At 61.4% G+C, this 57,090-nt stretch carries 46 protein-coding genes, 6 tRNA genes, 2 rRNA genes and 1 pseudogene; 39 read left to right on the forward strand and 16 right to left on the reverse strand.

The window, feature by feature from the left end; all coding sequences use genetic code 11:
- Positions 1-119 precede the first annotated feature (119 nt).
- The 4 genes from GU3_RS03550 to GU3_RS03565 all read left to right on the forward strand — a co-directional run bounded on the left by GU3_RS03550 (position 120) and on the right by GU3_RS03565 (position 4,195).
- Positions 120-3,010 (forward strand): 23S ribosomal RNA (locus GU3_RS03550).
- Between the two features lie 85 nt (positions 3,011-3,095).
- Positions 3,096-3,210 (forward strand): 5S ribosomal RNA (gene rrf, locus GU3_RS03555).
- A gap of 35 nt (positions 3,211-3,245) precedes the next feature.
- Positions 3,246-3,322, forward strand: a tRNA-Asp gene (locus tag GU3_RS03560).
- 177 nt (positions 3,323-3,499) lie between these two features.
- On the forward strand, positions 3,500-4,195 hold the full coding sequence (locus GU3_RS03565; protein WP_014291188.1) for a phosphatase PAP2 family protein: 696 nt from the start codon (positions 3,500-3,502) through the stop codon (positions 4,193-4,195).
- Here GU3_RS03565 and GU3_RS03570 read toward each other — a convergent pair.
- From GU3_RS03570 to rnk, 3 genes are all read right to left on the reverse strand, one after another.
- Entirely contained in the window at positions 4,181-5,098 is a 918-nt protein-coding gene (locus tag GU3_RS03570) for a LysR family transcriptional regulator (protein WP_014291189.1), read from the reverse strand. The two genes, GU3_RS03565 and GU3_RS03570, sit on opposite strands and share 15 nt — an antisense overlap.
- 57 nt (positions 5,099-5,155) lie before the next feature.
- Complete coding sequence (locus GU3_RS03575) at positions 5,156-6,112, reverse strand: AEC family transporter (protein WP_014291190.1); 957 nt, start codon at positions 6,110-6,112, stop codon at positions 5,156-5,158.
- Between the two features lie 129 nt (positions 6,113-6,241).
- The gene (gene rnk, locus GU3_RS03580; RefSeq protein WP_014291191.1) at positions 6,242-6,649 is read right to left on the reverse strand and encodes a nucleoside diphosphate kinase regulator; all 408 of its coding nucleotides are present in this window, start codon (positions 6,647-6,649) and stop codon (positions 6,242-6,244) included.
- A gap of 242 nt (positions 6,650-6,891) precedes the next feature.
- Here rnk and GU3_RS03585 point away from each other — a divergent pair, with 242 nt between their 5' ends.
- Positions 6,892-7,509 carry an OmpW family outer membrane protein gene (locus GU3_RS03585; RefSeq protein WP_014291192.1) on the forward strand — a complete coding sequence of 206 codons (618 nt, stop codon included), beginning with the start codon at positions 6,892-6,894 and terminating at the stop codon, positions 7,507-7,509.
- 94 nt (positions 7,510-7,603) lie between these two features.
- Here GU3_RS03585 and lhgO read toward each other — a convergent pair whose 3' ends face one another.
- Positions 7,604-8,815 carry an L-2-hydroxyglutarate oxidase gene (gene lhgO / locus GU3_RS03590; protein WP_014291193.1) on the reverse strand — a complete coding sequence of 404 codons (1,212 nt, stop codon included), beginning with the start codon at positions 8,813-8,815 and terminating at the stop codon, positions 7,604-7,606.
- Between the two features lie 103 nt (positions 8,816-8,918).
- Positions 8,919-9,887: a glutarate dioxygenase GlaH gene (gene glaH / locus GU3_RS03595; protein WP_014291194.1), complete on the reverse strand. Its 969-nt coding sequence runs from the start codon at positions 9,885-9,887 to the stop codon at positions 8,919-8,921.
- Between the two features lie 164 nt (positions 9,888-10,051).
- Between glaH and csiR the strand changes: the two genes are divergently transcribed.
- The 3 genes and pseudogenes from csiR (at position 10,052) to metF (ending at position 12,042) form a co-directional block, all read left to right on the forward strand.
- Positions 10,052-10,741 carry a DNA-binding transcriptional regulator CsiR gene (gene csiR, locus GU3_RS03600; protein ID WP_014291195.1) on the forward strand — a complete coding sequence of 230 codons (690 nt, stop codon included), beginning with the start codon at positions 10,052-10,054 and terminating at the stop codon, positions 10,739-10,741.
- Between the two features lie 218 nt (positions 10,742-10,959).
- Positions 10,960-11,052, forward strand: a pseudogene (locus GU3_RS17305) (hypothetical protein); the annotation flags it as partial.
- 87 nt (positions 11,053-11,139) lie between these two features.
- Positions 11,140-12,042: a methylenetetrahydrofolate reductase gene (gene metF / locus GU3_RS03605; RefSeq protein WP_014291197.1), complete on the forward strand. Its 903-nt coding sequence runs from the start codon at positions 11,140-11,142 to the stop codon at positions 12,040-12,042.
- 54 nt (positions 12,043-12,096) lie between these two features.
- Here metF and GU3_RS03610 read toward each other — a convergent pair whose 3' ends face one another.
- The 4 genes from GU3_RS03610 to GU3_RS03625 all read right to left on the reverse strand — a co-directional run bounded on the left by GU3_RS03610 (position 12,097) and on the right by GU3_RS03625 (position 17,837).
- Positions 12,097-14,268, reverse strand: coding sequence for a heavy metal translocating P-type ATPase (locus GU3_RS03610; protein WP_014291198.1), 2,172 nt, complete (start codon positions 14,266-14,268; stop codon positions 12,097-12,099).
- A 115-nt stretch (positions 14,269-14,383) separates the two neighbouring features.
- Complete coding sequence (locus GU3_RS03615) at positions 14,384-15,652, reverse strand: O-acetylhomoserine aminocarboxypropyltransferase/cysteine synthase family protein (RefSeq protein ID WP_014291199.1); 1,269 nt, start codon at positions 15,650-15,652, stop codon at positions 14,384-14,386.
- A gap of 102 nt (positions 15,653-15,754) precedes the next feature.
- On the reverse strand, positions 15,755-17,122 hold the full coding sequence (locus GU3_RS03620) for an ATP-binding protein (RefSeq protein ID WP_014291200.1): 1,368 nt from the start codon (positions 17,120-17,122) through the stop codon (positions 15,755-15,757).
- On the reverse strand, positions 17,112-17,837 hold the full coding sequence (locus GU3_RS03625) for a response regulator (RefSeq protein WP_014291201.1): 726 nt from the start codon (positions 17,835-17,837) through the stop codon (positions 17,112-17,114). The genes GU3_RS03620 and GU3_RS03625 overlap by 11 nt, the downstream gene beginning before the upstream one ends.
- Positions 17,838-18,013: 176 nt before the next feature.
- On the opposite strand from GU3_RS03625, the gene GU3_RS03630 reads away from it, so the two are divergent.
- Positions 18,014-18,505: a hypothetical protein gene (locus GU3_RS03630; protein WP_014291202.1), complete on the forward strand. Its 492-nt coding sequence runs from the start codon at positions 18,014-18,016 to the stop codon at positions 18,503-18,505.
- Positions 18,506-18,521: 16 nt separating this feature from the next.
- Here GU3_RS03630 and GU3_RS03635 read toward each other — a convergent pair whose 3' ends face one another.
- Entirely contained in the window at positions 18,522-19,874 is a 1,353-nt protein-coding gene (locus tag GU3_RS03635) for an MATE family efflux transporter (protein ID WP_014291203.1), read from the reverse strand.
- Positions 19,875-20,011: 137 nt separating this feature from the next.
- Here GU3_RS03635 and GU3_RS03640 point away from each other — a divergent pair, with 137 nt between their 5' ends.
- Genes GU3_RS03640 through GU3_RS03660 form a run of 5 tightly spaced genes read left to right on the forward strand, consistent with a single transcriptional unit; the run spans position 20,012 to position 26,911 of the window.
- Positions 20,012-21,802: an IucA/IucC family siderophore biosynthesis protein gene (locus GU3_RS03640; RefSeq protein ID WP_014291204.1), complete on the forward strand. Its 1,791-nt coding sequence runs from the start codon at positions 20,012-20,014 to the stop codon at positions 21,800-21,802.
- On the forward strand, positions 21,789-23,519 hold the full coding sequence (locus tag GU3_RS17255) for an IucA/IucC family siderophore biosynthesis protein (protein WP_014291205.1): 1,731 nt from the start codon (positions 21,789-21,791) through the stop codon (positions 23,517-23,519). The genes GU3_RS03640 and GU3_RS17255 overlap by 14 nt, the downstream gene beginning before the upstream one ends.
- Positions 23,503-24,774, forward strand: a complete 1,272-nt coding sequence (locus GU3_RS17260) for an AMP-binding protein (protein ID WP_014291206.1) — start codon at positions 23,503-23,505, stop codon at positions 24,772-24,774. The genes GU3_RS17255 and GU3_RS17260 overlap by 17 nt, the downstream gene beginning before the upstream one ends.
- Positions 24,774-26,081, forward strand: a complete 1,308-nt coding sequence (locus GU3_RS03655; RefSeq protein WP_014291207.1) for a DUF6005 family protein — start codon at positions 24,774-24,776, stop codon at positions 26,079-26,081. Before GU3_RS17260 ends, GU3_RS03655 begins: the two co-directional genes overlap by 1 nt.
- Entirely contained in the window at positions 26,081-26,911 is an 831-nt protein-coding gene (locus GU3_RS03660; RefSeq protein ID WP_014291208.1) for a sugar phosphate isomerase/epimerase, read from the forward strand. The genes GU3_RS03655 and GU3_RS03660 overlap by 1 nt, the downstream gene beginning before the upstream one ends.
- On the opposite strand, the gene asnC is transcribed toward GU3_RS03660, so the two are convergent.
- A complete protein-coding gene (asnC, locus tag GU3_RS03665) occupies positions 26,912-27,388 on the reverse strand; it encodes a transcriptional regulator AsnC (RefSeq protein ID WP_014291209.1) in 477 nt (158 codons plus the stop codon).
- Between the two features lie 136 nt (positions 27,389-27,524).
- Between asnC and asnA the strand changes: the two genes are divergently transcribed.
- Complete coding sequence (gene asnA, locus GU3_RS03670) at positions 27,525-28,517, forward strand: aspartate--ammonia ligase (protein ID WP_014291210.1); 993 nt, start codon at positions 27,525-27,527, stop codon at positions 28,515-28,517.
- A 62-nt stretch (positions 28,518-28,579) separates the two neighbouring features.
- Here asnA and GU3_RS03675 read toward each other — a convergent pair whose 3' ends face one another.
- Entirely contained in the window at positions 28,580-28,987 is a 408-nt protein-coding gene (locus GU3_RS03675; protein WP_014291211.1) for a CBS domain-containing protein, read from the reverse strand.
- Positions 28,988-29,202: 215 nt separating this feature from the next.
- On the opposite strand from GU3_RS03675, the gene GU3_RS03680 reads away from it, so the two are divergent.
- From GU3_RS03680 to GU3_RS16590, 8 genes are all read left to right on the forward strand, one after another.
- On the forward strand, positions 29,203-30,642 hold the full coding sequence (locus GU3_RS03680) for an ATP-binding protein (RefSeq protein WP_041542900.1): 1,440 nt from the start codon (positions 29,203-29,205) through the stop codon (positions 30,640-30,642).
- Complete coding sequence (locus tag GU3_RS03685) at positions 30,635-31,132, forward strand: hypothetical protein (protein ID WP_014291213.1); 498 nt, start codon at positions 30,635-30,637, stop codon at positions 31,130-31,132. Before GU3_RS03680 ends, GU3_RS03685 begins: the two co-directional genes overlap by 8 nt.
- The gene (locus GU3_RS03690) at positions 31,129-32,469 is read left to right on the forward strand and encodes a sigma 54-interacting transcriptional regulator (RefSeq protein ID WP_014291214.1); all 1,341 of its coding nucleotides are present in this window, start codon (positions 31,129-31,131) and stop codon (positions 32,467-32,469) included. The genes GU3_RS03685 and GU3_RS03690 overlap by 4 nt, the downstream gene beginning before the upstream one ends.
- Before the next feature lie 59 nt (positions 32,470-32,528).
- The gene (gene msrP / locus GU3_RS03695) at positions 32,529-33,539 is read left to right on the forward strand and encodes a protein-methionine-sulfoxide reductase catalytic subunit MsrP (protein ID WP_014291215.1); all 1,011 of its coding nucleotides are present in this window, start codon (positions 32,529-32,531) and stop codon (positions 33,537-33,539) included.
- A complete protein-coding gene (locus tag GU3_RS03700; protein ID WP_014291216.1) occupies positions 33,539-34,135 on the forward strand; it encodes a sulfite oxidase heme-binding subunit YedZ in 597 nt (198 codons plus the stop codon). Before msrP ends, GU3_RS03700 begins: the two co-directional genes overlap by 1 nt.
- A gap of 75 nt (positions 34,136-34,210) precedes the next feature.
- A complete protein-coding gene (locus GU3_RS03705) occupies positions 34,211-34,672 on the forward strand; it encodes a hypothetical protein (RefSeq protein ID WP_014291217.1) in 462 nt (153 codons plus the stop codon).
- Between the two features lie 176 nt (positions 34,673-34,848).
- Complete coding sequence (locus GU3_RS03710) at positions 34,849-36,765, forward strand: DNA topoisomerase III (protein WP_014291218.1); 1,917 nt, start codon at positions 34,849-34,851, stop codon at positions 36,763-36,765.
- Positions 36,766-36,808: 43 nt separating this feature from the next.
- The gene (locus GU3_RS16590; protein WP_014291219.1) at positions 36,809-37,870 is read left to right on the forward strand and encodes a trypsin-like peptidase domain-containing protein; all 1,062 of its coding nucleotides are present in this window, start codon (positions 36,809-36,811) and stop codon (positions 37,868-37,870) included.
- A 161-nt stretch (positions 37,871-38,031) separates the two neighbouring features.
- Here the strand turns inward: GU3_RS16590 and GU3_RS03720 are convergent, their stop codons facing one another.
- Genes GU3_RS03720 through GU3_RS03730 form a run of 3 tightly spaced genes read right to left on the reverse strand, consistent with a single transcriptional unit; the run spans position 38,032 to position 39,901 of the window.
- The gene (locus tag GU3_RS03720) at positions 38,032-38,898 is read right to left on the reverse strand and encodes a carbon-nitrogen hydrolase family protein (RefSeq protein WP_014291220.1); all 867 of its coding nucleotides are present in this window, start codon (positions 38,896-38,898) and stop codon (positions 38,032-38,034) included.
- On the reverse strand, positions 38,895-39,494 hold the full coding sequence (locus GU3_RS03725; RefSeq protein ID WP_014291221.1) for a hypothetical protein: 600 nt from the start codon (positions 39,492-39,494) through the stop codon (positions 38,895-38,897). Before GU3_RS03725 ends, GU3_RS03720 begins: the two co-directional genes overlap by 4 nt.
- Positions 39,491-39,901 (reverse strand): ketosteroid isomerase-related protein, encoded by a 411-nt coding sequence (locus tag GU3_RS03730; RefSeq protein WP_014291222.1) that lies wholly within the window; start codon positions 39,899-39,901, stop codon positions 39,491-39,493. The genes GU3_RS03725 and GU3_RS03730 overlap by 4 nt, the downstream gene beginning before the upstream one ends.
- A gap of 188 nt (positions 39,902-40,089) precedes the next feature.
- Between GU3_RS03730 and murB the strand changes: the two genes are divergently transcribed.
- Both murB and birA read left to right on the forward strand, forming a co-directional pair.
- Entirely contained in the window at positions 40,090-41,118 is a 1,029-nt protein-coding gene (gene murB / locus GU3_RS03735) for a UDP-N-acetylmuramate dehydrogenase (protein WP_014291223.1), read from the forward strand.
- On the forward strand, positions 41,106-42,080 hold the full coding sequence (gene birA, locus GU3_RS03740) for a bifunctional biotin--[acetyl-CoA-carboxylase] ligase/biotin operon repressor BirA (protein WP_041542902.1): 975 nt from the start codon (positions 41,106-41,108) through the stop codon (positions 42,078-42,080). The genes murB and birA overlap by 13 nt, the downstream gene beginning before the upstream one ends.
- Before the next feature lie 54 nt (positions 42,081-42,134).
- Here the strand turns inward: birA and coaA are convergent, their stop codons facing one another.
- Positions 42,135-43,076, reverse strand: a complete 942-nt coding sequence (coaA, locus tag GU3_RS03745; protein ID WP_014291225.1) for a type I pantothenate kinase — start codon at positions 43,074-43,076, stop codon at positions 42,135-42,137.
- 229 nt (positions 43,077-43,305) lie between these two features.
- On the opposite strand from coaA, the gene GU3_RS03750 reads away from it, so the two are divergent.
- The 14 genes from GU3_RS03750 (at position 43,306) to rpoC (ending at position 57,071) form a co-directional block, all read left to right on the forward strand.
- Positions 43,306-43,381 (forward strand) — tRNA-Thr (locus GU3_RS03750).
- Positions 43,382-43,391: 10 nt separating this feature from the next.
- Positions 43,392-43,476 (forward strand) — tRNA-Tyr (locus GU3_RS03755).
- 66 nt (positions 43,477-43,542) lie between these two features.
- A tRNA-Gly gene (locus tag GU3_RS03760) sits at positions 43,543-43,617 on the forward strand.
- Positions 43,618-43,619: 2 nt separating this feature from the next.
- Positions 43,620-43,695, forward strand: a tRNA-Thr gene (locus GU3_RS03765).
- 98 nt (positions 43,696-43,793) lie between these two features.
- Complete coding sequence (gene tuf, locus GU3_RS03770; protein ID WP_014291226.1) at positions 43,794-44,978, forward strand: elongation factor Tu; 1,185 nt, start codon at positions 43,794-43,796, stop codon at positions 44,976-44,978.
- 51 nt (positions 44,979-45,029) lie between these two features.
- A tRNA-Trp gene (locus GU3_RS03775) sits at positions 45,030-45,106 on the forward strand.
- Positions 45,107-45,171: 65 nt separating this feature from the next.
- Complete coding sequence (gene secE / locus GU3_RS03780; RefSeq protein WP_014291227.1) at positions 45,172-45,543, forward strand: preprotein translocase subunit SecE; 372 nt, start codon at positions 45,172-45,174, stop codon at positions 45,541-45,543.
- Between the two features lie 9 nt (positions 45,544-45,552).
- Entirely contained in the window at positions 45,553-46,095 is a 543-nt protein-coding gene (gene nusG, locus GU3_RS03785) for a transcription termination/antitermination protein NusG (RefSeq protein ID WP_041542904.1), read from the forward strand.
- A gap of 129 nt (positions 46,096-46,224) precedes the next feature.
- On the forward strand, positions 46,225-46,653 hold the full coding sequence (gene rplK / locus GU3_RS03790) for a 50S ribosomal protein L11 (protein WP_014291229.1): 429 nt from the start codon (positions 46,225-46,227) through the stop codon (positions 46,651-46,653).
- Between the two features lie 4 nt (positions 46,654-46,657).
- Positions 46,658-47,356 (forward strand): 50S ribosomal protein L1, encoded by a 699-nt coding sequence (rplA, locus tag GU3_RS03795; RefSeq protein ID WP_014291230.1) that lies wholly within the window; start codon positions 46,658-46,660, stop codon positions 47,354-47,356.
- Positions 47,357-47,596: 240 nt separating this feature from the next.
- Positions 47,597-48,100: a 50S ribosomal protein L10 gene (rplJ, locus tag GU3_RS03800; RefSeq protein ID WP_014291231.1), complete on the forward strand. Its 504-nt coding sequence runs from the start codon at positions 47,597-47,599 to the stop codon at positions 48,098-48,100.
- Between the two features lie 54 nt (positions 48,101-48,154).
- Positions 48,155-48,520 (forward strand): 50S ribosomal protein L7/L12, encoded by a 366-nt coding sequence (gene rplL / locus GU3_RS03805; protein WP_014291232.1) that lies wholly within the window; start codon positions 48,155-48,157, stop codon positions 48,518-48,520.
- A 223-nt stretch (positions 48,521-48,743) separates the two neighbouring features.
- Complete coding sequence (gene rpoB / locus GU3_RS03810) at positions 48,744-52,772, forward strand: DNA-directed RNA polymerase subunit beta (protein WP_014291233.1); 4,029 nt, start codon at positions 48,744-48,746, stop codon at positions 52,770-52,772.
- Between the two features lie 87 nt (positions 52,773-52,859).
- On the forward strand, positions 52,860-57,071 hold the full coding sequence (gene rpoC, locus GU3_RS03815) for a DNA-directed RNA polymerase subunit beta' (RefSeq protein ID WP_014291234.1): 4,212 nt from the start codon (positions 52,860-52,862) through the stop codon (positions 57,069-57,071).
- Positions 57,072-57,090 lie beyond the last annotated feature (19 nt).

The raw sequence follows: 57,090 nt of genomic DNA on the forward strand, positions 1-57,090 counted from the left end.
AGGCATGACGGAGACGATTGAAGGAGCATAGCTTGATGCTATGTGACTGATTGAGTGGCCGGCATAACGAAGAAATAAGCACTAAGACACAACCGGGCACAGACTTCTTGGGGTTGTATGGTTAAGTGACTAAGCGTGCACGGTGGATGCCTTGGCAGTCAGAGGCGATGAAGGACGTACTAACCTGCGTTAAGCACGGGTGAGCTGGTAAGAAGCGCTTGAGCCCGTGATGTCCGAATGGGGAAACCCACTCTACTTTGTAGAGTATCGCTGCGCGAATACATAGCGCAGCGAGGCGAACCGGGAGAACTGAAACATCTAAGTACCCCGAGGAAAAGAAATCAACCGAGATTCCCCTAGTAGCGGCGAGCGAACGGGGACCAGCCCTTAAGCAGCGTGAGTGGTAGTGGAACGGTCCTGGAAAGGCCGGCAATACAGGGTGATAGCCCCGTACACAAAACCGCTCTCGTTGTGAAATCGAGTAGGACGGGACACGTGATATCCTGTCTGAACATGGGGGGACCATCCTCCAAGGCTAAATACTCCTGACTGACCGATAGTGAACCAGTACCGTGAGGGAAAGGCGAAAAGAACCCCTGTGAGGGGAGTGAAATAGAACCTGAAACCGTGTACGTACAAGCAGTGGAAGCCTACTCGTTAGGTGACTGCGTACCTTTTGTATAATGGGTCAGCGACTTACTTTTAGTAGCAAGGTTAACCGTATAGGGGAGCCGTAGGGAAACCGAGTCTTAACTGGGCGAATAGTTGCTAGGAGTAGACCCGAAACCCGGTGATCTAGCCATGAGCAGGTTGAAGGTTGAGTAACATCAACTGGAGGACCGAACCCACTAATGTTGCAAAATTAGGGGATGACTTGTGGCTGGGGGTGAAAGACCAATCAAACCGGGAGATAGCTGGTTCTCCCCGAAAGCTATTTAGGTAGCGCCTCGGACGAATACTACTGGGGGTAGAGCACTGTTTGGGCTAGGGGGTCATCCCGACTTACCAACCCCATGCAAACTCCGAATACCAGTAAGTACTATCCGGGAGACACACGGCGGGTGCTAACGTCCGTCGTGAAGAGGGAAACAACCCAGACCGCCGGCTAAGGTCCCAAAGTCCTAGTTAAGTGGGAAACGAGGTGGGAAGGCTCAGACAGCCAGGATGTTGGCTTAGAAGCAGCCATCATTTAAAGAAAGCGTAATAGCTCACTGGTCGAGTCGGCCTGCGCGGAAGATGTAACGGGGCTAAAACTAGGCACCGAAGCCGCGGATTCACGCTTTGCGTGAGTGGTAGGGGAGCGTTCTGTAAGTCTGCGAAGGTGTGTTGTGAAGCATGCTGGAGATATCAGAAGTGCGAATGCTGACATGAGTAACGATAAAGGGGGTGAAAAACCTCCTCGCCGGAAGACCAAGGGTTCCTGTCCAACGTTAATCGGGGCAGGGTGAGTCGGCCCCTAAGGCGAGGCCGAAAGGCGTAGTCGATGGGAAACGGGTTAATATTCCCGTACTGACACACATTGCGATGGGGGGACGGAGAAGGCTAGATGGGCCAGGCGTTGGTTGTCCTGGTGAAAGGGCGTAGGCGGTGACTTTAGGCAAATCCGGAGTCATAACGCTGAGACCCGAGACGAAGGTACTACGGTACCGAAGTCATTGATGCCCTGCTTCCAGGAAAAGCCTCTAAGCTTCAGATGTGTGTGAACCGTACCCCAAACCGACACAGGTGGTCGGGTAGAGAATACCAAGGCGCTTGAGAGAACTCGGGTGAAGGAACTAGGCAAAATAGTACCGTAACTTCGGGAGAAGGTACGCTGGAGCGGGTGAAGTCCTTCGCGGATGGAGCCTGAGCCAGTCGCAGTGACCAGGTGGCTGGGACTGTTTATCAAAAACACAGCACTGTGCCAACTCGCAAGAGGACGTATACGGTGTGACACCTGCCCGGTGCCGGAAGGTTAATTGATGGGGTTAGCCGCAAGGTGAAGCTCTTGATCGAAGCCCCGGTAAACGGCGGCCGTAACTATAACGGTCCTAAGGTAGCGAAATTCCTTGTCGGGTAAGTTCCGACCTGCACGAATGGTGTAACCATGGCCACGCTGTCTCCACCCGAGACTCAGTGAAATTGAAATCGCCGTGAAGATGCGGTGTACCCGCGGCTAGACGGAAAGACCCCGTGAACCTTTACTATAGCTTGGCACTGAACATTGACCCTACATGTGTAGGATAGGTGGGAGGCTGTGAAGCGGTGACGCCAGTTGCCGTGGAGCCGACCTTGAAATACCACCCTTGTATGTTTGATGTTCTAACTTGGCCCCCTTATCGGGGGTGAGGACAGTGCCTGGTGGGTAGTTTGACTGGGGCGGTCTCCTCCCAAAGTGTAACGGAGGAGCACGAAGGTTGGCTAAGTACGGTCGGACATCGTACGGTTAGTGCAATGGCATAAGCCAGCTTAACTGCGAGACGGACAGGTCGAGCAGGTGCGAAAGCAGGTCATAGTGATCCGGTGGTTCTGAATGGAAGGGCCATCGCTCAACGGATAAAAGGTACTCCGGGGATAACAGGCTGATACCGCCCAAGAGTTCATATCGACGGCGGTGTTTGGCACCTCGATGTCGGCTCATCACATCCTGGGGCTGAAGTCGGTCCCAAGGGTATGGCTGTTCGCCATTTAAAGTGGTACGCGAGCTGGGTTCAGAACGTCGTGAGACAGTTCGGTCCCTATCTGCCGTGGGCGTTGGATGATTGAGAGGGGCTGCTCCTAGTACGAGAGGACCGGAGTGGACGAACCTCTGGTGTTCGGGTTGTCACGCCAGTGGCACTGCCCGGTAGCTAAGTTCGGAATCGATAACCGCTGAAAGCATCTAAGCGGGAAGCGAGCCTCGAGATGAGTCATCCCTAGGCACTTGATGCCTCTAAAGGGCCGTCCGAGACCAGGACGTTGATAGGCAGGGTGTGGAAGCGCTGTGAGGCGTGTAGCTAACCTGTACTAATGACCCGTGCGGCTTAACCATACAACACCCAAGAAGTGTGAGAGACTTGTAGTCTCGAGAACAAAACAGATTCATCACAAAGCTTTTTTCGAATTCAAGTTTAATGCCTGGCGGCCATAGCGTTGTGGAACCACCTGACTCCATGCCGAACTCAGCAGTGAAACGCACCCGCGCCGATGATAGTGTGGCAGCTGCCATGTGAAAGTAGGTCACTGCCAGGCACCCAATATAGTACTCCTGACTATACAGCTTTTGCGGAGCGGTAGTTCAGTTGGTTAGAATACCGGCCTGTCACGCCGGGGGTCGCGGGTTCGAGTCCCGTCCGCTCCGCCATCTTAAAGAAGCCCTTAGCTAGTTGATAGCTAAGGGCTTTTTGCTGTTTTGCCTTCAGTAAAATCCCCCTTGCTCAACCTGTCAAATCATCCCTTGTGACCATGCTGTGGCCATGCGACAGGCTGCACAGTGTCGGTAAAATTCCGTACAATGCTTCCCTTATTTCAAGGGGGATTCATGCCGATAAATTACAATAAACTGGTGTTCTGGAACCTGGCGGCCTTTGCCGTGCTGGGCAGTTGGTTCTGGCTGCCGAACCATGGTTTCTGGTTCGATCTCGACAAGGCGGTGTTTTACTTTTTTAACCACAAGCTGGGAGAAAGCCAGACCTGGGTTAACCTGATCGCGGCATTCAACAACCGGGCCTTTGACGGCGTCGCCTTGCTGGCCATGGGGGCTGTCTATTACAGCGTCTATCGCCAGGCGGATACCGAGCAACGCCGTCGGCTGGTGATCATCGGCGTATGCATGCTGCTGACCGCCGTGGGGCTGAACCAGCTGGGGCGGGCCATTCCGGTGGAGCGCCCCAGCCCGACCCTGACCTTTGACAACGTGCTGAGGCTGACCGAATTGGCGCCGTTCAAGACCAAGGATGCTTCCGGTGACAGCTTTCCCGGCGATCATGGCCTGATGCTGATGATCTTTACCGCCTTTGCCTGGCGTTATCTTTCATGGAAAGCGGGGCTCTGGGGTTGCCTGTTTGTGGTGGTGTTCTCCGCCCCCCGGGTCATGGGGGGGGCGCACTGGTTGACCGATATTTACGTGGGAGCCTTTGCGGTGGCGGCCTTTGGTCTGGCCTGGTTGTTGCAAACCGGACTGATGGACGCTCTGGTCACGCGAGTACAGGCGGCTTTGCCGTCACGAGGCCGCTGACGTTTCCTTTCTTTCCAGCAGGGCCGGAAGCTGGCGTATCAGCCAGCTTTTGGCCTGGCCCATCGAGTCTCTGCGCCAGGCCAATACTACCTGAGCGCGCAGCCGTTCAATGCCGGCAATCTCCTTCAGTTCGCCCCGGTCGATCATGTCCCCCAACCAGGCCTGTGGCAGGGTGGAAATGCCCAGTCCCGCCCTGAGCGCCTCCACCTTGTCCTGCATGGTACTGACGGTGAGCCGTGACTGGCGGTTTAACAGGTTAAAGGTGAGTGGCGGTTTATGCCGGGCGGTGTCGGCCACGGCAATGGCTCGATAACCCTGTAGTACCTCGGCACTGATGGGGGCGGTTTCCCGGTGAATGGGGTGGTCGGGGTGCGCCACGTAGACAAAGGTTTCCTGATAGAGCGGTTGTGTCTTGATGCCGGAATGTACCGGTATGTCTTCTTGTAGCACGGCAATGGCCAGATCGGCCCGGCCGGTTTCCAGCGCCTCCCAGCTGCCGGCCAGGATCTCGTGGGACAGCCGAATATCGGTATCGGTCTGGCCGAGCAAGCTGTTGATGGCGGGAAACAGACTGCGGCTGGGCAGTATGCCGTCTACCGCCAGGGTCAGGCTGGTTTCCCAGCCCCGCTCCAGGGCGCGGGCGGCTTCCACCAGCTGGTTGGATGCCTGCAGCAGGTGGCGGCCCTGATCCAGCAACAGACGGCCCACCGGGGTGAAGCGGGTTTTGTGGCCGGAGCGATCGAACAACGACAGATCCAGCTCGTCTTCCAGTTTCTGCACGGTGTAACTGAGCGCAGAGGGGACCTTGCCCAGCTCATCGGCGGCGGCGGCAAAACTGCCCCGGCGGTCGATGGCGTCGAGCACGCGCAGGGCATCCAGGGTCAGGGCTTTTTCTCGGGACATAATGGGCCTGGGCAGAACGTCATGCTGTTACCATACGTGACTCTTTTGCTGCTTGCATTAAAACTCGCCCAGCGCCCCGAGCAGGGTGGCGCCCAGGCTGGTGGTGAGCAGGGAGCCAAGCGTGGTCACGGCAATGATATTGGCGGCCAGCACGGCGTTGCCGCCCATGGCCCGCACCATCACATAGCTGGCAGCGGCGGTGGGCGAGGCATTGATCAGAAACAGCATGGTCAGTTCGGCCCCGCGAAATCCCAGCAGCCAGGCGCCCAGGGTGAGCAGGCCGGGAATCAGCAGCAGGCGCAGCAACAACACGGGAGGTAGCAGGCCGGTTTCTTCCCGGCCCGGCCTCAGGTTAAGGGTGGCGCCGGTACATAACAGCGCCACCGGCAGGGTCATCTGTGCCAGGTAATGCCCGGTGGTCATCAGCATGGTTGGTACCTGCCAATCGGTTGCGGCAAAGGGCAGGGCGGCGACGATGCCAATGATCAGTGGATTTTTAACGATGCCGCCCATGATGTTGCCGGTCTGCAGTGTCTGGCCCTGGCTCAGGCTGCGGTTAAGGGTGACCACGGCCAAAATGTTGAACAGTATGGTCAGGCAGGCTACGTACATGGCCATGGCCGCCAGACCCTGGCTGCCGTAGGCATTGTTGACGTAGGCCAGGCCAATAATGCCCATGTTGGCCCGAAAGGCCCCCTGCACCAGCACGCCCCGCAGCCGGGCGTCGGGAGTCAGGTAACGGGCGAGCCACTCGAGCAGCAGGAACGCCACCAGGGTGGCTCCGATGCCGTAGCCAATCAGTCCCGGGCTGGCCATCTGGTCGAGATCGGTCCGGGCGATGCTGGTAAACAGCAGCACCGGTAGTGTGATATTGAATACCAGCTTGCTGGCCCCGTCGATAAAACCTTCGTTCATCATTTGGGTGCGGCGCAGAAAAAAGCCCAGCATCAATAACAGGCAAATGGGGCCGGTAATGGACAGGGAAAACAACAGGCTGTCGGCAAGGGCATTCATGGCAAGGTGGAAGTGATTGAAAAATCAGGCACAAAGCATGCTACGGCAAGGGAAAGAGAGCAAGCATCGCCGCTCTGTTTCGTGAAGTCATAAAACGAAAAAAGGCGCCATCGCGCGCCTTCTTTCCTGTTACGACTGGTAATCGCCGGCCCGCTCGGGCTGGTATTCCACATCGGTAATGGTCACCGTCAGGGTGTTGCCGTTGGGGCCGGGCCATTCAATGGTCTGGCCCACGGAAAGGCCGAGCAGGGCCGAACCAATGGGGGCCAGCACCGAGATCTTGTCTTTGCTGCCGTCCATGTCTCGGGGAAAGCACAGGGTCTTGGTAAAGGTTTCGTCCTCCTTTGCCATGCGGAAGCGGATCACCGAGTTCATGGTGACAATATTGCCAGGCATGGCTTCGGGCGCCACCACATTGGCGCGATCCAGCTCGTCTTCCAGCCGGCGGACGGCTTCCGAGTCGGGTTGTTTCTCGAGCAAGGCCTCAAGCCGGGCCAGATCCAGGGTAGAAATAGTAATGGGCGGCAACTGGGCCATATCAACCTCCAATAAAAAAGCAGGCAACGCTAAAAGCGCTGCCTGTATTCGATAACCAAAGATATACCCCAAGCGATGAGTTTTGACCAGTGGCCGGCAAGGCTATTTTTTCGGGTTGTGAAAAAGTGCCCGGCCTTTTGGAAAAGCGACCCTGGTTTGCGTCAAATCAAAAAAGTTCCGACGCACTTCGGGCAAACTGGCCCCAGTTGAAAACTTCGCAGCAGAAATATTAAGGACAGAATATGAAAAAAGTTGCTCTTCTGGTTGCCGCCGCCCTGATGGCCCCGTCCGCCGCCTTTGCCCACCAGGCCGGTGATATTCTGGTGCGCGCCGGTGCCGCTACCGTGGCGCCTCATAGCAGTGGTGATGAGGTACTGGGAACTGGTCATCTGGACCCAAACTCCAATACCCAGCTGGGCCTGACCTTCTCCTATATGCTCACCGATAACTGGGGCGTGGAACTGCTGGCTGCGACACCGTTTTCCCACTCCGTGAGCACCCGAGATCTGGGTGAAGTTGCCAAGATCAAGCACCTGCCGCCGACCCTGATGGGCCAGTACTATTTCGGCAATGCCCAGAGCAAGGTGCGCCCTTATGTAGGCGCTGGTGTGAACTATACTTTCTTCTTTGATGAGGAAGGCCGTAATGCGCTGGATGGCGATGATGTGAAACTGGATGACTCCTGGGGCCTGGCGGCCCAGGCTGGTCTGGATATGAAAGTGACCGACAGGCTGTTTGTAAACGCGTCCGCCTGGGTAATTGATATCGATACTGATGTGACTTCAAAAGCTCTTGGTCAAACTTACCAAACCAGCATCGATCCGGTAGTACTGATGTTTGGCCTGGGTTACAGCTTCTGATTGATTTGCAAAGTGGGTTGAGAGGGGATTAAGCCTCGGCAGTGTTTTTTGGGCAGACCATGGGTCTGCCCTTTTTTATTGGCAAAAATAAAACTCAGGCCACGGCCACGGGCAATTCCACCTGCTCTTTAATCTTGTCGACGATATAACCGCCGATGGGAATGGCGGAGGTGGCCGCCGGCGACGGCGCGTTGCACACGTTCAGGGTGCGTTTGGTGTTAACGAACAAAAAGTCGTCCACCAGTTTGCCGTCTTTGGATACCGCCTGGGCGCGAATGCCGGCGGGGTAGGGGGTGAGATCGTCCAGGGCCAGGCTGGGGCAGTACTTGCGTACCAGCTCCAGGTAGCCGGCCTTGTTGATGGAGTTTTTCATTTCCGTCAGGCCGGGTTTGAGGTTTTTCATCAGCACCTTGAGAATGCCCGGATAGGTCAGCATTTCCAGGGTGTCGCTCAGGGAGATATCCCGCTTGTTGTAGCCTTCGCGCTTGAACGCCAGCACGGCATTGGGGCCCACGGTGACGGTGCCGTCGATCATGCGGGTGAGGTGGACACCGAGGAAGGGCATGTTCGGATCCGGGATCGGGTAGATCAGGTGGTTCACAATCTGATTGTGCTCTGGTTTGAGCAGGTAGTACTCGCCGCGGAAGGGGCAGATTTTAAACTCGGGCTGCAGGCCCAGCATGCGCACCACCCGGTCGGCCATCAGACCGGAGCAGGACACCAGGAACTTGCCCTGGAACTCGCCCTGGCTGGTCTGCACCACCACCTGGCTGGCTTCCTCAGTGAGGCCGGTCACCTCGGCGTTATAGCGGATTTCCCCGCCCAGGCGCTGGAATTCCCGGCCCATGGCGGCGGTCACCTGCTTGTAGTCCACAATGCCGCTGGAGGGCACGAAAATACCGCCCAGTCCGGTGATATTGGGCTCGCGCTCCTTGAGCTCGTCGCCGTTCAGCCAGTAGCGTTCCAGGCCGTTGGCCTCGCTTCTGTCCCACAGCGCCTTCATTCGATCCATTTCCAGTTCGTTGGTGGCCACCAGCAGCTTGCCGCACTCGTCAAAGGGAATGTCGTGCTCGCGGCAGAAGTCTTTGGTGGCGCGGTTGCCTTCCAGGCAAAACTTCGCCTTCAGGCTGCCGGGGGTGTAATACACGCCGGCGTGGATCACGCCGCTGTTGTGGCCGGTCTGATGCCGGGCCGGGCCGCTTTCCTTTTCCAGCAGCAGCATTTTGCTGTCGGGATAGGTCTTTTTCAGTTGCCAGGCGGTAGACATGCCGACGATGCCGCCGCCGATAATGATGAAGTCAAACACTGTGCTGCTCACTCGTAGGTAAAGAAGGCAAACGCCGGGGTAAGCCCCGGCGGTCCTGTTTATGGTTGAATATCAAGGCGCCGGCGGCACCTTGTCAATGCCGTTAGCCCTGGCTGGGGGTTTTCAGGGTCTTGGCATGGGTAAAGTAACCGCGCTGACGCATCAGCTCCCGGCGCAGACCGTCGTGGGCGATGAACTTGTCGCGACCGTGCAGCCAGAAGTGGTTGTTGATCAGCAGGAAAGAGCCGGTGGGGACCCGTACCGACAGCTGCTTGGTGCTGGTCTCAATGGCATCGGACAGGTCTGCCAGCCACACACCTTCTTCGTAGTTCTTGGGCTGCACGAACTGGTCGATGTAGGACATGATGGGCTTGCCGCTGCGATCGGTATCGAACACGGCGTGATACACGTCCTTGGTGGTGTTCTTGCTGGGCGGCGCGGCCCAGCGCATCACCCGGCGGGCCATGGGATCGGCGTAGAAGCGATCCAGGTGCTCCCAGTCGTCCAGGTGCAGCAGCAGGGAGTTGCCGCCTTCCATGTTTTGCTCGTCAATTTTCAGCATCAGCACATAGTCGGTGTCCTGCTCAACGAAGGTGCCGTCGTTGTGCAGCTCCATCACCCGGTGGGCCTGGCGCAGGTAGCTGTCGGAGTTGTCCTGGTTCTGCACCACAAAGCGGGCGTAATACTGGCCGCTCATGGCGTCGAAGTTGGAGCGGCCAAACAGGTGGGCCACGGCGGTGGTGAACTTGACCATGTCTTCCGCCTGCTCCACCTGGTTCAGGCCTTCCGGGGTTATCAGCAGGGCGCCGGTGTTGCGGTCGACCAGGGTGTTGATCAGCAGCGGCTGCAGCGCCTGACCGCACAGATCGTTGAGGACCTGGGCCACGCGAAAACGCAGGAAGGACTTGTATTCCAGCGCCTGTATCGGCCATTCGGCGGTGGCCTTAAGGAAGGCGTTGACGGTGTTTTCGTCAAAGCGCAGTTCCAGCAGACGGTCGGACTGGGCGGCCGGTGCCAGGCTGAATCCCTGGTACTGGTGGTGGGCGAAATCGGCGGTGGCGATGTTGGACATAGGGGGCTTCCTTGTAATGACACTGTGTTGATGAACGCGACCAATGTCGCTGTATTTATAAAATGTCGACATTTTGTATTTATGTCAATTGTTCGTGGTGATTTTATGATCTCTGTTGCAATTTCGTTATAATGCGGCCCATTCACCCTGAGCGAGAGTCCACCATGAACCACCCCGAGCCCCCGCGGGAAAACCTGGCCCGTACCGCCTACCAGCAACTGAAACAGGACATCATTGAAAGTCACTTCGGCCCCGGCGAAAAGCTGCTGATGAGCGGCCTGAAAAGCCGCTATGGCCTGGGCGTCAGCCCGCTGCGGGAAGCGCTGTCGCAGCTGGTGTCGGAGCGGCTGGTGACTGCCGAGAGCCAGCGCGGGTTTCGCGTCAGCCCCATGTCGGTGGCGGAGCTGGAAGACATCTACGATGCTCGGGCTCAGCTGGAAGGCCTGATTGTGGAGCTGGCCATGGCCCGGGGAGACGATTTGTGGGAGGCGGGGGTGGTGGCGGCCCATCATGCCCTGGCCAAGGTGACCCACCTGGATTCGGTAGAAGATCAGCTGAATCAGTGGGATACCCGCCATCAGGCGTTTCACCAGGCGGTGGCCGCCGGCTGCAACTCGCCCCAGTTGCTGGTGGTGCGCCGAACCCTGATGGATCAGGCCGCTCGTTACCGGCATTTATGGCTCAAGCGCACCGTGTTCAGTGAGCAGGCCCTGGCCCACAAGCAGCAGGAGCACCAGGGGCTGCTGGACGTCATTCTCGCTCGTGATCCCCGGGCGGCGGCCATGATGCGCGAGCACCTGCAAAGTCCGGTGCCCATCATCACCCGCGTGCTGGCGGAGCAGGGCATGGGCTGAGTGAGCACCCAGTTCCGCGTCAGTCTGCATTCACCGGGCAGTCCATTGGCACCTGTCAGTCATAAGCTCCGTTATGGCTGGCTGTGCTCGATCTCATGTTTCACGTAATGCGTGAATGGCAGTATTTATTACTTTTTTAAAAGAAGGGCTTGCCTCTGAAAGTTCAGACGTGCAAATATTCAGCCATATAGACGTCCGGGCCTCTTTAGTGCCAAAGAGAGATTCCCACTCACATGTGTTACTCTGAGCCCCACAACGTCATCGAGTCCATTGCCCGCCAGGATGCGGATGTGATCACCATTGAGACCTCACTCTGCGCACATTCCCACCGAGCCGACGCCGATATTCCGGGCATAATGGATTCACTTGAGTAAAAAGTAAGTCATCAGGAGACAATCATGGGTTTTCACAGTGCGCGTCATGTAGAAGCGCTGAATCAGTCGCTGTCCGAGCTGAATGGCGATATCAATGTGTCATTCGAGTTCTTTCCGCCCAACAGCGAACAGATGGAGCAGACCCTGTGGCACTCCATTGAGCGGCTGAAGACGCTGGCGCCCAAGTTTGTCTCCGTCACCTACGGCGCCAACTCCGGCACCCGGGACCGCACCCACAAGGTGATCAAGGACATTCAGGACAAGACCGGCCTGATTGCCGCACCGCACCTGACCTGCATCGATGCCAGCCGCGACGAGCTGCGTGGCATTGCCCGGGACTACTGGAATAACGGCATTCGCCAGATAGTGGCGCTGCGTGGCGACTTGCCCCAGGGCATGGAAAAGCCGGACATGTACGCCGCCGACCTGGTGGGCCTGCTGAAGGAAGAGGCGGACTTCGACATTTCGGTGGCGGCCTATCCGGAAGTGCACCCGGAGGCGAAAAGCGCCCAGGCGGATCTGCTGAACCTCAAGCGCAAGATTGATGCCGGTGCCAACCGGGCCATCACCCAGTTTTTCTTTGATGTGGAGTCCTACCTGCGGTTTCGGGATCGCTGCGTGACCATCGGTATTGATGTGGAAATCGTGCCGGGCATTCTGCCGGTGTCCAACTACCAGACCCTGCTGAAGTTTGCCGGTTTCTCCAACGTCAAGATCCCGAGCTGGATGCACCAGCGTTTTGCCGGGCTGGAAGACGATCAGAACACCCGCAATCTGGTGGGGGCCAGCATCGCCATGGATCAGGTACGGGTGCTGAGCCGGGAAGGGGTCAAGGATTTCCACTTCTATACCCTGAACCGCTCCGAGTTGACCTACGCCATCTGCCACAGTCTGGGGGTGCGTCCGCCGGTGGCGGCTGCCGAGTAAAGATGACGGTTGGAATAACAGCACCCGGCAACCCGGTTGCCGGGGGCTGTTTCGTTACGGCCGGCCGCTGAACCCCAGCAGCCGCAGGGCGTTGAGGGTCACCAGGGCGGTGGCGCCGGTATCGGCCAGCACCGCCAGCCACAGGCCGGTGATGCCGAGCAGACTGGTCACCAGAAACACCGCCTTCAGGCCCAGTGCCAGGGTGATGTTCTGGTGAATGTTGGCGCGGGTGGCCCGGGACAGCCGCACCGCGTCGGCCAGGGCGGTCAGCCGGTTGTGAGTAAGGGCGGCGTCGGCGCTGTCCAGCGCCACGTCGGTGCCCTGGCCCATGGCGATGCCGATGCTGGCCTGCTTGAGGGCCGGCGCATCGTTGATGCCATCGCCCACCATGCCCAGAACGTGCTGTTCACTAAGCCGGGCCACCGCCTGCAGCTTGTGCTCGGGCGTCAGACCGGCGTGGTACTCCATGCCCAGCTCGGCAGCAATATGACGGGCGGTGACCTCATGATCCCCGGTCAGCATCAGGCCGCGAACCCCCAGTGCCTGCAGTGCCGCTATGCCCGCTTTGGCGTCCTGGCGCAGGGGATCCTGCAGCCCGAAGAGGGCGGCGATGCGCTCGTCCACCACCAGCACCACCAGGGTGCAGGCGGCGGCCCGCAGCCGTTCGATATCCGTGGCCTGCTCCTGAGTGAAGCGGCTGGCATCCAGGTGCGCCGGGGTACAGATCAGCACCGGCTTGCCCTGCCAGCGGCTGGCAATGCCGGCGCCGGGCAGAGTGCGTTTTTCTCCGGTTTCGGCGGGCTCAATGCCCTCGGTCTCGGCCGCATTCACCAGGGCACTGGCCAGAGGATGGTGGGAGCCGCTTTCCAGCCCGGCGGCCAGTGCCAGCACCTGCCGGCGCTCAAAGGGGGCGTACAGGCACAGCTGGTGCAGTACCGGCTGCCCCTGGGTCAGGGTGCCGGTCTTGTCAAAGGCCAGGGTGTCGATTTTGCCCAGTTGCTCCAGGGCCGCCCCGCCCTTGATCAGCACGCCCATGCGGGTGGCGGCGGCCAGTGCCGAGGTCACCGCCGCCGGGGTAGAAATCACCAGGGCACAGGGACAGCCGATCAGCAGCAGCACCAGGCCCCGGTAAATCCAGGTCTCCCAGCCGGCACCCAGCGCCAGCGGCGGCAGCACCGCCACCAGGGCGGCGGTGGCGATCATGGCCGGGGTATACCAGCGGCTGAAGCGGTCGATAAACCGCGCGATGGGCGCGCGGCTGGCATCGGCCTCTTCCATCAGGTGCAGGATGCGATCCAGGGTGCTGTGGCCGGGTTGGGAGGTCACTTTTATGCGTACCGCCACGTCGACGACCAGGCTGCCGGCGGCCAGCCGGTCGCCCTGGCTGCGCTCCACCGGCAGCGATTCGCCGGTAATGGCGCTTTCGTCAAAGGCCGCCTGGGCCGAGAGCAGAATGCCGTCGGCGGGCAGCCGGCCGCCGGGGTGCACCTCGATGTGGTCGTCGGGAAGGAGTTCGCTGATGGCCACCTCTTCCACCCCGCCGGCGGTCAGTCGCCGGGCTTGCTCGGGCACCAGCGCCATCAGGGCCTTTACCCCCTGGCGGGCGCGGCCGGCGGCCAGGCTTTCCAGTTTTTCGCCGATGCCAAACAGCAACAGCACCATGGCCGCCTCGGCGGTTTCCCCGAGGAACAGGGCGCCGGTGGCAGCCACCGTCATCAGCATTTCAATAGAAAAGGGGGAGCCGCTGCGGGCCAGGCGTCCGGCCTGACGCGCGATGGGCACCAGTCCCCACAGGGTGGCGAGGGTAAACAGCCAGGGAGCGGCGGCGGGCAGCACCAGCTGGACGGCGGCGGCCAGCAGCATAAGCAGCAGCAAGCCCAGCAGGGAAAAGTGCCGGCGCCAGAAGGGGGCGGCCGGCGGCGCCTCCTGGTCGCTGAAGGGGGTAAAGCCGGCGGCGTGAATGGCCCGTACCACCTGCTCCCGACTGCCTTGTGGCGTCAGCCGTACCTGCAGCCGCTCGGTGGCAAAGCGTACCTCGGCGCTGTGTACCCCGGGCAGGCGACGCACCGCGGTTTCTATTTTGCCGGCACAGCTGGGGCAGTCCATGCCACCGATGCGCCAGTGATGCAGGGTGGTGGTCACGCCGGCCTGGAGCTCGGGGCCATGGCGGTCCCCGGCTGGGCGGGAGGCGGGGCTGTCCCTGTGGTGATCACAACAATGACTCATGATGGGCTCTCTTGATGAAGACACTGAGATCAGTGTAAACCCTGGAGTTTAGTCAAGAGTCAACAGGATGACGGCACGTCAAGCGTGGAGGCCGGGCGGCCTCCACTGGGGAGTGTTATGCCTGCAGCGCTTGCTCGAGATCGGCAATGATGTCGTCGATATGCTCAATGCCGATGGACAGCCGGATCATTTCCGGTTTGACCCCGGCCTGGGCCTGTTCGGCGGCGGTCATCTGGCGGTGGGTGGTGGAGGCCGGATGGCAGGCCAGGGACTTGGCATCACCGATGTTCACCAGCCGCTTGATAAGCTGGAGCGCATCGTAGAAGCGCACACCGGCGTCGTAACCGCCCTTCAGGCCAAATGACAGTATTGCGGAGGGCTTGCCCTTCATAAACTGCTGGGCGCGCTGGTAATCCGGGTGATCTTCCAGGCCGGCGTAGTTGACCCAGTCCACCGCCGGGTGGGCCTTGAGGTACTCGGCCACCTTGAAGGTGTTTTCCACATGGCGCTCCATGCGCAGGGACAGGGTTTCCAGCCCCTGCAGCAGCAGAAAGGCGTTGAGCGGTGCCAGGGCGCTGCCGGTGTTGCGCAGGGGCACGGTGCGGGCCCGGGCAATAAAGGCGGCGGGGCCAAAGGCCTCGTTGTAGATCACACCGTGGTAGGCGGCCTCGGGGTTGCTGAACTGGGGAAAGCGTTCCTTGTGCTCGGCCCAGGGGAACTTGCCGCTGTCGACGATAATGCCGCCCAGGGAGTTGCCGTGGCCGCCGATGTACTTGGTGAGCGAGTGCACCACGATGTCGGCGCCAAACTCGATGGGCTTGCACAGCACCGGGGTGGCCACGGTGTTGTCCACCACCAGAGGTACGCCCTCGGCATGGGCCACGTCGGCCAGGCCTTTAATGTCGGCCACGTTGCCCGCCGGGTTGCCGATGCTCTCGCAGTACACCGCCTTGGTGTTGGCGTCGATGAGTTTGGCAATGGCTTCGGGGCTGGCGTTTTCGGCAAAGCGCACTTCAATGCCCATGTCGGGCAGCATGTGGGCCAGCAGGGTATAGGTGCCACCATAAAGCTGGGGGGTGGTGACGATGTTGTCGCCGTTTTTGGCCAGGGTGAGCAGGGCGTAGTGAATGGCGGCGCTGCCTGCCGACACCACCAGGCCAGCGATGCCGCCTTCCAGGGCCGCCACCCGCTGCTCCAGCACGTCGTTGGTGGGGTTCATGATGCGGGTGTAGATGTTGCCCGGCACTTCCAGGTTGAACAGATCGGCGCCGTGCTGGGCGCTGTCAAACTCGTAGGCCACGGTCTGGTAAATGGGAGTGGCCACGGATTTGGTGGTGGGATCCGTGGTGTAACCGTGGTGCACGGCCAGGGTTTCGTCTTTCATGGTGAAGGTCGTCCTTGTGGTTTGATCGAGGCTCATCAATGTAGGCAGTTTACCGGGGGGAGTAAAGACCGGGGCTGCTGCTTCGAGGTGCAGGTGAGCGAGCTAATGGGGCAGCAGCACGGTGGCCAGCAGGCCGCCGGCCGGGTGGTTGGCCAGGTACAGTTCGCCGCCGTGCTGGTGGATCAGGGTGCGGGCAATGGCCAGCCCCAGGCCGATGCTTCCGTCTTCCAGGTTGCGGGCGCTGTCGAGGCGGGTGAAGGGCTTGAACACCTCTTCCAGCTGATCGTCGGCAATGCCGGGGCCGAAGTCGCGGATCAGAATGCGAATATGGCCGGGTTCGTCCAGCAGCCGCACTTCCACCCGGTTGCCATACTTGATGCCGTTTTCCAGCAGGTTCTGCAGAGCCCGGCGCAGGGCCTGGCTGCGGCCACGAAACAGAATGGGCGCGCGCTCCTCCAGGCTGACCTGGTGGCCGGCATCCTGCAGATCGTCACACAGGCTCTGTACCAGGCTGGCCAGATCCAGGTCGCGCATGGGTTCGTCCTGGCCATCGTCCCGGGCAAAGCGCAGGGTGGCATTGAGCATCTGCTCCATGCGCTTCAGCCCCTGCTGCAGCTTGTGCTTGTCTTCCCCTTCGGGCAGGAATTCGCAGCGCAACTGCAGGCTGGTGAGCGGTGTGCGCAAGTCGTGGGAAATGGCGGCCAGCATGCGGGTACGGTCGGTCACAAAGCGATCCAGCCGCTCCTGCATGCGGTTAAAGGCCGACAGGGTGTCGCGGATTTCGCTGGGGCCGGTTTCCGGCAGCGGTTCGGCCTTGTCGCCCCGGCCCAGCCGTTCGGCCCGCCGGGCCAGTTGCTTCAGCGGTCGGGTGGTGCGTTGCAGCAGCCAGACCATCAGGCCGGTGAGCAGGGCAGCCAGCAGCAGCAGTGACAACACGGCCTTGAATGACCAGCCTGGTACTTCGGTATCCACCAGGGAGGTAAAGCGCAGCCAGAGGCCGTTTTCCAGCTCGATGCCCCCATACAGGCGAATGTCGGGGCGGCGGTCGTGGGGGGCATGGCGATGACGCCGGTCGGCAGGCGGCAGGGCCTGGCCGCGGCCGGTTTCGGCGCTGATGCGAATGTCGAGCCCGGGAGCATGACCCAGCCGGTTGCGCACGATGCGTTCAAACACCGGATGGCGCTCGCCGGCCTCCGGGGCATTCGGGCTCAGGTCCAGCAGCAGGGTTTCGCTGCGGCTGGCGCGCAGAATTTCCCGGTGCAGCTCGGGGGGCGACTGGTGCAGCAGCCGGGTCACCGCCATCAGCCGTTGCAGGGTAAAGCGGCTGTTCACCAGACCCAGGGCTTCCTCCCGCTCCAGCCGGTAGATTTGCAGGCTGATCAACTGCACCAGTACCAGGGCACACAGGGCCACCAGAATGATCTGGCCGGTGAGGCTGCCCAGCCAGTAGCGCAGCCCCTTAGTCTTCATACTGTACTTCGGCCGCCAGCAGGTAGCCGCCGCCCCAGATGGTTTTAATCAGCTGCGGATTTTTCGAGTCGGCCTCCAGCTTGCGCCGAAGCCGGCTGACCAGGGTATCGATGGCCCGATCAAAGGCCTGAGCTTCCCGGCCCCGGGCCAGGTCCAGCAGTTGATCCCGGCTCAGTACCCGGTTCGGGTGCTGGGTAAAGACTCGCAGCAGATCGAATTCGGCGGTGCTCAGGCTGATGGTCACGCCCTTTTCATTCAGCAGTTCCCGCCGGGCCAGATCCAGCCGCCAGTGGCCAAAACGCAGTGCCTGCGGGCTGTCGTTCACGGTGAGCGGGCCGTTATCGGGCTGGCGCCGCAGCACCGCCTTGATGCGGGCCAGCAGCTCGCGGGGGTTGAAGGGCTTGGGCAGGTAGTCGTCGGCACCCATTTCCAGGCCCACGATACGATCGGTGTCTTCACCCATGGCGGTGAGCATGATGATGGGCACAGTGTTGCCCTGGCCACGCAGCTCCCGGCACAGGGTCAGGCCGTCGTCACCGGGCAGCATCAGGTCGAGAATGATCAGATCCGGCTGCTGGCGGGCCAGGTGCTGGCGCATGGCATTGCCGTCCCGCACCCCCTGCACCCGGTAGCCGTGCTGCTCCAGAAAGCGGGCCAGCAGATCTCGGATTTCCCCGTGATCGTCCACCACCAGCAAGTCTTTGCCCTTGTTCATGTTTGTCCTCCTGCCTGTGCCGGCTCAGTATAAGCTGAGGAGGGGAGGGAAATAATGTCAAAGTGTGTCAGCGCTTTCGCTGTGACAATTTGTTGCAAAAAAGCCCCTTGCCGACACAGTTTGCTGACAGCTTCCTGCTTAACTGATCACCGTCAACACAACGAGAGGATATCATCATGAAAAAGCATCGTAATGTTCTGCTGCTGGCGGCCACCCTGCTGGCGGTCCCTGCCCTGGTCAGTGCTCAGGGCGGACGGGGTACCATGATGGATGACGAGGCCGGGGATCGCATGGGCCCCGGATACATGTGGGGAGACCAGGATCAGGAGCGAATGGGTTATGGTCATCGTGGCTGGGGTCATCACGGCAAGGGACGCCAGGGCGTGGGCTATATGGATCCCGCTCGCTTTGAACAGCACCTGGCCCAGCGCATTGAAAGCCTGGCGACCCCCGAGCTCAAGGCCCAGTTTATCGCCACCCAGCAGGCGCGGCTGGCCATGATGGAGCAAAGCCAGAAACTGCACCGGCTGATGGCCGAAGCCCGGGCCAATGCCATGGACAACGCGGATCTCAAGGCCGCCACCCTGGAAAAAATCGCCGCCGACGACAAGCTGAGGCAGCAAAAGCTCAAGCTGATGCGCGAAGCGGTGGACAAACTGGCCAAATAATGGCCTCGCGCCGGGCTCAAGGCCGGCAGCGTTGGTTTATTTGAGACTGACTGCGGGCCTGGGCCGCGAGCCCTAAGGCCAGCACCAGGGTCAGGGCTTCGGCCAGGGGCAGGGCCAGCAAGAAAGGCTGGCTCGGAAAGGCCCAGGCCAGCCATAACATCAGTCCTGCGGGCAGGACCAGGCTGCGGCTGAAGGCGATGATCGCCGAGGGCAATGGCCGCTGCAGGGCGGTAAAGGTCACCGCGATCAGCATATTGAAACCGTTGAACAGAAACAGCGGCCAGATAATGGCAATCAGGGTGGTGGCCTGGGCCATGGCGGCGGTTTCGCCGGAGCCCAGAAAGAGGGCCGGAATACGGTGGCCCGCCAGCAGCAACAAGGTGCTCATGGCCAGGCCCAATCCGGCCAGGGTGATGGCCGCCAGTTTGACCACCTGCCTGGCCCGCTGGGCCTGCCCCGCGCCCAGATTGTGACTCACCAGCGGATGCACGCCGTCGACAATGCCATAACAGGTCATGACGCCGATAAATATCAGGTAGTTGACGATGCTGAAGGCGGCCACGCCATCGGCGCCCTGAGCGCGCATCATCAGCCAGTTCACCAGCCAGATCATCACCCCTACCGATACCTCATTGATGCCTTCCGACAGGCCGTTGGCCAGGGCGGCACGCAGATCCTGCCAGGGCCAGCCGCGAAAGCGCAGGCGCATGGCGCCCGGACGGCGTAAATAGCGTGCCATCAGCCCGGCTTGCACCAGCTGTGCCAGGAGCGTGGCCCAGGCCGCCCCGGCCAGCCCCAGTTTGAGCCCGCCCACCAGCAGGGCATTGAGCGCAATGTTACTGAGTGCCCCCGCGATCAGGGCGCGGGTGGCCAGGCCGGTGTGACCGTCGGCACGCACGAAGTAGTAGGCCACCATGGTGGCGATCTGCACCACCAGCGCCAGCTTCATCACGCCCAGGTATTCCGCCACCAGCGGACGCAGGGTGGCAGGCACATTGAGTGCCCGGTACAGCAGCTCGGGCCAGAGGGTGATCACCAGGCCTGCCAGCGCCACCGCCAGGGCGGCAGCGAGCACCGCGGCGCCAAACAGCCGGCCGGCGGCCTGTCGCTGTTGTTGGCCGAGCAGGTGACCGGCCCGGACCGAGCCGCCGATGGCCAGCACCAGCCCCAGGGCAAACAGCAGGGTCAGCCAGGGCACCAGCAGGGTCACGGCGGCGAGGGCATCGGCCCCCACCAGGTTGCCGACGAAGAGTCCGTCAATGACTGACGCACTGGTGATGGCCAGCAAACTGACCAAGGCATGGCCGGCGAATTGAAAAAACAGCCGGGGTACCGGGGTGTGCACCATGGGATTGGAAGAAGTGGTCATGGGTGGTCCGTGTGTAACAAGTGTAACATTAATTGAAAGTGATAATTATTATCATGAATATTCGTCACCTGAGAACTTTACCCCGTTAGCGTGCTGAACGAAAGCAGGATGCACATCAGCGAAGACAAGGTGAACGGATGAGCACATCATCACGATATATTGCGGAACAGGCCACCCTGAGGGCCTTTCTTAACTGTTATCTGCGGGAAGTGGAGCCGGGCATGCAGTGCGGCCATGTGGTGGGCTCCGCCAACAGTGGCCTGCCCGCCACGGTGGACTGTGTGGAACTGCCCCTGGCCAGCCAGCAGGCGATGCTGCGGGTGGAGCTGACCTATCGCTCGCTCGTCGGCTGTCACCGTTTTGGCCGCTTATGGCTGCGGCGTAGCCGGGAGCACGGCTGGCGGGTGACCGAGGCCTTTACCGCCGTGCTGATGCTGGTGCACGAGATCTACCGCGGCTTTTGCCTGGGCGATGAGGAGCGGTTGCGAGGGCAGGAGCTGGAATTGCTGACCCGGCTGACCGACAGCTACCGGCACATGATGGAGCATATCGAGGGCGCCCGGGATCAGGCGGCCCCGGCCCATTTTATCGACACCGAACAGTCGCTGCTGTTTGGTCACTGGTTGCATCCCACCCCCAAAAGCCGGCAGGGCATGACCGACTGGCAGCAACGCTGCTATGCCCCGGAGCAGCGCGGCCGCTTTGCCCTGCACTATTTCGCCGCCCGCCCCGAGCTGGTACGTCACCGCTCTTCCCGGGCCACATCGGTGCCCGCCATCGTCAACACCCTGCTGGGAGCCGATGCCGCCCGCCTGGCCCGTGATGATGGCAAGCTGTTACTGCCCATACACCCGTTGCAGGCCGAGGCGCTACTGCTGACGCCGGCGATCCAGGCGTTGATGGAAGACGGCAGCCTGGTTCACCTGGGGCCGGCTGGCCATGCGTTTACCGCCACCTCCTCGGTGCGCACCCTCTATTGCGAGGCGCTGCCCTGGATGATCAAGTGTTCCATTCCGGTGCGCATCACCAACTCCCTGCGCCGCAACCGAAGCCATGAACTGGATGCCGGCCTGATGATGGATCGCCTGCTGGAACGCACCGGCTTTGCCCGGCGCTATCCGGCCTTTGGCATGCTCCATGATCCGGCCTGGATCACCCTGGATCTGCCCGGGCAGGAGGAAAGCGGCTTTGAGGTGATAGTGCGGGATAACCCCTTTTCCGGCGAGGCCGGCCGGGGGGTCACCAACCTGGCGGCGCTGACCGCCGAGCCGTTGCCCGGTGAGTCCTCCGCCCTGGCCGGGTTGATTGCGGACATTGTGGCGCGGGACGGCGACACGCCGGCCATGGTGTGCCGGCGCTGGTTTGAACGCTACCTGGATTGCGCCCTGGAGCCGCTGATCTGCCTGTATGACGAGCACGGCATTGCCCTGGAGGCCCATCAGCAGAACAGCCTGCTGCGGGTGAGCGAGGGCTATCCCACCGGCTATGTCTACCGGGACAACCAGGGCTATTACCTGTCTGAGCGCTACCGCGACTCCCTGCAGGCGCTGCTGCCGGAAGCGGCAGGCACGGCCTCGCTCTATTACCCGGACGAGGAAATCCGGGATCGCTTTGCCTATTACGCCGTGGTCAACCAGGTGTGTGCCGTGGTAAGCCGCATGGGCAATGACGGCCTGATCGACGAGGCCTGTCTGGTGACGCTGCTGCGCCGGCGGCTGGAACGACTCGGCGAACAACTGCAGGGCGCCGGCCGCGATTTTGCGCTGTCGCTGCTGAGCCGCCCCTTTATTCCTGCCAAGGGCAATTTGCTGACCCGCCTCTATGACGTGGACGAGCTGGACGCCGACAACGAGCAGGCGATTTACACCCGCTTGCCCAACCCCCTGTGCCCCGAGGCGCTCAAGGAGGTGACCCATGCCGTTGCCTGACGCACAGCACGAACACCCCGAGCAACGGGTGCTGCGCCAGCTGGTGGAAGCCCTGCTGTTTGAGCAACGCCTGCCCTGGGGCTGGCAGTCCTTTGAGGAAGGCCGTTTCCTGTGCTGGCAGCAGCAGGGCGATCATTATCGTTGCCGGGCTCAAGTGGGATCCTTTGACCGGGTACGCATTCAGACCGGCAGCCTGCAGCGACGTGAAGGCGACCACTGGCGAGCGGCCGACGTACCGCGGCTGCTGGCCACCCTGCCGGCGCTGGAGGCGGCACGGCAGCGGCTGGCGGAGGAGCTGGCCCAGACGGTGCGCCTGTGCCGCTGGAACCAGCACCGGCTCAGTGCGCCCCTGTCCCGGCGCGAACTGGACTATGCCGGGCTGGAATCGGCCCTGGACGAGGGCCATCCTTACCATCCCTGTTTCAAGGCCCGCACCGGCTTCAGCGAGCGGGACCACGAGGACTACGGCCCCGAGGCGGGTCGGAGTTTTCGCCTGGTCTGGCTGGCGGTGCCCCGTCAGCGCTTGCGCCAGTCCCTGCCGAACAACGAAGCGGCGTTCTGGCAGCAGGAGCTGGGCTCGGAAGTCTGGCATGAGCTGGACGAGCGTCTGCACCGCCAGGGCGGCAGCTGGCAGGCCCATGGTCTGCTGCCCCTGCATCCCTGGCAGTGGCGGCAGCTGGGTGGGGTGCTCACCGGCCGGCAGCAGTGCCTGTGTCTCGGCGAGGCCGGAGACCGGTACCAGGCCAGCCAGTCGGTGCGCACCCTGTTCAATGTCTCGCACCCGGAGCGGGCCAACGTCAAGCTGGCGATGAACATGGTGAACACCTCATCCAAGCGCACCATAGCGCCGCACTCGGTGTGCAGCGCGCCCCATATCTCCCGCTGGCTGCAGCGCGTGGTGCAGAGCGATGCGCTGTTTGCCGAGCGCTACCCTCTGGTGCTGCTGGCGGAGTACGCCGGCGTAATTGCCGACGAGCAGGGCGAACTGGCCGCCATCTGGCGCCAAAGCCTGATGCCCCTGCTGCGCCACGAAGAAAGCGCTGTCCCCTTCAATGCCCTGATGATGGTGGAGCGCGATGGCCGCCCCTTCGTCGATGACTGGATTACTCACCACGGCCTGGAACGCTGGCTGCACCGGCTGTTCGAGGTGGCGGTACTGCCGGTCTGGCACCTGCTGGTGGCCCATGGCATCGCCCTGGAAGCCCACGGTCAGAACATGGTGTTGCTGCACGAGCAGGGCTGGCCCAGCCGGCTGGTGCTCAGGGACTTTCACGAAAGCGTGGAATACGTGCCCGACTTTTTGCGTGAGCCCGGGCAGGTACCGGACTTCCTGGCGCTGGACCCCTGCTACCGGCAGGCGGAGCCCAACCAGTATTACTGGATGGAAACCCCGGAGTGGCTGCGGGAGCTGGTGATGGACACCCTGTTCGTGTTCAACCTGAGTGAAGTGTCCTGGCTGCTGGAGCGTCACTACGGCCTGCCTGAATCCCGCTTCTGGTCATTGTTGGCCGGCCGACTGATGGCCCACGCCGAAGCGCACGGGCTGCAGGCCCGTCTCATGCAACTGGGCCATGGCGCTGCCCACATCTATGCCGAATCTCTGCTGACCCGCAAGTTGTCGGGCAACCGGGTGGAATGTCATCACCTGGTCTCCAACCCGCTAAGTCCGGAACTGAATCCTGTTACGAGAGCTGAATCCGATGTTGTATGTAAATGATCACTATATTGACCAAGCCTGGTTTGCCGAGGCCGGCGAGCGTCTGCGTACCCTGCCGGCTCTGGCCAACTGCCCCCGTTACCGTTACGCGGTTTGTCTGAGCAACACCGCCGACTGGCTGGCCTGGTTCTTCCTGCTGCGTGAGGCGGGCGGCAGCGTGCTGCCTTTGCACGGCGAGCTGCCACTGGCGGCGGCGCGGCGCGCGGCACAGCGGGCCGGTTGCCACTGGTTGATCCACGGTGAGCAGGTTGAACGACTGGAAGGAGGCGTGACCCCGGCCGAGGGCGGGGAGTTGCTGCAGATGAGTTCGGGCACCACCGGGGAGCCCAAGTGCATCGCCCGTACCTGGGCCAGCATCGAGCGGGAGCTCGACAGCTATGTGTCCGCCTTTACCGAGCCGGCGTCGATGACGGCGGTGATCGCCTGCCCGGTGACCCATTCCTATGGCCTGATCGCGGGCCTGCTGGTGGCGCTGAAGCGGGGTCAGCAGCCGGTGGTGATCGACAACCTCAATCCCAAATATCTGCTGCGGCGGCTGCGGGAGCTGTCGGCGCCGCTGCTCTATTCGTCGCCGGCCATGCTCAATACCCTGTGCCGCCTGCTGCCCGCCGGTGAGCGGCTGCACGGGGTGATGACCTCGGGTACCGTGCTGCCCGGCCCCTGGTTTGAGGCGCTGAGAAAATCCAGCCGGCATCTGTTTCAGCAGTACGGCTGCTCCGAGGCCGGCTGCATTGCCATCAACCCGGACGTGCAGGCTGCCGGTGACATCGGCTTTGTGCTGCCGCACCTGAGCCTGGTGAATGCCCCCGGCCAGGACGCCCCCGGCGAGCTGGTGGTGCAGGGCGACGATGGCCTTGTTCATACTCGGGATCTGGGCTGGCGCCGGGACGACGGCATGCTGGTGTTTGTGGCCCGGCTGGACGACACCATCAACGTCGCCGGCCTCAACGTCTACCCCCAGGAGGTGGAAGACGTGGTCATGGCGATGGAGGCGGTGCGCGACGCCGTGGTGATCCGAAAGGCGGATGCCTTTGCCGGCGAGCGGGTCTGCCTGCTGTTCAGTGCGGATCGTATCGTGTCGGCGGCCGAGCTGCGGGAATGGTGCCAGGGCCGGCTGGCCCGGCATCAGCTGCCCCTTGAAATGCAGCAGCTGCAACAAATTCCCCGTCAGCACAACGGCAAGATCAGTCGCCGGGAGGTGGCGGCCCGCTTCGAGGATGGCAGCCTGGCACTGACCGAACAGGAGGTATGCTAATGGAGCAGCACGCCATCATCACTGCCATTCACTCGGTGCTGCGGGATACCCTGGCGCACCCGCACCTGACGGCCTTCGGCCCCGAGGCCCGGCTCAACGAGGATCTGTACCTGGACTCGATTCAGGTGCTGCAACTGCTGATGCACCTGGAGCTGGACCTGGGCTTTGTGATCCCCGACACCGCCTTCGGCCGGGACGACTTTGACACCGTGGCCGGGCTGGCCGCCTTTCTCGGCCGGCTGGGCGCCGTCGCTCCTGTCACCGACCAGGTTGAGGACAGCCAGGTCGGCGGGGCCAATCTTGGGGTGCACGGTGAGGAGTATGAAGACATCAAGGTGCACTGTTTTGTCAGCTGTGTGTGCGATGCCCTCAAGCAGGCCGGTATCGATCACCGGCCCTACTACTTCTCGGTGTGGGATGCGGATTTCGCCATCGGCCCGGACTGGACGCTGCGTTATCACGCCCCTTCCATCAATCATGATTTTTTCCGGGACTGGTTCGAGCGGCTCTACGGCGTGGATCTGCACCATTGGTACAGAGACGACGCCGGCAAGGCCGATAATATCGTCACCCTGTGTGAGCTGGTCGAGGCGCGGCCCGACACCGGCTCGGTCATGGTGATGCTGGACTTGTACCAGCTGCCGGAGCGGGAGAACAAGTTCAACCAGAACCCCTTCCCCCATTATGTGTTGCTGGAAACCACCGCAGACCCGGACATCTGGCGAATGCGGGATCCGGACTACCGCTGGGAAGGCGAGCTGCCTAAGGCTCGCATTCTACAGGCGGTGGATCAGCCCACCGTGGCCGGCGGCTGGCGTTTTGACCGCAGCCAGGCGAAGACACCGGTCCCGGCCCTGGTGCGGGATTACTTCCAGGCCTGTTTTCAGCCCGGGCACAATGCCCTGACCCAGGGCGTGCGAGGGATCCTCGCCGCCCATGTGCAGGGCACCAACGGCGTGGCCCTGTCCGGCCTGGAGCGGGCGGTGCGCGAGCTGCCGGTGATTTCGGTGCGCAAATACGCCTATGAGCACGGTTTCGCTTTTTTTTGGCGGGAGCTGGGGCTGGCCAACGACGACTTCGAACACTGGTGCGACGAGATTGAAGCGCTGATCACCGGTTTCCGGGCCTTGCATTATCAGCTGCTCAAGCTGGCCCAAAGCCAGGACCTGGGCCTGGTGGCAGGCATTGAACGGCAGCTGAACGAACTCGATGCCGTCGAGTTTGGCATCAAGGGCGAGCTGGAGAGGGTATTCGCCGTCTGGTGTGAGCATCACGGTCTGGCGCAAACTGAACGGGAGGTAGCCTGATGGAACTGGCCTTGTGCACCATCAGTTTTCGTCATCATCTGGTGTCTCTGGCGGAGCTGGCGCTGTGGGCCCGTAACCACGGTTTCAGCGGCATCGAACTGTGGGGCGCCCATGCCCGCAACCTGGCAGCGCAGCCCCAGTACAACGCCGACTGGCTGGGCACCTTCGGGCTCAGGGTGCCCATGCTCAGCGATTATCTGCCCACGGAGGGACCGGCGGCGGAGCGGCGCCGGCAAACCCAGCTATTGTGCGATCTGGCCGAACGGTGGGGAGCGCCGCGTCTGCGCACCTTTGCCGGGCGCAAGGGCAGCGCCGAGACCTCACCGGCGGAGCGTGCCGCCGTGGTGGCAGCCCTGCGCGAGCAGTGCCTGATTGCCGCCGATCATGGCCTGCGGCTGCTGGTGGAAACTCATCCCGGCACCCTGGCGGATGGCGGCGAGTCGATCCTGCGGTTGCTGGAGGAGGTGAATCACCCGGCGTTCGGGCTCAACTTCGACACCCTGCACGTATGGGAGGGGGGAGACGATCCGCTGACCTTGCTGGCACAGACAAGGCCCCATGTGGATTATTTTCACCTCAAGAACGTCAGTGACCGGGAACGGCTGGCGGTGTTTGCGCCGGGCAATGTCTACGCCGCCGCCGGTTGCCGGGATGGCATGGTGCCGCTGTTCGAGGGATGTGTGGACTACCGGGCCTTTCTGGCGCCCTTGCTGAATGACCCTGACGCCAGTGCCTCGCTGGAATGGTTCGGCCCCGATGCCTTTACCGTGCTGCGCCAGGACCGGCTGGCCATCCGTGAGCTGGGCCGGCCGCTGGCGGCCTGTGGCTGATCAGGGGGTGACGTCCCGATCGATGGGCTGCTGCAACGAGATCAGGGTCTCGGTGGACTGAATTTCCTCGATGGGTTGCAGCCGGTGGATCAGTACCCGCTGTAACTCGTCGATGGAGCGGGTCATGACCTTGATGAAAATGTTGTAGTGGCCGGTGGTGTAATAGGCTTCTACCACTTCCTCCAGCGCTTCCAGCTGAGCCAGCGCCCGCGGATAGTCCCGGGCGCTTTTCAGTATGATGCCGATAAAGCAGCAGACGTCGTAACCCAGCTTCTTGGCGTTCACCTGTACTCGGGTGCCTTCGATGATGCCTGCCTGCTTCATCTTTTCCACCCGCACGTGAATGGTGCCGGGGCTGACGCCAAAACGCTTGGCCAGCTCGGCATAGGGGGTGCGGGCATTGTCCATCAGCGCCATCAGAATGGATTTGTCCAGATTGTCGATTCGATAATGAACATCGCCTTTTTCCAGGTGCATCTAACGATTCCTTAAAATTTTTGTATTATTTTGATGAATCTAAATCCGTAAATGAGTTTTTTCCAGTGGTTGTTGAATTTGGTGTTCGTTTCCATGATTATTCTTCAAAACCAATCAGCAAGCTCAGGTGGATGAGATGAAAAAAGCCTACATAGAACGCCAACGCCAAATCCGATTCGTAAAGGAGTATTTCTCCGGTCAGCTGGCGCAGCAGCTCAATCTGCTGGAAGTTCAGGCCCCCATTCTCAGCCGTCTGGGTGATGGCATGCAGGACAACCTGTCCGGCTCCGAAAAGGCGGTGCAGGTAAAGGTCAAGGCCATTCCCGGTGAGAGTTACGAAGTGGTGCACTCCCTGGCCAAGTGGAAGCGCCACACCCTGGGACGTTTCGGTTTTGAGCCGGGTGAGGGCATCTATACCCACATGAAGGCGCTGCGCCCGGACGAAGACCGTCTCAGCCCCATTCACTCCGTCTACGTGGATCAGTGGGACTGGGAGCAGGTGATGAGCGCCGAAGACCGCCATGAAGGCTTTCTGGTGCAGACCGTGGAACGCATCTATGGCGCCATCAAGCGCACCGAGCAGGCGGCGGCTGCCGAGTTTGGCATCACTCCCTTCCTGCCGGAGAAGATCCAGGTGCTGCATGCCGAAGCGCTACTGGCCCGTTATCCGGAGCTCGACGCCAAGGGCCGCGAGCGCGCCATCGCCAAAGAGCTGGGTGCTGTCTTCCTGGTCGGCATCGGCGGCAAGCTGAGCCACGGTGAAATCCACGACATGCGCGCCCCGGATTACGACGACTGGTCCACCGAGGGCAAGGACGGCCTGGCCGGCCTCAACGGCGACATTCTGGTGTGGAACCCGGTGCTGGAAGACGCCTTTGAGATTTCCTCCATGGGCATTCGGGTGGATCAGGACGCCCTGCGTCGTCAGCTGGCGCTGACCGGCCACGAAGAACGCGCCGAACAGGAATGGCACCAGGCGCTGCTGGCGGGCGAGCTGCCCCAGACCATCGGCGGCGGCATTGGCCAGTCTCGTCTCGCCATGTTGCTGCTGCAACTGGGCCATATCGGCCAGGTGCAGTGCGGGGTGTGGCCGGCGGAGCTGAGTGAGACCGTAGACGGTCTGCTGTAAGTCAAGGTCACAGATAACACCAAGGGGCGCCGAGGCGCCCCTTGGTGATCCTGCGCTTGGGCTCAGTAGGTGGCCAGGCAGGTCTTGAGCTGGTTGTTGAGAAAGCTCATCACCTGATGGCGGGTGACCATGCCGACCACTTTTTTGCCTTCCACCACCGGATACAGCTTGGGCTTGGGGCCGCCCATGGTGCGCGCCAGCTCGAATACGTCGGTATCGGGCGTCACCGTCAGCGGATCGTGGCGCATCACGTCTGCCACCACAATGCGGTTATCGCAGTGATAGCTGGCGTTGATGAGCTTGGGAATGCAGTCCTGCTCCGACAGAAAACCGATAATGCGGCGCTGGGAGTCCACCACCGGCAGTCCGCTCAGGCCGGACTCCAGCATGCGATCCAGTGCTTCCGAAATTGACATGTCCTGGGTCAGCAGCGGCAGGCTGTGCCGCATGATTTCGCTTACTGTTGCCATGGCCATTCTCCTTTAACTTGCTGATAAGCCGAGTGTGGCAGGCATTTTGCCGAGGGGCCAATCGCCCTTGCCTTTATGTTTGATAGTTGAGTACCCGGCCCTATTTTCAGCATAGTCCGTCCATGCCGGGCCGGCCGGCACATTCCCGATCCGCCTTTGCCGGCATTTTTGTTATTCTGCGCTTCTTTCATCCCCGATTGTGGAGCAAGAGCTTGATGTCAAAAGCGGCCAGAGGCTTTGCCCCCCGCTCGCTGTTGCGGCTGGTGTTGATCGCCTTCACCCTGGTATTGCTGCCCCTGATCCTGCTGGTGATCCAGAACAGCCGTACCCTGGAGCAGGTGAACCGGCTGGCGGAGGAGGGCATGCAAAGTGCGGTGATCGACACCCGCCGGGCCTCAGACATGAACGATCTGGCGCTGGACATGGAGCGGGCCATTCGCCGTTACGCGGTGCTGGAGGCGCCGGATCTGCGGCTGCAATATCTGCGGTTGCTGGAGCGTTATCGCAAGGAGATGGAGCCGCTGTTGCGGGTGGTGGATGCGGGGGAGCTCGACGCCTCGTTGCGGCGCCAGCTGGTGGAGCTGGTGGATCTGGCCCAGGCCAGCGGTGCCCAGATCCGCGAGCGGGCCGATATTTTCGATGCCTTTAACCAGGCCAATGTGGAGCTGGATCGACTGGCCCGGGAGCAGATCGACGTGCGCATTGTGCGTTTGCGCGAGCGAGTGGCCGAGATGCGTCAGCGCATGTGGCTGCTGAGCGGCGGCCTGGGCGGCGCCAGTCTGGTGCTGGCGCTGCTGTTTACCTACCTGATCATTCGCCCGGTACGCCAGCTGGAACAGCGCATTCAGGGGCTGGGGGCCGGGGGCGAGCCCGATGAGCGCCCCATCCGCGGTCCCGCCGAGCTGGTGGAGCTGGGGGAACGGCTGCGCTGGCTGCACCACCGGCTGCGGGAGCTGGAAGCCCAGAAGCTACAGTTTCTGCGCCACCTTTCCCACGAGCTGAAAACCCCCCTGGCCAGCCTGCGGGAAGGGGCCGACCTGCTGGCGGAAAAGGTCACCGGGCCACTCACCGCCGAGCAGGAGGAGATTTGCGGGTTGCTGGTGGACAACAGCTTTCGGCTGCAGGGGTTGATTGAACAACTGCTCGACTACAACCGCATTCAGCAGGTGCAGGTCTTCCGCCAGCCGGTGGCGCTGGCGCCGCTGCTGGAGGAGAGCCTGGAGGCCCATCGCCTGACCCTGGAAAACAAGGGCATTCGGGTCAGCCTGGCGGTGGATGAAACGCCGCCGCTGGCGGACAATCACCGGCTGCGGCTGGTGCTGGAAAACCTGATCTCCAACGCCGTCAACTACGGTGACGAAGGCGGTGACATTCACATTGAGGCCAGGGCCGGTGAGCAGGAATATGTGCTCAGCGTGGCCAACCGCGGCCAGCCGATACCGGCCGCCGAGCGGGAGCGCATTTTCGAGCCCTTTGTGCAGGGCAGCCAGGAGCGCAAGGGCGTGCTCAAGGGCTCGGGCATTGGCCTGAGCATAGCGCGGGAAGCCGCCATCAGCATGGGTGGCCGGCTGACGCTGGATTCAACACAACCGGGCTGGGTCCGCTTTGAGCTGGGCCTGCCGGGGCACGGTAACAAGGAACATAGCGATGAATAAAGTATGGGTATGTGGCGTGCTGGCACTGCTGCTGAGCGGGTGCAGCGCCACGGGACCGTTTTCATTTGGCGAGCTGCACCTGCCCCGCTCGCTGGAGGCCAGCAGCAACGACGAACTGCTGCACTGGCTGCAGCTGTCGAACGGCATCATGCAAAGCAGCGAGGCAGAGCGGCTGAACGAGATCCGGCGGCTGCAGCAGCCCGGGCAGGACAATGATCTGGTGCTGGCGCTGTGGCTGAGCCATCCCAAGGCCAACCTGGCCCAGCGGCAGCAGGCCCAGCAGTTGTTCAGCCGGGTGCTGCCGGGGGTGAATACCCACCTGCAGAAATTTTTTGCCATTCACCAGGCTTACAATCAGGAGCTGATCACCTTTAACCGGGTGGTCACGGACCGCCAGCAGCAGATCAATACCCTGACCCGCAAGCTGAATGAGCTGGCCACCATTGACGAACAGATCAACGAACGTCGTTATCAGGAAAACGGGCAATGAAGCGCAAGGCCAGGATACTGCTGGTAGATGACGACGCCAGCCTGCTGAAATTGCTGGGACTTCGGCTGCGCAGCGAAGGGTTTGAGGTGGCTACCGCTACCTCCGGCGCCGAGGCGCTGGAATGGCTGGAGCAGGAACGCCCCGATCTGGTGCTGAGCGACCTGAAAATGGACGGCATGGACGGTCTGGCGCTGTTTGACCGCATTCAGCGCCAGCACGTGGGCCTGCCGGTGGTGATCATGACCGCCCACGGCTCCATTACCGATGCGGTGTCCGCCACCCGTGCCGGGGTATTCGGTTTTCTTACCAAGCCCATTGACAAGGAAGCCCTGCGCCGCACCATCAACGAGGCGCTGGCGGTGTCGCTGCCGGCCTTTGACGACGGCTGGCAGCACGATGTGCTGACCCGCAGCCCGGCCATGACGGGGGTACTGGAGCAGGCCCGGCGTATCGCCCCCCTCGATATCAGCGTGCTGATCACCGGCCCCGCCGGTGCCGGCAAAGAGCTGATGGCGCGCACCCTGCACCAGGCCAGCCCGCGCCGGGACCATCCCTTTATGGTGCTCAACTGCGGCGCGCTGACCGAGCCGCTGCTGGAGTCGGAGCTGTTCGGTCACGTCAAGGGGGCGTTCGAGGGGGCGGTGTCGGACCATGCCGGCGCCCTGGTCACCGCCGCCGGCGGCACCCTGCTGCTGGATGAGGTGGATGAGCTGCCGCCCCGGCTGCAGGGCCGGCTGCTGGGGGCGCTGGAGCAGCAGGAGGTCCGCCCCCGGGGGGGCAACCTGAGCATCCAGACCGATGTGCGGGTGCTGTCGGCCACCAGTCGCGACATGGTGGCGGCCATGGAGCAGGGGCGTTTTCGTGAAGATTTGTTCTACCGGCTGAACGTGGTCAATCTGGCCCTGCCGGCACTGAAGGAGCGGCCGGAAGACATTCCGCTGCTGGCGCGGCACTTTCTTGAGCAAATTCGACAGCGCCAGTCCACCCCGGTGACCGGCTTTGCGCCCGATGCCCTGGCGCTGCTGGCCTCGGCGCACTGGCCGGGCAATGTGCGCCAGCTGCGCAACCTGGTGGAGCAGGCGGTGGCCATGGCCTCTGCTCCGGTCATTGGTGCCCAGCTGGTGGAAGGCCTGCTGTCGGGCAGTGACGAGCAGTTTCCCAGCTTTAACGAGGCCAGGGCCGAGTTTGAACGCATGTATCTGAACAAGGTGCTGCGCATGACCGACGGCAACGTTACCCAGGCTGCCGCCCTGGCCGGACGCAACCGCACCGATTTTTACAAGCTGCTCAGCCGTCACGGCATCGAAGCCGGAACCTTTAAACGCAAGGAGGAATGACGAAAGTTTTTCGGCGTTGTCATGCTCTTTGTATACAAAATACGTCTTCAGGAGTCTTCATGCGCATCAAGGTTCGAAAAACGTCGGAGCTGAAAGAGCACCAGGTCACGCCGGAAACCGTGTATCAGCAGCGGCGTCGCATCCTGCAGGGCCTGGGGCTGGGGGCGGCGGCCCTCAGCCTGCCCGCCGGCGCCAGTGTGTTCAGCAGCCTGCTGGGCAAGGAAGAGGCCGCCGCACCCTCGAACCAAATGCCGCTGACCTTTGACCGGCCCGAGGCCTACCGGCCGGCGCTGACGCACACCGCCGAGCAGGTGGCCACCAGCTACAACAACTTCTACGAGTTCGGCACCGACAAGTCGGATCCGGCTCGCTACGCTCAGGGGCTGAAAACCCGGCCCTGGACCATTGAGATCGACGGCGAGGTGGACAAGCCGCAAACCATTGATGTCTGGGCCTGGCTGGAGAGACAGCGGCTGGAAGAACGCATTTACCGTCACCGCTGCGTGGAGGCCTGGTCCATGGTCATTCCCTGGCTGGGGGTGCCATTGGCCAGCATCATCAAGGCCGCCAATCCCACCTCAAAGGCGAAATACGTGGCCTTTGAAACCCTCTACGATCCCGAGCAGATGCGTGGCCAGGCCTCCCGTTATGTGGGGGGCGGTATCGATTACCCCTATGTGGAGGGGCTGCGCATCGATGAGGCGATGAATCCGCTCAGCCTGCTGGTGGTGGGCATGTACGGCAAGACCCTGCCCAACCAGAACGGCGCCCCGGTGCGGCTGGTGGTGCCCTGGAAGTACGGCTTCAAGGGCATCAAGTCGATCGTGCGCATCAGCCTCACCGAGCATCAGCCGCCCTGCACCTGGAACCAGCTGGCGGCTTACGAGTATGGTTTTTATGCCAACGTCAATCCGCAGGTGGATCACCCGCGCTGGAGCCAGGCCAGCGAGCGGGCCATCGGTGCGGGGGGGCTGTTTGGCAGCGAGCGCCAGCCAACCCTGATGTTCAACGGGTACGAAGAGGAAGTGGCCTCGCTCTATGCCGGCATGGATCTGAGGAAGTTCTACTGATGCGGCTCGATGCCCCGCGCCTGCGCCGGTTGCGGCTGCTGGTGCACGGCCTGGCGGCGCTGCCGTTGCTGTGGCTGCCCTGGGGCTTTGCCGCCGGCCACTTCAGTGCCGACCCCGTGCCCGAGCTGCTGCATTACCTCGGCATCTGGGCTCTGCGCCTGCTGTTGCTGACCCTGTGTATTGCGCCCCTGGCCCGGCGCTTTCGGCTCGGCCCCCTGGTGCGGCTGCGCCGGGCGGTGGGGCTGTGGTGCTTTGCCTATGCCAGCCTGCACCTGCTGGCCTGGGTGCTGTTGGATCTGCAGCTGGCCTGGGGGCTGATTGGTGAAGAGATTATCAAGCGGGGCTTTATTACCCTTGGCATGGTTGCCTGGGTGGTACTGCTGCTGCTGGCCATCACCTCCACCCAGGGCTGGCAACGCCGCCTGGGCGGTCACTGGCAACGGCTGCATAACTGGATTTACCCCACGGTGCTGGTGGTGTGCGTGCATTTCTGGTGGTCGGTCAAATCGGGCTGGATTGAACCCCTCATCTACCTGCTGGCCGGGCTGGTGTTACTCGCTTTGCGCCGAGACAAACTGACCCGGCTGTGGCGGTGATGCCACTGTTTTTGGTGTTGCCAGGTTTTCCGTTACACTGGCGGCTGTTTGTTTTCAGCCGCCATGGAGTAACCGATGGACGATCAACTGTGGGCCCTGTGCTTTCTCGATGAGGGAATAGCGCTGTCCATTATCAGCCGCAAGGAAACCCGCTGCCAGTGGCTGGCCGGCGAAGCACAGGCCCGGGAGTTCGTGCTCACCGACTACCTGCAGCATGTGGCCGAGCTGGGCGAGCTGGACCCGGATCAGCAGATGTCCGCCCGGGAGCGGTTTGAAGTGCTGATGGCCCAGTACCCGGATCCCCAGGTGCTCACCGAATACCTCAACGACCTCACCACCGGCCTGACCCGTATTGTCTGGTTTGGCCCGCTCCAGGCTTTGGCCGAGGACTATTCCGACTTCGCCCTGGCCCTGCGCGCCCACTATTGGGACGAATACGGCGAAGGAGACGAAGACCCGGTCACCCCGGTGCCCGAAGCCGACTGGCCCTACCTGGTGGAGGCCATGGACGACTTTCTGCTGAACGAGGATTACTGAGCCGAGTGTGTGTCTCTTTGGGCGATGAACATGCCTGAAGGAGGGCAGAGTGAATGTGCTCCACCGACCGTCACCTGCCAGGGAGGGCAGGTGCCGAGCGCCACAGGGAAGTGCTTGCAGCGTGTCGGTGGAGTACTCACTCTGGCCGACTGCCACTTCGCTATCAGACGATTCCCATGATTCTTTATATCGCCGAAAAACCCAGCCTGGCCCGGGCCATGGCCGAGGTGCTGCCCAAGCCCCAGCAAAAGGGTGACGGCTTTATTCGCCTGGCCAACGGCGACGTGGTCAGCTGGTGCATCGGCCACCTGCTGGAGCAGGCCGAGCCCGACGCCTACGATCCCGCTTTCAAACAGTGGCGGCGGGAGCACCTGCCGATCATTCCCGACGACTGGAAACTGGTGGCCAAGCCCAACACCAAAAAGCAGCTGGCGGTGCTGAAAAAACTGCTGAAAGAGGCCGACAGCATAGTGCACGCCGGGGACCCGGACCGGGAAGGGCAGTTATTGGTGGACGAAGTCATCAGCTACTGCAACGTGCCCGCCGCCAAACGGGAAGCGGTGCAGCGCTGTCTTATTAGCGATCTTAACCCGGCGGCGGTGAAAAAATCCCTGGCCACGCTCAAGCCCAATAAAGACTTCGTGCCCCTGTCGGTGTCGGCCCTGGCCCGTTCCCGGGCCGACTGGCTTTACGGCATCAACATGACCCGGCTGTGCACCCTGGCCGGGCGCAGCACCGGCTACAACGGCGTGCTCTCGGTAGGCCGGGTGCAGACCCCGGTGCTGGGGCTGGTGGTGCGCCGGGACAGGGACATTGCCGATTTTCGGCCCAAGCCCTTTTATGAGGTATTGGCGCTGCTGCAAACCGACAGCAAGGCGCAGTTTCGCGCCAAATGGCAACCCAGCGAGGCCTGCCAGCCCTGGCAGGACGAGGAGGGCCGGGTGCTGTCCCGGGCGTTGGCGGAAAACGTCATTCGTCGTATTACCGGTCAGCCGGGCCGAGTGCTGGCCGCCGACAACAAGCGCCAGCGCATTCCACCGCCGCTGCCCTACAATTTGTCGGCATTGCAGATCGACGCCGCCCGCCGCTTCGGGCTCAGTGCCAAACAGGTGCTGGATCTGTGTCAGGGGCTTTATGAACGGCACAAGCTCATTACCTATCCTCGCTCCGACAACCGTTATTTGCCCGCCGAGCACTTCGGCCAGGGGCCGGCGGTGCTGGCGGCCATTGCTGCCGTCTGCCCGGGACTGTCGCAGGCCGTGGCCGCCGCCGACACCGGCATTCGCGGCCGGGCCTGGAACGACGCCAGGGTGGAAGCGCACCACGCCATTATTCCCACTACCCGCCACACCGACGGCGCCCGGCTGTCCGGGACAGAGCGGCAAATCTATGAGCTGATCGCCCGCCAGTATGCCGCCCAGTTTTACCCTCATCAGGAGCTGGACGAGAAAAAAGTGGAGCTGGAGATCGCCGGCGGCCGCTTTGTGGCCAGAGCCCGGCAACAGCAGGTGGCAGGCTGGAAGGCGCTGTTTACCCAGGGCAAGGCCGACGAGGAAGAGGATGACGAACTGCAGGCTCAGTTGCCGGCCCTGAAGACGGGGGATACGGTGCAGTGCCTGCAGGGCGAACTGCAGGAAAAGCAGACCCAGCCGCCCCGGCCCTTTACCGACGCCACCCTGCTCTCGGCCATGACCCATATCGCCCGCTTTGTGACCGACGGTGAGCTGAAAAAAATTCTGCGGGACACCGACGGCCTGGGCACCGAAGCCACCCGGGCGGGGATCATCGAGCTGCTGTTTACTCGTGGCTTTCTTGAGCGCCGTGGCCGGCAAATTCACGCCACCGAAACGGGAAGCCGGCTGGTCGACAGCCTGCCCGCGTCCGCCACCACCCCCGACATGACCGCCCGCTGGGAAGCGGTGCTGGATGCCATCAGCCGCAAACAGGCGGGGTATCGCCAGTTTATGGAAGAATTGCAGGGGCAGCTGCCGATGCTGATCGACAGCGTCAAACCCGACGCCTTTCGTGGCCTGCAGGGGGGCAAGCCGCCCCGCAAACGCAGGGGGCCGGTCCGGCGCCGAGCCCGGGGCTGAGTCCTGCTATGCTTAGGCTTTCTCCCTCAGCGGAACAGCCTGCATGAAATCCAGCCTGACTTTCCTGTTCATTTCCCTGTTGCTGGCCGGGTGTGGCATGAATGCCGGCGAACAACAGCAGGCCGCCTATGCAGCCCGGCTGGCCGGCGACGATGCCGCCGCCTTTCGCCATTACCGGGAGGCCGCTGCCGGGGATCAGCCCGAGGCTCGCTACCGGCTGGCGCAACTGTATCTGGAAGGCCGCGGCACGGCGCAGAATACCGGGGAGGCCATCGACGGGCTGATGCGGCTGAGCAACAGCGAGGATCCGCAGTGGCGGTCCCGGGCCCACAAGCTGCTGGGCGAAATCTATGCCGGTGAACACGATCCTGCCGTGAAGGATCCCGGCCTGGCCGGCCGGCACTTTGCCGCCTGCGCCACCCTTGGGGATGACGACTGTGCCCGCCGCCAGGCCTTGCTGACGCCGCCCCGGCTGCAACTGCTTTCCGCTGTGGGGCCGGCGGTGTCGGCCGCCGACCTTTATGCCGAGCGCGGTCCCGCCGTGTACAAGGTGGTGGTGTATGAACAACTGGGAGCGGGGCTGGAGCCCTTGACCCTGGGCTCGGCGGTGGCCATCGATCCTTACCGGGCGGTGACCAGCTACCATCTGGTGGCGGCGGGCGGCGTGCCGGTGAGCATCAGCCGGGATGGCCAGCAGCCGGTGCGGGAAGCGGACATCATGGTGTGGCGGGTGCTGTATACGGATGCGAGGCGGGATCTGGCGCTACTGACCCTGAAAGACGGACGCCGGCTGGACTTCATTCAGAGAGCGCGCTCCGTGGAGCAGCTACAGGTGGGGGAGCGGGTGTTTGCCATCGGCTCGCCGGCGGGGCTCGACAAGACGCTGACCGAGGGCATTGTTTCCGCCCGGCGCAACCAGAATGGTGTGCAGATTATTCAGACCACGGCGCCCATCAGTTACGGCTCGTCCGGCGGCGGCCTGTTTGATGAAAGCGGCAATCTGGTGGGTATTACCACCAAGGGCGTGTCGGCCTGGGGCAACTTCAACTTCGCCGTGGCCGCCGACGAGGTACAGGCTTTTCTGGCCGAGAGTGCTTCTCCCTGAATTACCCGCAGGTGCTCTTTTGTTACAGGAAGCAGCAGCAGGGATTGCCATAGCCGACCGTCAAATGCCATGGAAGGCATTTGCCGAGCGTCACATGGAGGTGCTCGAAGCGTGTCGGCGAAGGCAACCCTGCTGGTGCTTCTCGTGACGGGCTCACAGAGTCAGTAACCTAGCTGGCCGTCCCAGTCCCTGTGGTTGAATACCTGCCCCTGAGCGCGCACGGTGTCCAGGGCATCCAGGTCCAGGGTGGCCACCACCCAGCCGGGCTGATTTGCTTCACCCATCACCAGAATGCCGTCGTCGGGATAGCCGTAGTCCACCGGGGTGTAGATGGCGGCGCGGCCGGTGTTCACGTCCACCGCTTCCGACCAGGGCGCCTCGCCCACGGTGGGGGACTGGGCCACAAAGCACTGGTTTTCCAGCGCCCGGGCCTGACTGCCGATGCGTACCCGGTGAAAACCGGCCTCGGTGTCGGTGCAGCTGGGCACCAGAATAAGCCGGGCGCCGGCTTCCACCTGGCGGCGCACGAGCAGCGGAAACTCGCTGTCGTAGCACACCGCCACGCCGACCTTGCCAAAGGCGGTGTCGAGCACCTTTATTTCCTCGCCGGCGCTGATGTGCCACTGCTCTCTTTCAAAGCGGGTCATCTGCAGCTTGTCCTGCCAGTCGTGGCTGCCGTCCGGGCGAAACAGGTGGGCCCGGTTGACGAAACGGCCGTCCGCCAGCCGCACCGGTATGGTGCCCGCCAGTATATGCAGGCCATGGCGCTTCGCCCGGCTTGAAAAGGCATGGATAAAGTCCGGCAGCAGGCTTTGCATGGCATCGAGCTGGGCATGCAGGTTGCGGTACACCGACTCGTCGAACAGGGACGCCAGCTCCATGGAAAAATACTCTGGCAGCAGCACAAAGTTGGCGTTTTGCGCGAGGGCGTCGGCCAGCAGCCGGTCGAGCTTGCGCTCAAAGGCCGGCCAGCTGCCGAGAAAGTCGATGTCATACTGGGCGCAGGCCAGTACCAGGGGCCGAGTCATAGTGGTGCCTCCAGGGACTTCAGGTAAAACTGCATGGGCTTGGCAGTTTCTTCGGGCTGATCCCGGTCCTTCCAGCGAAACCGGGTGAGCAGGCCGGGTTCAGGGTGATAGCCGAAACGGGCCCATATCTCGGTGAGTGGCCGGTAATCATCGGGCTTCAGCGGGTGGTGATCCGGACGCACCACGGCGCAGAAGGCGGCGGTGTCAAATCCCAGGGCCTGGGCATGCCGTTCCCGGCCCTCAAAAAAGGCCCGGTACAGGCCCCGCCCCCGGTAGCCGGGCAGCAGTACCGATTCGGCGCAGTAGAAGATGCGCGAGGTGTCGAGGCCGGCGGTGGCAAAGGGGGCGGTGAACTCGGCCACTTCCTCGGCCAGGGGCAGGCCGGTGGAGGCGCCTATCACTCGGTCACCCTCCAGGGCCAGTACACAAAGGCTGTGCGCGCACCGAGTGTAGGTGGCGAGATAGTCCATCTCATAGTCCAGGCTGCCGTCGTAAAGGTAGGGAAAGTCCCGGAACACGCTGATACGCAGTTCGGCCAGCTCGCTCAGCCAGGGAATGATCTGCTCACCGGTGACCGTTTCAATGCGCAGGCTCATGGGCTGACCTGGGCTATCCAGTCACTCAGGTTGTAATAATTGCTGATGCGTGCGATCTGGTTGTTTTCAATCTCGAAAAAGGCGCCGGCGGGCAGGCGGTAGCGCTGGCCGGCGGCCTCGGGCAGGCCCTCGTCGGTGCTCAGGTATTCTCCCAGCACCACGAACTCGGCGGCGGCCCGATCGCCGGCGGCATTGACCATGATCACCATGTCCACCAGCTGCTCTTTATAGTGGCGGTTCATGCGTTCCATAAAAGCGGCAAAGGCGGCCTTGCCGGTTTCGCGCCCGCCCTGGTTGATGTCGTGTACCACATCCTCGGTCAGCAGGCCGAGAAAGGTGTCCATGTCGCCCTCGTTAAAGGCGCGGTAATAGCGTTGAATCAGTTGTTCGCTGCGGGCATGGCTCATGGTATTGGCTCCTGAGGTTATCGGCCTTCGATTTCAGGGGAAAAGCCGGCACGAATCAAGATGGTAACCCTCGCGGTTGCGGTAAATCACTTTTACCAATGGGTAACAGTGCCGGGAAGGCGGGGCCGGTTAACCCCGCCGGCGTCTTGGGGTACACTGGCCCGGCATTTTTTCAGGACACCCATACCATGCCGAGCAACACCCATTCCCTGTTTCCCTTTAATACCTTTGGCCTGACACAGCAGGCCGACGAGGTGGTGATCCTGCAACGGCGGGAACAACTGGCCGAGCTGGCCCGCTACCCCGGGCCCCGGCTGGTGGTCGGGGAGGGCTCCAACCTGCTGTTTACCGCGCCCTTTAAAGGACAGGTGCTGGTGAACCGGCTGAAAGGCATCACAGTGACCGACACCGGGGACGCCTGGCGGGTGAGGGTGCAGGGCGGTGAAAACTGGCATGATCTGGTGTGTTATTGCCTGGAGCAGGGCATGCCGGGGCTGGAGAACCTGGCGCTGATCCCGGGTACCGCCGGGGCGGCGCCCATTCAGAACATCGGCGCTTACGGCGTGGAGCTGTCCCGTTTTTGCGAGCAGGTGGAAAGTTATGACTGGCGCAGCGGTGAGATGCGGCACTGGTCGGCGGCGGAATGCGCCTTTGGCTATCGGGACAGCGTGTTCAAGCATGCCGCCCGGGAGCACCTGATCCTGTCCATTACCCTGCGCCTGCCCAAGGTCTGGCAGCCGGTGCTGGGTTATGGCCCGTTGGGGGAGCTGGGTGAGGATGTCACTCCCCGGCAAGTGTTTGAGCGAGTCTGTGCCACCCGCCGGGCCAAGCTGCCGGATCCTGCCGAGCTCGGCAATGCCGGCAGCTTTTTCAAAAACCCCAAGGTCAGCCAGGCTGAGGGTGAAGCGCTGACGCTGGCCTGGCCCGGCTTGCCGCTGTACCCGGCGGAAGGTGGTCTGGTGAAGCTGGCTGCCGGCTGGCTGATTGACCAGGCCGGACTCAAGGGCACCAGCGTGGGCGGTGCCGCCGTGCACCAGCGTCAGGCCCTGGTGCTGGTCAACCGGGGCGGCGCTACCGCGGAAGACATTCTGAGGTTGGCGGCACTGGTGCGGGAACGGGTTCGGGAGCGCTTTGGCGTGGTGCTGGAGCCGGAGGTCCGGATGATCGGTGCCGAAGGCGAAACCCATCTGGACGAGGCGCTGGCATGTCTGAACTGACCCCGCTGCGCGAAGCGCTGCTGAAACGGCTGGCCGACGGCCAGTTTCATTCCGGTGAACAGTTGGGCGATGCGTTGCAGATAAGCCGGGCGGCGGTCAGCAAGCATGTACAGGCGCTCAAGAGCCTGGGGCTCGATATTTACAGTGTCAGCGGCAAGGGTTACCGGCTGGCGGTGCCGCTGCAGTTGCTGGACGCCGAGCGGCTTTCCCGGGCACTGGCACCGGTGCGGGTGGAGGTGATCCCGGTGATCGGCTCCACCAACCAGCACTGGCTGGAGTCCATCCCCCGCCTGAGCCAGGGGGATGTCTGCCTGGCCGAGTGCCAGACCTCGGGTCGGGGCCGGCGCGGTCGTACCTGGATTTCCCCCTTTGGCGGCCAGCTGATCATGAGCCTGTACTGGCGACTGGAGCAGGGCATGGCCGCGGCCATGGGGCTCAGCCTGGTGGTGGGGGTGGCCGTGGTGGAAGCCCTTGAAAGCGCCGGCTTTGGTGGTATCGAGCTGAAGTGGCCCAATGACCTCTACCTCAACGGCCGCAAACTGGCGGGCATACTGGTGGAAATGTCGGGCACCGCCGGTGGCCCCTGTCATCTGGTAATCGGCATGGGCCTGAATCTGGTGCTGCCTGCCACCGAGCAGGAGCGCATTACCCAGCCCTGGGCCGAGCTGGCGGAGCTGGGCGAGATCACCGACCGCAACGGCCTGGTGATCGCCCTGGTGCAGGGGCTACAGCGGGCGCTGACGCGTTTTGAACAGGAGGGCATCGCCGGCTTTCGCGAGTGCTGGAACCGGCTGGATCATTTCAACGGCAAGCCGGTACGGGTGCTGATGGGCGAGCAGCAAGTGCACGGCACCGCCCGGGGCATCGACGATCAGGGCGCACTGCTGCTGGAGCTGGAAAGCGGCGAGATCAAGCGCTACCTGGGGGGAGAAATCTCATTGCGGGGCAACGACAGGGATTAGGGACTCGGGATCAGGGACTGGCCAATCCCCAGTCCCGATTCCCTGATCCCGTTTTTATTTCTTGAGCCGTATCTGCTCTATCTGGTGATCCTGCCCCTTGGTCAGGATCAGCTCGGCCCGATCCCGGGTCGGCAGTATGTTCTGCTTCAGGTTCTTGTAGTTGATTTCCTGCCAGATGCGGCTGGCGGTGGCCACCGCTTCTTCTTCGCTGAGTCGGGCGTAGTGGTGAAAGTAGGACTCGGGATCGGCAAAGGCCCCCGAGCGCAGCTTGAGAAAGCGCTCCACATACCAGGTTTTCAACAGCCGTTCGTCCGCATCCACGTAAACGGAAAAATCCACGAAATCCGACACGAACACGCGGTGGGGATCGTGGGGGTAGTCCATGCCGCTCTGCAGCACGTTCAGCCCTTCAATGATGACGATGTCCGCCTGCTCTACCACCACTTCCTGCCCGGGCACAATGTCGTAGGTCAGGTGGGAGTACACCGGTGCCTTCACCCCGGGCTTGCCGGATTTGATGTCGGAAACAAACTGCACCAGCCGGCGCATGTCATAGGACTGGGGAAAGCCCTTCTTTTTCATCAAGCCGCGCCGTTCCAGCTCGGCGTTGGGGTAAAGAAAGCCGTCGGTGGTGACCAGGGTCACCCGCGGATGCTGGGGCCAGCGTTCCAGCAGGGTTTGCAGAATGCGGGCGGTGGTGCTTTTACCGACGGCCACCGAGCCGGCGATGCTGATCACATAGGGCACGTGGTGATGGGTATTGCCGAGGAACTGATCCAGTACCCGGCTGCGCCGTTGCTTGGCCTTGACATAGAGGTTGAGCAGGCGGGACAGGGGCAGATAGATGTCCCTGACTTCGGCCAGCGAAACCCGGTCGTTCATGCTGCGCAGACGCATCAGCTCGTCTTCGCTCAGGGGCAGTTGCACGGACTCGCGCAGCTCTGACCAGGTTCGGCGGGAAAAGGTCAGGTAGGGGGATTGAGTGTCTGTCTTCATCAAGGGTGTCCTGTGAGTCGCCGCTCGACCTTACACCAAAGCCGTTGTTCACAACAAGGCAAGGGCACTCCCGCCAATGGTCGTAACGTGAGCTGTCTCCCATACCCGCATTGGCCGGCAAGTGGTGGAGTGGTGTTTTTTTGCGCGCTTGAGTCGCCGGTGAAAAAAACTTGGCTCAAGGGTGTTGCATCGAGCCATGGCCTTGCCATAGAATTCGTCCCGCTCGTGTGCCGGCATAGCTCAGTTGGTAGAGCAACTGACTTGTAATCAGTAGGTCGAGGGTTCGACTCCTTCTGCCGGCACCATTTAAAATTTGGAGGGGTTCCCGAGTGGCCAAAGGGATCAGACTGTAAATCTGACGGCTCAGCCTTCGCTGGTTCGAATCCAGCTCCCTCCACCAGTTTCCAGTGTTCGTCCCCGACGGGCATTGAAAAAGCGGTTTGAGGTCGTTCAAGTAAAGACCACCGCGGGCATCGTATAATGGCTATTACCTCAGCCTTCCAAGCTGATGATGCGGGTTCGATTCCCGCTGCCCGCTCCAGTGCTGATATAGCTCAGATGGTAGAGCGCACCCTTGGTAAGGGTGAGGTCCCCAGTTCGATTCTGGGTATCAGCACCACTTCTTTACTCAGGCACCCTCAAGCCTTTTTTGTTATATACTTCCTACTTGCGATTCGCGTGGTATAGCTCACCACCCAACCAGTTAGAGGGACGAGCATGTCTAAAGAAAAATTTGAACGTACAAAACCGCACGTTAACGTTGGCACCATCGGCCACGTTGACCACGGTAAAACGACTCTGACCGCTGCCATCACCAACGTCCTGGCCAAGCAGTTCGGTGGTTCCGCCCGCGCGTTCGACCAGATCGACAACGCTCCGGAAGAAAAGGCCCGTGGTATCACCATCGCCGCTTCTCACGTTGAGTATGACACCGAAGCCCGTCACTACGCTCACGTTGACTGCCCCGGTCACGCCGACTACGTGAAAAACATGATCACCGGTGCTGCCCAGATGGACGGCGCGATCCTGGTAGTAGCTGCCACCGACGGCCCCATGCCGCAAACCCGTGAGCACATCCTGCTGGCCCGCCAGGTAGGTGTACCTTACATCGTTGTATTCATGAACAAGTGTGACATGGTTGACGATGAAGAGCTGCTCGAGCTGGTAGAAATGGAAGTGCGTGAGCTGCTGTCCGAGTACGACTTCCCGGGCGACGACATTCCGGTTATCCAGGGCTCTGCCCTGAAAGGCCTGGAAGGCGATCCCGAGTGGGAACCGAAGATCCTGGAACTGGCTGCTGCTCTGGATTCCTACATCCCGGATCCCGAGCGTGCCATCGACGGCGCCTTCCTGCTGCCGATCGAAGACGTATTCTCCATCCAGGGCCGTGGTACCGTTGTGACCGGTCGTGTAGAGCGTGGTATCGTTCGCGTTGGTGAAGAAGTGGAAATCGTGGGTATCAAAGACACCACCAAGACCACTTGTACCGGCGTTGAAATGTTCCGCAAGCTGCTGGACGAAGGCCGTGCCGGTGAGAACGTGGGCGTGCTGCTGCGTGGCACCAAGCGTGAAGACGTTGAGCGTGGTCAGGTGCTGGCCAAGCCGGGTTCCATCACCCCGCACACCCGCTTCGAATCCGAAGTGTACGTACTGTCCAAGGACGAAGGTGGCCGCCACACTCCGTTCTTCAAGGGCTACCGTCCGCAGTTCTACTTCCGGACCACTGACGTGACCGGTACCATCGAACTGCCGGAAGGCGTTGAAATGGTCATGCCTGGCGACAACATCAAGATGGACGTGAATCTGATCGCGCCCATCGCGATGGAAGAAGGTCTGCGCTTCGCCATCCGTGAAGGTGGCCGTACCGTTGGTGCCGGCGTCGTCGCCAAAATCATCGAGTAATAGCGCTTACAATCGCGTCACAAAGCCCCTATAATAGGGGCTTTGTTGTATAGGGGCGTAGTTCCAATTGGTAGAACGGCGGTCTCCAAAACCGACGGTTGGGGGTTCGAGTCCCTCCGCCCCTGCCACTTACCTCGCCGTCGGCGGGGTTTTTGCGTCTGTAACGGACTCGGAATATTTAGACAGGTAGCTTATGAGTGCAAATACCGAGAGCCAGGGCGGGGCGAAAGATACCCTGCTGTGGGGTCTGGTTTTCATTATTCTGATCGCAGCCGTGGTCGCCAACTATCTTTACAGTGATCTGGCGGTCTTCATTCGTGCGGCCGGCGTGGTGGTGGCAGTGGGTATTGCCGGTCTGCTGGCATACCAGACCAAAAAGGGACAAAGCAGCTTTGCCTTTGCCCGGGAGTCGCGTCTGGAGATGCGCAAGGTGGTCTGGCCCACCCGCCAGGAGAGCATTCAGACCACGCTTATCGTACTGGCCGTGACCGCCCTGGTTGGCCTGTTTCTGTTTTTGCTGGATGGCCTGCTGGTATGGCTGGTCAACCTGGTTACCGGAGTATAAGGATTCACCATGTCAGAACAAAGAATGCGTTGGTATGTGGTCCAGGCGTTTTCCGGATATGAAGGACGCGTAGCCAAGTCGCTGCGTGAACATATCAAGATGCACGGCATGGAAGATCAGTTCGGCGAGGTGCTGGTGCCCACCGAAGAAGTGGTGGAAATGCGCGCCGGCCAGAAGCGCAAGAGCGAGCGCAAATTTTTCCCCGGCTATGTGCTGGTGCAGATGCAGATGAACGACGGCACCTGGCACCTGGTGCGCAGCATTCCGCGGGTGATGGGCTTTATCGGCGGCACGCCCGAGCGTCCGGCGCCGATTTCCGACAAGGAAGCCGATGCCATCCTGAACCGCCTGCAGGATGCGGTGGACAAGCCGAAGCCGAAAACCCTGTTCGAGCCGGGCGAGGTGGTTCGCGTTTCCGACGGTCCTTTCGCCGACTTCAACGGCGTGGTGGAAGAAGTGGATTACGAGAAGAGCCGGGTCAAAGTATCCGTGCTGATCTTCGGCCGCTCCACCCCGGTGGAACTGGAGTTCGGCCAGATAGAAAAAACCTGAGCATAATTCGAGCGCAATGCTTGAGCGGGGCGGCAAATTACACTACAATTTGCCGCCCTTTTATCATTGGGGAGCCGTTAGAGGAGTATTGCTCCGAGGCGCTAACACCCATTTTTGAGGTAATTATCAATGGCTAAAAAAGTACAAGCGTACATCAAGCTGCAGGTTGCAGCTGGTGCAGCTAACCCGAGCCCGCCCGTAGGTCCTGCTCTGGGTCAGCACGGTGTTAACATCATGGAATTCTGTAAGGCGTTCAACGCCCGTACAGACAGCCTGGAAAAGGGCTCTCCGATCCCGGTTGTTATCACCGTATACAGCGATCGTTCCTTCACCTTTGAAACCAAAACTCCGCCCGCTGCCTTCCTGCTGAAGAAGGCTGCCGGCGTTAAGTCCGGTTCCGGTGTACCGAACAAGACCAAGGTTGGTACCGTTACCCGTGCCCAGCTGGAAGAAATCGCCGCTGTCAAGGCACCGGACATGACCGGTGCCGACACTGACGCCCGCGTGCGTTGCCTCGAAGGTTCTGCCCGTTCCATGGGCCTGGTAGTGGAGGGCTGAGACCATGGCTAAACTGACCAAGCGTATGCGTACCATCCGTGAGCGTGTAGATGCCACTCGCGAGTACGAAATCAACGAAGCCATCGCCCTGCTGAAAGAACTGGCCACCGCCAAGTTCGTTGAAAGCATCGACGTTGCCGTTAACCTGGGCATCGACGCTCGTAAATCCGACCAGAACGTGCGTGGCGCTACCGTGCTGCCCCACGGTACCGGTCGTGACGTACGCGTTGCCGTGTTCACTCAGGGTGCCAACGCCGACGCCGCCAAGGCGGCCGGTGCCGACCTGGTGGGCATGGAAGACCTGGCCGAGCAGGTTAAAGCCGGTGAGCTGAACTTCGACGTGGTGATCGCCTCTCCCGACGCCATGCGCGTTGTGGGTATGCTGGGCCAGATCCTGGGTCCGCGCGGTCTGATGCCGAACCCCAAGGTTGGCACCGTGACCCCGAACGTGGCCGAAGCCGTGCAGAATGCCAAGGCTGGTCAGGTGCGCTACCGTAACGACAAGAACGGTATCATCCACACCACCATCGGCAAGGCCGACTTCGACGCCGACAAGCTGAAAGGCAACCTGGAAGCCCTGCTGGGCGCCCTGAAGCGTGCCAAGCCCGCTTCTTCCAAAGGCCAGTACATCAAGAAAGTCAGCCTCTCCACCACCATGGGTGCAGGTCTGGCCGTTGATCAGTCCGGTCTGGATGTTGCTTAATTAAGCATTTACAAGGCGCGGGGTTTTTTGTAGAATTTTGCGCCTTGTTATTTGGTTGGGGGCTTCGACTCCCGTCCAAGACCGCTGGAGCCGAAAGGCTTAATGTTCCAGCGTAGATGGTGCCGGGACCCAGTTAGAAAGCATTTTCCTTTCTTCTGGAATTCGCCACCTTGGTGCCTCTGTTACAGAGGCGTGTGTTTAATCTGGGAATTTCCCAGGTGGAATCCAGGAGTTTAGCCAATGGCATTAAGACTCGACGACAAAAAAGCAATTGTTGCTGAAGTCAACGAAGCTGCCAAGGGCGCCCTGTCTGCAGTCGTTGCCGATTCTCGCGGCGTGACTGTGGCTGCCATGACCACCCTGCGCAAGCAAGCCCGTGAAAACGGTATCTACCTCAAGGTAGTCCGTAACACTCTGGCTCGCCTGGCAGTGGAAGAGACCAACTACGAATGCCTGAAAGAGGTGTTTGTTGGTCCTACCCTGATCGCGTTCTCCAACGAACATCCGGGCGCTGCTGCTCGTCTGTTCAAGGACTTTGCCAAAGAGCAGAGCGCGTTTGAGGTGAAGGGTCTGGCTTACGAGGGCGAATTTATCCCTGCGGCCGACATTGACCGCCTCGCCAAGCTGCCGACTTACGACGAAGCAATTGCGAAGCTGATGGCGACCATGAAAGAAGCCTCCGCTGGCAAGCTGGTGCGTACCTTCGCTGCCCTGCGCGACAAGAAAGAAGCCGAAGCCGCCTAAGGCGCGTTTGGCTGCTTGATTACCGTATACTTCAGAACATTAGGAATTTGAGTCATGTCTATCACTAAAGACCAAATCATCGAAGCCGTTGCAGAAATGTCTGTAATGCAGGTTGTTGAACTGATCGAAGCCATGGAAGAGAAGTTCGGCGTTTCTGCCGCTGCTGCCGTTGCCGTTGCCGGTGAAGCTGCCGCTGCCGTAGAAGAGCAGACCGAGTTCGACGTAATCCTGACCGCTGCCGGTGCCAACAAGGTTGCCGTTATCAAGGCCGTTCGCGGCGCCACCGGTCTGGGCCTGAAAGAAGCCAAGGGTCTGGTTGAGTCTGCTCCTGCTGCCGTTAAAGAGCAGCTGAGCAAAGGCGAAGCCGAAGCACTGAAGAAAGAACTCGAAGAAGCCGGTGCTTCTGTTGAGCTCAAATAAGCTAGACTATAGCTTAGCGGCCTGAGCAATCGGGCTAGGGCTGGTGAATCTTTATTCACCGGCCCTTTTGCGCTGTGGGATGAGGGGAATTTTCACGTCGTTTTAGCCTCTCGTTGTTCCAGCCACCGAGTGTTGTCGAGACATTCGGCCAACAAGAAACGATGTTATCAGAGCTGTCCCATTTGGGCAGAGTGGGTCACTTATCAGCGAGCTGAGGAACCCTATGGTTTACTCTTATACAGAGAAAAAACGCATTCGTAAGGACTTCGGTAAGCGTGACCAGGTCTTGGACACGCCTTACCTGCTGTCAATCCAGCTTGACTCCTTCAAACAGTTTATTGAAGCAGATCCTCAAGGCGAGTACGGTCTGGAAGCGGCTTTCCGCAGCGTTTTCCCTATCACTAGCTATTCTGGCACTGCCGAGCTGCAGTATGTCAGCTATCGTCTGGGTGAGCCCGTATTTGACGTGCAGGAATGTCAAATCCGTGGCGTGACCTACTCGGCGCCGTTGCGCGTCAAGTTGCGTATGGTCCTGTACGACAGAGAAGCCGCCGCCGGCACTGTCAAGGACATCAAGGAGCAAGAAGTCTACATGGGCGAAATCCCGCTCATGACTGAGAACGGTACCTTTGTGATCAACGGTACCGAGCGGGTAATCGTCTCCCAGCTGCACCGCAGCCCGGGTGTGTTTTTCGATCACGATCGCGGCAAGACCCACTCCTCCGGCAAGGTCCTGTATAACGCTCGCGTGATCCCTTACCGTGGTTCCTGGCTCGATTTTGAATTCGATCCCAAAGACAACCTGTTTGTCCGGATCGACCGTCGCCGCAAACTGCCGGCGTCCATTATTCTGCGCGCCCTTGACTTCACCACCGAAGACATTCTGTCCACCTTCTTTGAAACCACCCGTTTCGAAGTGGCCGACGGCAAGTTGATGATGGAGCTCAAACCCGAACGCCTGCGTGGTGAAACCGCCTCCTTCGACATCGTGGTTGACGGCGAAGTGCTGGTGGAAACCGGTCGCCGTATTACTGCCCGCCATATTCGCCAGCTGGAAAAAGCCGGCGTTGAACAGCTGGAAGTGCCGGTGGAATACGCCGTGGGCAAGGTGGCCGCCAAGGATTACATCAACGCCGACACCGGCGAAGTGATGGTTGCCGCCAACAGCGAGCTGAGCCTGGAAAACCTGGCCAACCTGTCTGTGGCCGGCATCAAGCAGTTCGAGACCCTGTTCACCAACGAACTGGATCACGGCGCCTACATGTCCGAGACCCTGCGTATCGATTCCGCCACTACCCGCCTCGAGGCGTTGGTGGAAATCTACCGCATGATGCGTCCCGGCGAGCCGCCGACTCGCGAAGCCGCCGAAACCCTGTTCGAAAACCTGTTCTTTACCGAAGACCGTTACGATCTGTCTACCGTCGGCCGTATGAAGTTCAACCGCCGGCTGCTGCGCGAAGAGCTGAACGGTCCGGGTACCCTGACCAAGTCCGACGTGGTCGACGTGATGAAGCAGCTGATTGCCATCCGTAACGGCCTGGACGAAGTGGACGATATCGACCACCTGGGCAACCGTCGTATCCGCTCCGTGGGCGAAATGGCCGAAAACCAGTTCCGCGTGGGCCTGGTTCGCGTCGAGCGCGCGGTGAAGGAGCGTCTGTCTCTGGGCGATCTGGATACCCTGATGCCCCAGGATCTGATCAACGCCAAGCCGATCAGCGCCGCGGTGAAGGAATTCTTCGGTTCCAGCCAGTTGTCCCAGTTTATGGATCAGAACAACCCGCTGTCGGAAGTGACCCACAAGCGCCGTATTTCGGCCCTGGGCCCGGGCGGTCTGACCCGTGAGCGCGCCGGCTTTGAGGTGCGCGACGTACACCCGACCCACTATGGTCGTCTGTGCCCTATCGAGACCCCTGAAGGTCCGAACATCGGTCTGATCAACTCCCTGGCCTGTTATTCCCGCACCAACGAGTACGGTTTCCTCGAAACCCCGTACCGCCGGGTAGTGGATGGCCAGATCACCGATGAAGTAGATTACCTGTCTGCCATCGAGGAAGGTCACTTCGTGATCGCCCAGGCCAACGCCGCCATCGACGAAGAAGGTCGCCTGCTCGACGAGCTGGTACCGTCCCGTCACAAGGGCGAAGCCACCTACATGAACGCCGACCAGGTTCAGTACATGGACGTGAGCCCGCAGCAGATCGTGTCTGTGGCGGCCTCGCTGATCCCGTTCCTGGAGCACGATGACGCCAACCGGGCACTGATGGGCTCGAACATGCAGCGTCAGGCGGTGCCGACCCTGAAGGCGGACAAGCCGCTGGTGGGTACCGGTATCGAGCGCGCCGTGGCGGTGGACTCCGGTGTTACCGCCGTGGCCAAGCGCGGCGGTGTGGTTGACTACGTCGACGCCTCCCGCATCGTGGTCAAGGTCAACGAGGAAGAGATGCTGCCCGGCGAAGCCGGTATCGACATCTACAACCTGACCAAGTACACCCGCTCCAACCAGAACACCTGTATCAACCAGCGTCCTTGTGTGATGCCGGGCGAGCGGGTGATCAGCGGTGACGTACTGGCCGACGGCCCGTCCACCGATCTGGGTGAACTGGCCCTGGGTCAGAACCTGCGTGTGGCCTTTATGCCCTGGAACGGCTACAACTTCGAAGACTCCATCCTGCTCAGCGAGCGGGTGGTGATGGAAGATCGCCTGACCACCATTCACATTCAGGAACTGTCCTGTATCTCCCGTGACACCAAGCTGGGTCCGGAAGAGATCACCGCCGACATTCCCAACGTGGGTGAAGCCGCGCTGTCCAAGCTGGACGAGTCCGGTATCGTTTACGTGGGTGCCGAAGTGAAGCCAGGCGACATTCTGGTGGGCAAGGTGACGCCCAAGGGCGAAACCCAGCTGACCCCGGAAGAGAAACTGCTGCGTGCCATCTTCGGTGAGAAGGCCTCCGACGTGAAGGACTCTTCCCTGCGGGTGCCCAACTCCGTGTACGGTACCGTCATCGACGTGCAGGTCTTTACCCGCGACGGCGTGGAGAAGGACAAGCGTGCCCAGGACATCGAGTACATGCAGCTCAAGCAGGCCAAGAAAGACCTGACCGAAGAGTTCAGCATCCTCGAAGACGGCATCTTTGCCCGTGCCCGTTCCGTGCTGACTGCCGCCGGCATGAGCGCCGACAAGGTGGCCAAAATTGCCCGGGAAAAACTGCTGGAGCAGGCCCTGGACGACGAAGGCAAGCAGATTGAGCTGGAGCAGATCGCCGAGCAGTACGCCGAGCTGAAAGCCGACTTCGACAAGAAGTTCGAGAACAAGCGCCGCAAGATCACTCAGGGCGACGATCTGGCCCCGGGTGTACTGAAGATCGTCAAGGTGTACCTGGCGGTGAAGCGTCGCATTCAGCCCGGTGACAAGATGGCCGGTCGTCACGGTAACAAGGGTGTGGTCTCCACCATAGTACCGGTGGAAGACATGCCCCACGACGAGTTTGGCCGTCCGGTGGACATCGTGCTCAACCCGCTGGGTGTACCGTCGCGGATGAACATCGGTCAGATCCTCGAAACCCACCTCGGCCTCGCGGCTAAGGGACTGGGCGAGAAGATCGACACCATGATCAAGGAGCAGCAGGAGCTGGCCCGTCTGCGCGAGTTCATTCAGGAAGTCTACGACCAGGGTGAAGGCGTCAAGCAGAAAGTGGACCTGTCCACCTTCTCCGACGACGAAGTCCGGGTGCTGGCCCACAACCTGCGCAAGGGTGTGCCGATCGCCACGCCGGCGTTCGACGGTGCCCGCGAGCACGAAATCAAGCGTCTGCTGAAGCTGGCTGACCTGCCCGAGTCCGGTCAGATCACCCTGTTCGATGGCCGTACCGGCAACGCCTTTGAGCGCCCGGTCACCGTGGGCTATATGTACATGCTGAAGCTGAACCACCTGGTGGACGACAAGATGCATGCCCGTTCTACCGGCTCCTACAGTCTGGTAACCCAGCAGCCCCTGGGCGGTAAGGCCCAGTTCGGCGGCCAGCGTTTCGGGGAGATGGAAGTGTGGGCGCTGGAAGCCTACGGCGCCGCCTATACCCTGCAGGAAATGCTGACCGTCAAGTCGGACGATGTCAACGGCCGGACCAAGATGTACAAGAACATCGTGGACGGCGATCACCGCATGGAGCCGGGCATGCCCGAATCCTTCAACGTACTGCTGAAGGAAATCCGCTCCCTGGGGATCAACATCGAGCTGGAAGAAAGTTAAGGCACCAGGCTGCCTCGGAAATAACGGCGCCGCTTTTTCCTTCGGGAAAGGGCGGCGCCCAGGTAGAACTCCTCACAGGAGACTAACGTGAAAGACTTGCTTAAGTTTTTGAAAGCGCAGAGTAAGACTGAAGAGTTTGACGGTATCAAAATCGGTCTGGCCTCGCCCGACATGATCCGCTCTTGGTCCTTTGGCGAAGTCAAAAAGCCCGAGACCATCAATTACCGTACCTTCAAGCCGGAGCGTGACGGCCTTTTCTGCGCCCGGATCTTCGGTCCGGTCAAGGACTATGAGTGTTTGTGCGGCAAGTACAAGCGCCTCAAGCACCGCGGCGTGATCTGTGAAAAGTGCGGCGTGGAAGTGACCCAGACCAAGGTGCGCCGTGAGCGCATGGGTCACATCGAGCTGGCCAGCCCGGTGGCCCACATCTGGTTCCTGAAATCCCTGCCGAGCCGCATTGGCCTGCTGCTGGACATGACCCTGCGCGATATCGAGCGGGTGCTGTACTTTGAATCCTACGTGGTGATCGAGCCGGGCATGACCAGCCTGGAGCGCGGCCAGATGCTGTCTGAAGAGCAGTACCTGGACTCGCTGGAAGAGTGGGGTGACGAATTCGACGCCAAGATGGGCGCCGAGGCCGTGCTGGCCCTGCTGCGGGACATCGATCTGGAAGGCGAGATCAACACCATGCGCGAGGAGCTGGATCAGACCAACTCCGAAACCAAGCGCAAGAAGATCACCAAGCGCCTCAAGCTGATGGAAGCCTTCCATTTCTCCGGCAACAAGCCCGAGTGGATGGTCATGACAGTGCTGCCGGTGCTGCCGCCGGACCTGCGTCCGCTGGTACCCCTGGACGGCGGTCGCTTTGCGACCTCGGATCTGAACGATCTGTACCGCCGGGTGATCAACCGCAACAACCGTCTCAAGCGCCTGCTGGATCTGGCCGCACCGGACATCATCGTGCGCAACGAAAAGCGTATGCTGCAGGAATCCGTTGACGCCCTGCTGGACAACGGTCGTCGTGGCCGCGCCATCACCGGCTCCAACAAGCGCCCGCTGAAGTCCCTGGCCGACATGATCAAGGGTAAACAGGGTCGTTTCCGTCAGAACCTGCTGGGTAAGCGCGTCGACTACTCCGGTCGTTCCGTTATCACCGTGGGTCCGACCCTGCGTCTGCATCAGTGCGGTCTGCCCAAGAAGATGGCGCTGGAGCTGTTCAAGCCCTTCATCTACGGCAAGCTGGAATCCCGCGGCCTGGCCACCACCATCAAGGCGGCCAAGAAGATGGTGGAACGCGAAGAAGCCATCGTATGGGATATCCTGGACGACGTGATCCGCGAACACCCGGTACTGCTGAACCGTGCGCCCACCCTGCACCGTCTGGGTATTCAGGCGTTCGAACCGGTACTGATTGAAGGTAAGGCCATTCAGCTGCACCCCCTGGTGTGTGCGGCCTACAACGCCGACTTCGACGGTGACCAGATGGCGGTCCACGTACCGCTGACCCTGGAAGCCCAGCTCGAAGCCCGCGCGCTGATGATGTCCACCAACAACATCCTGTCTCCCGCCAACGGCGAGCCGATCATCGTCCCGTCCCAGGACGTGGTACTGGGTCTGTACTACATGACTCGGGATCGCATCAACGCCAAGGGCGAGGGCATGCTGCTGACCAGCGCCAAGGAAGCCGAAAAGGTGTACCGTGCCGGTCACGCCGAGCTGCACGCTCGGGTCAAGGTGCGCATCACCGACTTTGAGAAGCAGGAAGACGGCACCCTGGTGGAAAGAACCGCCATTTACGACACCACCATTGGCCGCGCCATTCTGAGCCTGATCGTACCCAAGGGCATGCCGTTCGAGATGATCGACCAGGCCATGGGCAAGAAGCAGATCTCCCGGCTGCTGAACGGTTGCTACCGCCTGCTGGGTCTGAAAGACTGCGTTATCTTCGCCGACCAGCTGATGTACACCGGTTTCCACTATGCCACCCTGTCCGGCGTGTCCGTGGGCATCAACGACATGGTGATCCCGGATGCCAAGAAGGACATCATCGACGAAGCGGAAGCCGAAGTCACCGAGATTCAGGACCAGTTCCAGTCCGGTCTGGTTACCGCCGGTGAGCGTTACAACAAGGTTATCGACATCTGGGCCAGCGCCAACGAGCGGGTGTCCAAGGCGATGATGGAAAACCTGTCGAAAGACGTGGTCATCAACCGCGACGGCGAAGAAGAGCTGCAGGACTCTTTCAACAGCATCTACATGATGGCCGACTCCGGCGCCCGGGGTAGTGCTGCCCAGATCCGTCAGTTGGCGGGTATGCGGGGCCTGATGGCCAAGCCGGACGGCTCCATCATCGAAACGCCGATCATCGCCAACTTCCGTGAAGGTCTGAACGTACTGCAGTACTTCATCTCGACCCACGGTGCCCGTAAGGGTCTGGCCGATACCGCCCTGAAGACCGCCAACTCCGGTTACCTGACCCGCCGTCTGGTGGACGTGGCCCAGGATCTGGTGATCACCACCGACGACTGTGGCACCCACGAAGGTCTGTGGATGATGCCGCTGATCGAAGGCGGCGACGTGGTCGAGCCCCTGCGCGAGCGTGTACTGGGCCGGGTGGTGGCGGAAGACGTGATTAAGCCCGGTACCGAAGACGAGCTGCTGGTGGCCCGTAACACCCTGCTCGACGAGAAGCTGTGTGACCTGCTGGAGTCCAGCTCCGTGGACCGCGTGAAAGTGCGCTCCGTGATCACCTGTGACAACGACCACGGCGTCTGTGCCCACTGTTACGGTCGCGATCTGGCCCGTGGCCACCTGGTCAATCAGGGTGAGGCTGTCGGTGTTATCGCTGCCCAGTCCATCGGTGAGCCGGGTACCCAGCTGACCATGCGTACCTTCCACATTGGTGGTGCGGCATCGCGGGCGGCGGCGGAAAGCAGCATTCAGGTCAAGCACAGCGGTACCGTCAAGCTGCAGAATGCCCAGACCGTCACCAACGCCGACGGCAAGACCGTGATCGTGTCCCGCTCTTCCGAGCTGACTATCATCGACGAGATGGGTCAGACCCGGGAAAACCACAAGCTGCCTTACGGTGCCCTGCTGGAGCAGCCGGACGGTGGTCTGGTGCAGGCCGGCCAGGTGGTGGCCAACTGGGATCCGCACACTCACCCCATCATCACCGAAGTGGCGGGCCGGGTGAAGTTCATCGACATGATCGATGGCGTGACCATCAGCCGTCAGACCGACGAACTGACCGGTCTGTCCAGCATCGTGGTGATGGACGTGAACGAGCGTCCCAGCTCCGGTAAAGAGCTGCGCCCCACCGTGAAACTGGTAGACGATGCCGGCAAGGACGTGTTCATTCCCGACACCGATCTGTCTGCCCTGTACTTCCTGCCCGGCCGCGCCATTGTGAGCCTGGAAGACGGTGCCCAGGTAAACGTGGGTGATGCGGTCGCCCGTATTCCCCAGGAATCCGGCGGTACCAAGGACATCACCGGTGGTCTGCCGCGGGTTGCCGACCTGTTCGAAGCTCGTCAGCCGAAAGAGCCGGCCATTCTGGCCGAGGTCTCCGGCACCATTTCCTTCGGCAAGGAAACCAAGGGCAAGCGTCGCCTGGTGATCACGCCGCTGGAAGGGGGCGAGGCCTACGAGGAAATGATTCCCAAGTGGCGTCACCTCAACGTGTTTGAAGGTGAGAAGGTCGAGAAGGGCGAAGTACTGGCCGACGGTCCCGAGTCGCCGCACGACATTCTGCGTCTGCGTGGCATCAGCCCGGTGGCGAACTACATCGTCAACGAGGTGCAGGAGGTTTACCGCCTGCAGGGCGTTAAGATCAACGACAAGCACATCGAAACCGTGGTGCGTCAGATGCTGCGTCGCGCCGAGATCATGGACTCTGGCGACTCTGACTTCATTGAAGGTGAGCAGGCCGAAGTGGTACGTATCCGTCAGGCCAACCGTGCCCTGGAAGCCGAAGGCAAGCGTACCATCGGTTACCGTCATGTGCTGATGGGCATCACCAAGGCGTCCTTGAGCACCGAGTCGTTCATTTCGGCGGCGTCCTTCCAGGAAACCACCCGAGTGCTGACCGAAGCGGCCGTGGCCGGCAAGGTCGACGACCTGCGTGGTCTGAAGGAAAACGTGATCGTGGGTCGTCTGGTACCGGCCGGTACCGGTTTTGCCTACCATCAGGGCCGTCAGGCCCGTCGTCAGCCGGAGCAACCGGTGCAGATTTCCGCCGACGAGGCCGAACAGAGCCTGGCCGATCTGCTCAACGCTGCCGGTGGCACCGACGAATAAGCTGTAACCAACTCGCTGA

The organism is Oceanimonas sp. GK1, from assembly GCF_000243075.1.
Taxonomy (GTDB): Bacteria; Pseudomonadota; Gammaproteobacteria; order Enterobacterales; family Aeromonadaceae; genus Oceanimonas.

Bases quoted from the DNA above. Each gene is read 5' to 3' on its own strand.
- GU3_RS03565 (WP_014291188.1), top strand. From the start codon at position 3,500: ATGCCGATAAATTACAATAAACTGGTGTTCTGGAACCTGGCGGCCTTT.
- GU3_RS03570 (WP_014291189.1), bottom strand. From the start codon at position 5,098: ATGTCCCGAGAAAAAGCCCTGACCCTGGATGCCCTGCGCGTGCTCGAC.
- GU3_RS03575 (WP_014291190.1), bottom strand. From the start codon at position 6,112: ATGAATGCCCTTGCCGACAGCCTGTTGTTTTCCCTGTCCATTACCGGC.
- rnk (WP_014291191.1), bottom strand. From the start codon at position 6,649: ATGGCCCAGTTGCCGCCCATTACTATTTCTACCCTGGATCTGGCCCGG.
- GU3_RS03585 (WP_014291192.1), top strand. From the start codon at position 6,892: ATGAAAAAAGTTGCTCTTCTGGTTGCCGCCGCCCTGATGGCCCCGTCC.
- glaH (WP_014291194.1), bottom strand. From the start codon at position 9,887: ATGTCCAACATCGCCACCGCCGATTTCGCCCACCACCAGTACCAGGGA.
- csiR (WP_014291195.1), top strand. From the start codon at position 10,052: ATGAACCACCCCGAGCCCCCGCGGGAAAACCTGGCCCGTACCGCCTAC.
- metF (WP_014291197.1), top strand. From the start codon at position 11,140: ATGGGTTTTCACAGTGCGCGTCATGTAGAAGCGCTGAATCAGTCGCTG.
- GU3_RS03610 (WP_014291198.1), bottom strand. From the start codon at position 14,268: ATGAGTCATTGTTGTGATCACCACAGGGACAGCCCCGCCTCCCGCCCA.
- GU3_RS03615 (WP_014291199.1), bottom strand. From the start codon at position 15,652: ATGAAAGACGAAACCCTGGCCGTGCACCACGGTTACACCACGGATCCC.
- GU3_RS03620 (WP_014291200.1), bottom strand. From the start codon at position 17,122: ATGAAGACTAAGGGGCTGCGCTACTGGCTGGGCAGCCTCACCGGCCAG.
- GU3_RS03625 (WP_014291201.1), bottom strand. From the start codon at position 17,837: ATGAACAAGGGCAAAGACTTGCTGGTGGTGGACGATCACGGGGAAATC.
- GU3_RS03630 (WP_014291202.1), top strand. From the start codon at position 18,014: ATGAAAAAGCATCGTAATGTTCTGCTGCTGGCGGCCACCCTGCTGGCG.
- GU3_RS03635 (WP_014291203.1), bottom strand. From the start codon at position 19,874: ATGACCACTTCTTCCAATCCCATGGTGCACACCCCGGTACCCCGGCTG.
- GU3_RS03640 (WP_014291204.1), top strand. From the start codon at position 20,012: ATGAGCACATCATCACGATATATTGCGGAACAGGCCACCCTGAGGGCC.
- GU3_RS17255 (WP_014291205.1), top strand. From the start codon at position 21,789: ATGCCGTTGCCTGACGCACAGCACGAACACCCCGAGCAACGGGTGCTG.
- GU3_RS17260 (WP_014291206.1), top strand. From the start codon at position 23,503: ATGTTGTATGTAAATGATCACTATATTGACCAAGCCTGGTTTGCCGAG.
- GU3_RS03655 (WP_014291207.1), top strand. From the start codon at position 24,774: ATGGAGCAGCACGCCATCATCACTGCCATTCACTCGGTGCTGCGGGAT.
- GU3_RS03660 (WP_014291208.1), top strand. From the start codon at position 26,081: ATGGAACTGGCCTTGTGCACCATCAGTTTTCGTCATCATCTGGTGTCT.
- asnC (WP_014291209.1), bottom strand. From the start codon at position 27,388: ATGCACCTGGAAAAAGGCGATGTTCATTATCGAATCGACAATCTGGAC.
- asnA (WP_014291210.1), top strand. From the start codon at position 27,525: ATGAAAAAAGCCTACATAGAACGCCAACGCCAAATCCGATTCGTAAAG.
- GU3_RS03675 (WP_014291211.1), bottom strand. From the start codon at position 28,987: ATGGCAACAGTAAGCGAAATCATGCGGCACAGCCTGCCGCTGCTGACC.
- GU3_RS03680 (WP_041542900.1), top strand. From the start codon at position 29,203: ATGTCAAAAGCGGCCAGAGGCTTTGCCCCCCGCTCGCTGTTGCGGCTG.
- GU3_RS03685 (WP_014291213.1), top strand. From the start codon at position 30,635: ATGAATAAAGTATGGGTATGTGGCGTGCTGGCACTGCTGCTGAGCGGG.
- GU3_RS03690 (WP_014291214.1), top strand. From the start codon at position 31,129: ATGAAGCGCAAGGCCAGGATACTGCTGGTAGATGACGACGCCAGCCTG.
- msrP (WP_014291215.1), top strand. From the start codon at position 32,529: ATGCGCATCAAGGTTCGAAAAACGTCGGAGCTGAAAGAGCACCAGGTC.
- GU3_RS03700 (WP_014291216.1), top strand. From the start codon at position 33,539: ATGCGGCTCGATGCCCCGCGCCTGCGCCGGTTGCGGCTGCTGGTGCAC.
- GU3_RS03705 (WP_014291217.1), top strand. From the start codon at position 34,211: ATGGACGATCAACTGTGGGCCCTGTGCTTTCTCGATGAGGGAATAGCG.
- GU3_RS03710 (WP_014291218.1), top strand. From the start codon at position 34,849: ATGATTCTTTATATCGCCGAAAAACCCAGCCTGGCCCGGGCCATGGCC.
- GU3_RS16590 (WP_014291219.1), top strand. From the start codon at position 36,809: ATGAAATCCAGCCTGACTTTCCTGTTCATTTCCCTGTTGCTGGCCGGG.
- GU3_RS03720 (WP_014291220.1), bottom strand. From the start codon at position 38,898: ATGACTCGGCCCCTGGTACTGGCCTGCGCCCAGTATGACATCGACTTT.
- GU3_RS03725 (WP_014291221.1), bottom strand. From the start codon at position 39,494: ATGAGCCTGCGCATTGAAACGGTCACCGGTGAGCAGATCATTCCCTGG.
- GU3_RS03730 (WP_014291222.1), bottom strand. From the start codon at position 39,901: ATGAGCCATGCCCGCAGCGAACAACTGATTCAACGCTATTACCGCGCC.
- murB (WP_014291223.1), top strand. From the start codon at position 40,090: ATGCCGAGCAACACCCATTCCCTGTTTCCCTTTAATACCTTTGGCCTG.
- birA (WP_041542902.1), top strand. From the start codon at position 41,106: ATGTCTGAACTGACCCCGCTGCGCGAAGCGCTGCTGAAACGGCTGGCC.
- coaA (WP_014291225.1), bottom strand. From the start codon at position 43,076: ATGAAGACAGACACTCAATCCCCCTACCTGACCTTTTCCCGCCGAACC.
- tuf (WP_014291226.1), top strand. From the start codon at position 43,794: ATGTCTAAAGAAAAATTTGAACGTACAAAACCGCACGTTAACGTTGGC.
- secE (WP_014291227.1), top strand. From the start codon at position 45,172: ATGAGTGCAAATACCGAGAGCCAGGGCGGGGCGAAAGATACCCTGCTG.
- nusG (WP_041542904.1), top strand. From the start codon at position 45,553: ATGTCAGAACAAAGAATGCGTTGGTATGTGGTCCAGGCGTTTTCCGGA.
- rplK (WP_014291229.1), top strand. From the start codon at position 46,225: ATGGCTAAAAAAGTACAAGCGTACATCAAGCTGCAGGTTGCAGCTGGT.
- rplA (WP_014291230.1), top strand. From the start codon at position 46,658: ATGGCTAAACTGACCAAGCGTATGCGTACCATCCGTGAGCGTGTAGAT.
- rplJ (WP_014291231.1), top strand. From the start codon at position 47,597: ATGGCATTAAGACTCGACGACAAAAAAGCAATTGTTGCTGAAGTCAAC.
- rplL (WP_014291232.1), top strand. From the start codon at position 48,155: ATGTCTATCACTAAAGACCAAATCATCGAAGCCGTTGCAGAAATGTCT.
- rpoB (WP_014291233.1), top strand. From the start codon at position 48,744: ATGGTTTACTCTTATACAGAGAAAAAACGCATTCGTAAGGACTTCGGT.